Source organism: Janthinobacterium sp. GW822-FHT07H11, assembly GCF_058798615.1.
The window spans coordinates 2,450,167-2,507,376 of record NZ_CM179507.1; the positions used below are offsets into that span (position 1 = coordinate 2,450,167).

The 57,210-nt window shown below is 65.2% G+C and carries 48 protein-coding genes and 2 tRNA genes (2 of these 50 cut by a window edge); 30 read left to right on the forward strand and 20 right to left on the reverse strand.

The annotated features are described in order from the left end of the window. The 5 genes from AC3RCJ_RS10945 to aqpZ form a co-directional block, all read left to right on the forward strand. Positions 1-552, forward strand: the final stretch of a protein-coding gene (locus AC3RCJ_RS10945; protein ID WP_492964917.1) for an amidase family protein. The gene continues 585 nt to the left of window position 1, outside the view; 552 of the gene's 1,137 nt are visible here — the last part of the coding sequence; the start codon falls outside the window, past its left edge; it ends in the stop codon at positions 550-552. Between the two features lie 40 nt (positions 553-592). Next, on the forward strand, positions 593-1,000 hold the full coding sequence (locus AC3RCJ_RS10950) for a hypothetical protein (protein ID WP_492964918.1): 408 nt from the start codon (positions 593-595) through the stop codon (positions 998-1,000). Positions 1,001-1,073: 73 nt separating this feature from the next. Further along, entirely contained in the window at positions 1,074-1,532 is a 459-nt protein-coding gene (locus AC3RCJ_RS10955; RefSeq protein ID WP_492964919.1) for an Ivy family c-type lysozyme inhibitor, read from the forward strand. A gap of 11 nt (positions 1,533-1,543) precedes the next feature. Continuing rightward, positions 1,544-1,957: a GNAT family N-acetyltransferase gene (locus AC3RCJ_RS10960; RefSeq protein ID WP_492964920.1), complete on the forward strand. Its 414-nt coding sequence runs from the start codon at positions 1,544-1,546 to the stop codon at positions 1,955-1,957. A 203-nt stretch (positions 1,958-2,160) separates the two neighbouring features. After that, the gene (gene aqpZ / locus AC3RCJ_RS10965) at positions 2,161-2,850 is read left to right on the forward strand and encodes an aquaporin Z (protein ID WP_492964921.1); all 690 of its coding nucleotides are present in this window, start codon (positions 2,161-2,163) and stop codon (positions 2,848-2,850) included. A 157-nt stretch (positions 2,851-3,007) separates the two neighbouring features. On the opposite strand, the gene AC3RCJ_RS10970 is transcribed toward aqpZ, so the two are convergent. Then, on the reverse strand, positions 3,008-3,835 hold the full coding sequence (locus AC3RCJ_RS10970; protein ID WP_492964922.1) for an AraC family transcriptional regulator: 828 nt from the start codon (positions 3,833-3,835) through the stop codon (positions 3,008-3,010). A gap of 213 nt (positions 3,836-4,048) precedes the next feature. On the opposite strand from AC3RCJ_RS10970, the gene AC3RCJ_RS10975 reads away from it, so the two are divergent. The 4 genes from AC3RCJ_RS10975 (at position 4,049) to AC3RCJ_RS10990 (ending at position 7,941) form a co-directional block, all read left to right on the forward strand. After that, positions 4,049-5,200, forward strand: coding sequence for an MFS transporter (locus AC3RCJ_RS10975; protein ID WP_492964923.1), 1,152 nt, complete (start codon positions 4,049-4,051; stop codon positions 5,198-5,200). 15 nt (positions 5,201-5,215) lie between these two features. Next, positions 5,216-5,764, forward strand: coding sequence for a hypothetical protein (locus AC3RCJ_RS10980; protein ID WP_492964924.1), 549 nt, complete (start codon positions 5,216-5,218; stop codon positions 5,762-5,764). 225 nt (positions 5,765-5,989) lie between these two features. After that, positions 5,990-7,372 carry a cysteine--tRNA ligase gene (gene cysS / locus AC3RCJ_RS10985; protein WP_492964925.1) on the forward strand — a complete coding sequence of 461 codons (1,383 nt, stop codon included), beginning with the start codon at positions 5,990-5,992 and terminating at the stop codon, positions 7,370-7,372. Then, positions 7,369-7,941 (forward strand): hypothetical protein, encoded by a 573-nt coding sequence (locus AC3RCJ_RS10990; RefSeq protein ID WP_492964926.1) that lies wholly within the window; start codon positions 7,369-7,371, stop codon positions 7,939-7,941. The genes cysS and AC3RCJ_RS10990 overlap by 4 nt, the downstream gene beginning before the upstream one ends. On the opposite strand, the gene dbpA is transcribed toward AC3RCJ_RS10990, so the two are convergent. From dbpA to AC3RCJ_RS11025, 7 genes are all read right to left on the reverse strand, one after another. After that, positions 7,928-9,352: an ATP-dependent RNA helicase DbpA gene (gene dbpA, locus AC3RCJ_RS10995; RefSeq protein WP_492964927.1), complete on the reverse strand. Its 1,425-nt coding sequence runs from the start codon at positions 9,350-9,352 to the stop codon at positions 7,928-7,930. The genes AC3RCJ_RS10990 and dbpA overlap by 14 nt on opposite strands. 122 nt (positions 9,353-9,474) lie before the next feature. Next, on the reverse strand, positions 9,475-9,711 hold the full coding sequence (locus AC3RCJ_RS11000; protein WP_492964928.1) for a hypothetical protein: 237 nt from the start codon (positions 9,709-9,711) through the stop codon (positions 9,475-9,477). 328 nt (positions 9,712-10,039) lie between these two features. Beyond that, entirely contained in the window at positions 10,040-11,704 is a 1,665-nt protein-coding gene (locus AC3RCJ_RS11005; protein WP_492964929.1) for an acid phosphatase, read from the reverse strand. Positions 11,705-11,832: 128 nt separating this feature from the next. Continuing rightward, complete coding sequence (locus AC3RCJ_RS11010) at positions 11,833-14,328, reverse strand: TonB-dependent siderophore receptor (RefSeq protein WP_492964930.1); 2,496 nt, start codon at positions 14,326-14,328, stop codon at positions 11,833-11,835. 89 nt (positions 14,329-14,417) lie between these two features. After that, the gene (locus tag AC3RCJ_RS11015; RefSeq protein ID WP_492964931.1) at positions 14,418-15,437 is read right to left on the reverse strand and encodes a FecR domain-containing protein; all 1,020 of its coding nucleotides are present in this window, start codon (positions 15,435-15,437) and stop codon (positions 14,418-14,420) included. A gap of 1 nt (position 15,438) precedes the next feature. Further along, the gene (locus AC3RCJ_RS11020; RefSeq protein WP_492964932.1) at positions 15,439-15,957 is read right to left on the reverse strand and encodes a sigma-70 family RNA polymerase sigma factor; all 519 of its coding nucleotides are present in this window, start codon (positions 15,955-15,957) and stop codon (positions 15,439-15,441) included. Positions 15,958-15,971: 14 nt separating this feature from the next. Next, a complete protein-coding gene (locus AC3RCJ_RS11025; protein ID WP_492965525.1) occupies positions 15,972-16,136 on the reverse strand; it encodes a hypothetical protein in 165 nt (54 codons plus the stop codon). A gap of 142 nt (positions 16,137-16,278) precedes the next feature. On the opposite strand from AC3RCJ_RS11025, the gene AC3RCJ_RS11030 reads away from it, so the two are divergent. After that, a complete protein-coding gene (locus AC3RCJ_RS11030) occupies positions 16,279-16,845 on the forward strand; it encodes a hypothetical protein (protein WP_492964933.1) in 567 nt (188 codons plus the stop codon). A gap of 71 nt (positions 16,846-16,916) precedes the next feature. Here the strand turns inward: AC3RCJ_RS11030 and AC3RCJ_RS11035 are convergent. The 5 genes from AC3RCJ_RS11035 to AC3RCJ_RS11055 form a co-directional block, all read right to left on the reverse strand. Next, positions 16,917-16,993 (reverse strand) — tRNA-Met (locus AC3RCJ_RS11035). A gap of 143 nt (positions 16,994-17,136) precedes the next feature. After that, positions 17,137-17,213 (reverse strand) — tRNA-Met (locus AC3RCJ_RS11040). Positions 17,214-17,259: 46 nt separating this feature from the next. Further along, a complete protein-coding gene (locus AC3RCJ_RS11045; protein ID WP_492963988.1) occupies positions 17,260-18,438 on the reverse strand; it encodes a methyltransferase in 1,179 nt (392 codons plus the stop codon). 84 nt (positions 18,439-18,522) lie between these two features. Then, entirely contained in the window at positions 18,523-19,380 is an 858-nt protein-coding gene (locus AC3RCJ_RS11050) for a hypothetical protein (protein ID WP_492963989.1), read from the reverse strand. A gap of 60 nt (positions 19,381-19,440) precedes the next feature. Then, positions 19,441-19,650, reverse strand: a complete 210-nt coding sequence (locus tag AC3RCJ_RS11055; RefSeq protein ID WP_034755039.1) for a hypothetical protein — start codon at positions 19,648-19,650, stop codon at positions 19,441-19,443. A 178-nt stretch (positions 19,651-19,828) separates the two neighbouring features. On the opposite strand from AC3RCJ_RS11055, the gene AC3RCJ_RS11060 reads away from it, so the two are divergent. Then, positions 19,829-19,996, forward strand: a complete 168-nt coding sequence (locus AC3RCJ_RS11060) for a hypothetical protein (RefSeq protein WP_492963990.1) — start codon at positions 19,829-19,831, stop codon at positions 19,994-19,996. 16 nt (positions 19,997-20,012) lie between these two features. On the opposite strand, the gene AC3RCJ_RS11065 is transcribed toward AC3RCJ_RS11060, so the two are convergent. From AC3RCJ_RS11065 to AC3RCJ_RS11075, 3 genes are all read right to left on the reverse strand, one after another. After that, positions 20,013-23,771, reverse strand: coding sequence for an AAA family ATPase (locus tag AC3RCJ_RS11065; protein WP_492963991.1), 3,759 nt, complete (start codon positions 23,769-23,771; stop codon positions 20,013-20,015). 16 nt (positions 23,772-23,787) lie between these two features. Then, the gene (locus tag AC3RCJ_RS11070; RefSeq protein WP_492963992.1) at positions 23,788-25,014 is read right to left on the reverse strand and encodes an exonuclease SbcCD subunit D C-terminal domain-containing protein; all 1,227 of its coding nucleotides are present in this window, start codon (positions 25,012-25,014) and stop codon (positions 23,788-23,790) included. A gap of 72 nt (positions 25,015-25,086) precedes the next feature. Next, on the reverse strand, positions 25,087-28,107 hold the full coding sequence (locus AC3RCJ_RS11075) for a PAS domain-containing protein (RefSeq protein ID WP_492963993.1): 3,021 nt from the start codon (positions 28,105-28,107) through the stop codon (positions 25,087-25,089). A gap of 270 nt (positions 28,108-28,377) precedes the next feature. Here AC3RCJ_RS11075 and AC3RCJ_RS11080 point away from each other — a divergent pair, with 270 nt between their 5' ends. Beyond that, on the forward strand, positions 28,378-28,749 hold the full coding sequence (locus AC3RCJ_RS11080; RefSeq protein WP_131687343.1) for a YajD family HNH nuclease: 372 nt from the start codon (positions 28,378-28,380) through the stop codon (positions 28,747-28,749). A 20-nt stretch (positions 28,750-28,769) separates the two neighbouring features. After that, positions 28,770-29,438, forward strand: coding sequence for a response regulator (locus tag AC3RCJ_RS11085; protein WP_492963994.1), 669 nt, complete (start codon positions 28,770-28,772; stop codon positions 29,436-29,438). 62 nt (positions 29,439-29,500) lie between these two features. On the opposite strand, the gene AC3RCJ_RS11090 is transcribed toward AC3RCJ_RS11085, so the two are convergent. Beyond that, entirely contained in the window at positions 29,501-31,645 is a 2,145-nt protein-coding gene (locus AC3RCJ_RS11090; RefSeq protein ID WP_492963995.1) for a TonB-dependent receptor domain-containing protein, read from the reverse strand. Between the two features lie 163 nt (positions 31,646-31,808). Here AC3RCJ_RS11090 and AC3RCJ_RS11095 point away from each other — a divergent pair, with 163 nt between their 5' ends. From AC3RCJ_RS11095 to AC3RCJ_RS11135, 9 genes are all read left to right on the forward strand, one after another. After that, entirely contained in the window at positions 31,809-33,173 is a 1,365-nt protein-coding gene (locus tag AC3RCJ_RS11095) for a sensor histidine kinase (protein WP_492963996.1), read from the forward strand. 68 nt (positions 33,174-33,241) lie between these two features. Next, positions 33,242-34,534, forward strand: coding sequence for a winged helix-turn-helix domain-containing protein (locus AC3RCJ_RS11100; RefSeq protein WP_492963997.1), 1,293 nt, complete (start codon positions 33,242-33,244; stop codon positions 34,532-34,534). Beyond that, positions 34,531-35,526: a DUF2804 domain-containing protein gene (locus AC3RCJ_RS11105; RefSeq protein WP_492963998.1), complete on the forward strand. Its 996-nt coding sequence runs from the start codon at positions 34,531-34,533 to the stop codon at positions 35,524-35,526. The genes AC3RCJ_RS11100 and AC3RCJ_RS11105 overlap by 4 nt, the downstream gene beginning before the upstream one ends. A 138-nt stretch (positions 35,527-35,664) precedes the next feature. After that, positions 35,665-38,334 carry a bifunctional acetate--CoA ligase family protein/GNAT family N-acetyltransferase gene (locus AC3RCJ_RS11110; protein ID WP_492963999.1) on the forward strand — a complete coding sequence of 890 codons (2,670 nt, stop codon included), beginning with the start codon at positions 35,665-35,667 and terminating at the stop codon, positions 38,332-38,334. A gap of 112 nt (positions 38,335-38,446) precedes the next feature. Further along, positions 38,447-39,061 carry a hypothetical protein gene (locus AC3RCJ_RS11115; protein ID WP_492964000.1) on the forward strand — a complete coding sequence of 205 codons (615 nt, stop codon included), beginning with the start codon at positions 38,447-38,449 and terminating at the stop codon, positions 39,059-39,061. 179 nt (positions 39,062-39,240) lie between these two features. Next, positions 39,241-41,823, forward strand: a complete 2,583-nt coding sequence (locus AC3RCJ_RS11120; RefSeq protein WP_492964001.1) for a DUF349 domain-containing protein — start codon at positions 39,241-39,243, stop codon at positions 41,821-41,823. Next, a complete protein-coding gene (moaE, locus tag AC3RCJ_RS11125; protein ID WP_492964002.1) occupies positions 41,820-42,293 on the forward strand; it encodes a molybdopterin synthase catalytic subunit MoaE in 474 nt (157 codons plus the stop codon). The genes AC3RCJ_RS11120 and moaE overlap by 4 nt, the downstream gene beginning before the upstream one ends. A gap of 121 nt (positions 42,294-42,414) precedes the next feature. Further along, the gene (gene clpB / locus AC3RCJ_RS11130) at positions 42,415-45,021 is read left to right on the forward strand and encodes an ATP-dependent chaperone ClpB (RefSeq protein ID WP_492964003.1); all 2,607 of its coding nucleotides are present in this window, start codon (positions 42,415-42,417) and stop codon (positions 45,019-45,021) included. Positions 45,022-45,395: 374 nt separating this feature from the next. Then, a complete protein-coding gene (locus AC3RCJ_RS11135) occupies positions 45,396-46,457 on the forward strand; it encodes a polyamine ABC transporter substrate-binding protein (protein WP_492964004.1) in 1,062 nt (353 codons plus the stop codon). An 81-nt stretch (positions 46,458-46,538) separates the two neighbouring features. On the opposite strand, the gene AC3RCJ_RS11140 is transcribed toward AC3RCJ_RS11135, so the two are convergent. The 3 genes from AC3RCJ_RS11140 to ppk1 all read right to left on the reverse strand — a co-directional run bounded on the left by AC3RCJ_RS11140 (position 46,539) and on the right by ppk1 (position 49,527). After that, complete coding sequence (locus AC3RCJ_RS11140; protein WP_257224845.1) at positions 46,539-46,667, reverse strand: hypothetical protein; 129 nt, start codon at positions 46,665-46,667, stop codon at positions 46,539-46,541. Positions 46,668-46,940: 273 nt separating this feature from the next. Next, positions 46,941-47,399 (reverse strand): phosphohistidine phosphatase SixA, encoded by a 459-nt coding sequence (sixA, locus tag AC3RCJ_RS11145; protein WP_492964005.1) that lies wholly within the window; start codon positions 47,397-47,399, stop codon positions 46,941-46,943. A gap of 34 nt (positions 47,400-47,433) precedes the next feature. Further along, entirely contained in the window at positions 47,434-49,527 is a 2,094-nt protein-coding gene (gene ppk1 / locus AC3RCJ_RS11150; protein ID WP_492964006.1) for a polyphosphate kinase 1, read from the reverse strand. Between the two features lie 271 nt (positions 49,528-49,798). On the opposite strand from ppk1, the gene pstS reads away from it, so the two are divergent. From pstS to senA, 8 genes are all read left to right on the forward strand, one after another. Further along, positions 49,799-50,848: a phosphate ABC transporter substrate-binding protein PstS gene (gene pstS / locus AC3RCJ_RS11155; protein ID WP_035817350.1), complete on the forward strand. Its 1,050-nt coding sequence runs from the start codon at positions 49,799-49,801 to the stop codon at positions 50,846-50,848. Between the two features lie 222 nt (positions 50,849-51,070). Next, entirely contained in the window at positions 51,071-52,042 is a 972-nt protein-coding gene (gene pstC, locus AC3RCJ_RS11160) for a phosphate ABC transporter permease subunit PstC (RefSeq protein WP_492964007.1), read from the forward strand. Further along, positions 52,039-52,926: a phosphate ABC transporter permease PstA gene (pstA, locus tag AC3RCJ_RS11165; protein WP_492964008.1), complete on the forward strand. Its 888-nt coding sequence runs from the start codon at positions 52,039-52,041 to the stop codon at positions 52,924-52,926. The genes pstC and pstA overlap by 4 nt, the downstream gene beginning before the upstream one ends. 38 nt (positions 52,927-52,964) lie before the next feature. Next, on the forward strand, positions 52,965-53,747 hold the full coding sequence (gene pstB, locus AC3RCJ_RS11170) for a phosphate ABC transporter ATP-binding protein PstB (RefSeq protein ID WP_492964009.1): 783 nt from the start codon (positions 52,965-52,967) through the stop codon (positions 53,745-53,747). Between the two features lie 48 nt (positions 53,748-53,795). Continuing rightward, the gene (phoU, locus tag AC3RCJ_RS11175) at positions 53,796-54,506 is read left to right on the forward strand and encodes a phosphate signaling complex protein PhoU (RefSeq protein ID WP_086138284.1); all 711 of its coding nucleotides are present in this window, start codon (positions 53,796-53,798) and stop codon (positions 54,504-54,506) included. Positions 54,507-54,511: 5 nt separating this feature from the next. After that, positions 54,512-55,201: a response regulator gene (locus tag AC3RCJ_RS11180; protein WP_034755074.1), complete on the forward strand. Its 690-nt coding sequence runs from the start codon at positions 54,512-54,514 to the stop codon at positions 55,199-55,201. An 11-nt stretch (positions 55,202-55,212) separates the two neighbouring features. After that, positions 55,213-56,529, forward strand: a complete 1,317-nt coding sequence (gene phoR / locus AC3RCJ_RS11185; RefSeq protein WP_492964010.1) for a phosphate regulon sensor histidine kinase PhoR — start codon at positions 55,213-55,215, stop codon at positions 56,527-56,529. Between the two features lie 118 nt (positions 56,530-56,647). Further along, a protein-coding gene (gene senA / locus AC3RCJ_RS11190; RefSeq protein ID WP_492964011.1) for a selenoneine synthase SenA crosses the window boundary here: on the forward strand, positions 56,648-57,210 show its beginning. The gene runs 634 nt beyond the window's last position; the window shows 563 of its 1,197 coding nt (coding positions 1-563); its start codon is at positions 56,648-56,650; its stop codon lies beyond the right edge, outside the window.

Consider the following 57,210-nt stretch of genomic DNA (forward strand, 5'->3'; position numbering starts at 1 on the left):
GGCCTGGTCGGCATCGAGCCGACCGGCAGAGGCATGGGCGAACGGCTCCTGGCCGGACCGATGGCGCCCAGCGTGCGCGAGGCTGCCTGGTTGCTGTCCGCCATGTTGGGCGATGCCGGCGCGCCACTGCCATTGCTGGACCGCGCCGGCCTGCACGGGCGCCGCATCGGCGTCGCGCGCAGCCTGTTTGGGCAGTGCGCCGATACCGACACCCTGATGGAGCACGCCTTGCAGGCGTTGCGGCAGCAGGGGGCCGAGCTGGTCGAACTTGCCCCGCAGGCCGGCCGGACGGCCGTCGAACACGTGCTGCGCGCGCATGCGCTCGACGCGCTGGTCGGCCCCACTTGCCATGCCGCCGCGTTTTCCGACAGCGTTCAGCCGCATATCACGGTGCCGGCCGGTAGCGTGCGTGGCTCGCCCGCGGGCCTGTCCTTCATCGGCGCCGCGCATGGCGAGGCGCAACTGATCGCCATGGCGTATGCCTATGAACAGGCCACGCTGCACCGGCGCACCCCGGCGCTGCCGTCGAGTATCACCGGGGCATTGCGCTGACCATGCGTGTCTCCTTTTACCAGTCCTCTTCCGATATCCTATGCTCGCAACCTTGCTGCTGAGTGCGGCCGCCGCCGCATCCCCGTCCTTCGATGCCACGCAACTGTCCGGCAGCTGGTCCGACAGCTTCAATACCAACAGCGTTTGCGAAGAGGCGCGCCACTTTACGCGCATGCAACTGTCTGACGACCATCAGCGCCTGGCGATCTTCAACGACCGTACCTGGAAGAGCACGCTGGGCGAAACCAACCGCTTTGCCGCCACCGTGGTGGCGGAAACGGAGCGCAGCCTGACGTTGCGCTATGACAATGAAACCCGCCTCAATGCCGCTGGCAAGCTGGTGGAATGGCAGTTGATCATCGTGGCGCCCGGCGTGTACCGCTGGCGCGAAACGGGCTGGCCGGAAGGCAAGGTCAATGCCCTGGTGGGCATACGCTGTTCTCCTTGATGCAGCGCGCGAAACGGGCATGCCATTCTGCTATGCTGTGCGCTTCATCTTGCTGATATAGAGAGGAGTTTGCATGCCCGTACGTTTGCTGCCATCGCTGCTGCTAAGTTGCCTTGTGGCGCTGGCCGCCATGCCGGCCCAGGCCCGCACGCCCAGACTGTCGCTGATCGAACAGGCGCAAAGTTGTGGCGGCGGCACCGATTGTCCCTATTTCCCCGAAGTCTACAAAGAGGACCATGCATTTCGCGGCGCCTTCAACGTGGCCATCAAAAAAGCCGGGCTGAAGCGGCAGCGCTGGGTGCCGAATGGCGTCACGACCCCGCTCAAGCCCATCGAGATCGATGGCGCCGCGCGCCTGCTGACCAGCGTCTGCGAACCGCATAATTGCGGCCACCACTACACGCTGCTATACGATCCGTCCGACCGCAGCATGGTCGGCATGTATGTCGGCAGCGATGGCAAGGGCGGCGTGCGCACCGTGTATCTTGGCGCGCCCAGCATTGCGGAAGTCGATGTGCTGAACAAGAACTGAGGAACGCGCCCATGCGGATCTCGAGCGAGCGGGGCGAACTGGACGTGGCGATGATCCACCGCTACCTGTCCGAACAGTCGTACTGGAAGCGCGGCGTGTCCCTGGAAACCGTGCACCGCGGCATCGAGCATGCCCTGTGTTTTGGCGGTTATATCGATGGCCAGCAAGTGGCGTTCGCCAGGGTCGTAACCGATTACACGGACTTTGCCTATCTGCGCGATGTCTTCGTGCTGCCCGCGTTCCAGGGACAAGGCTATGGCAGGCAACTGGTGGCCGCCGTGCTGGACGATGCCCGTCTGCAAGATGTGGGCTGGATGCTGGCGACCGAGGATGCGCATGGCCTGTACGCGGCTTTTGGCTTTGCGCCGCTGGAGGCGCCGCAAACATATATGCGGCGTCCGGCGCCTGAAAAATTATCAAAATAACCTTTAATCGTCAAGATAACTATTATAATTATTATATATAATAATATTGCATTGATAATGACGTTATGTCATCATTCGCGCTCTGCGGTTTTTTGCAGGGCGGTCCCTGCCTTCATTTCGGCGTTCTAGCCGAAAAGGTGGCGGAGCTGCAGTGCTGTTGGTCATCCCTGGCACGTTTTCTCGTCACTTTGAAGGAATACATCATGAAACAATATGGAGCCGAATTTCTCGGTACGTTCTGGCTGGTGCTGGGCGGCTGCGGCAGTGCGGTACTTGCCGCCGCCTTCCCCGGCCTCGGCATCGGTTTTGCCGGCGTGGCGCTGGCGTTTGGCTTGACGGTGCTGACGATGGCCTATGCCATCGGCCACATCTCGGGCTGCCACTTGAATCCTGCCGTGTCGATCGGCCTGTGGGCGGGCGGCCGCTTTCCCGCCAATCAATTGTTGCCATATATCATAGCCCAGGTGCTCGGCGCCATCGTCGCCGGCGGCGTGCTGTATCTGATCGCCAGCGGCCAGGCCGGCTTTGACGTCAGCAAGGGCTTTGCCTCGAACGGCTATGGCGCGCATTCGCCGGGCGGCTATTCGATGCTGTCGGCGCTGCTCATCGAGATCGTGCTGACCATGTTTTTCCTGATCGTCATCCTGGGCGCCACCGACAAGCGCGCGCCGGCCGGCTTTGCTCCGCTGCCGATCGGCCTGGCCCTGACCCTGATCCACCTGATCAGCATTCCAGTGACGAACACGTCCGTCAACCCGGCCCGCAGCACGGGCGTGGCCCTGTACGTGGGCGACTGGGCCACCAGCCAGCTGTGGCTGTTCTGGCTGGCACCGATCATCGGTGCCTTGCTGGGGGCGCTGGCCTACCGCCTGATCGCGGGCGAGAAGCAATAAGCCGATAATGCCGACGGCGTGGCTTGTCGGCTTACGCGCGGCTGCGCCGCGCTAAGCCGACCTACGAGGCTGGCATAGCGGCTGCCGGTGAGAAATCAAGTTGTAGGTCGGCTTAGCCCGCAGGGCGTAAGCCGACAATGCCGGCGGCGCTTGCCGCCTAGGCGGCGCGCCATTCGCCCAGGTAATGTTGCGGCGTGCGTCCCAGGATGCGGCGGAACATGGCGCTGAAGGCGCTGGGGCTGGCGTAGCCCAGTGCATGGGCGATGGCGGCCACGCCTTCGCCCCGGTTCAGGCGGCAGAAGGCCTCGGCCAGGTGCACTTGCTGCAACCATTGCCGGTAGTGCAAGCCCGTTTCCTTGGGGAACAGGCGGATCAGGGTGCGCGCGCTGGCGCCCGCGTCGTGGGCCCAGTCCTCGATGCTGCGCCGGTTGCCGGGCGCATTCATGATGGCCGAGCAGACGGCTACCAGCCTCCGGTCGCGTGGCCAGGGAATGGCGATCGGTACCGTTTCCGCCTTGTCCAGTTCCGACAGGATCAGGTGCGCCAGCCAGTCGCCGCGGCCGGCCAGTGCATATTCGACGGGCTCGTCGAGCAGCGCCAGGATCAGTTCGCGCAGCAGCCGGCTCACTTCCAGCACCTTGCAATCGGGACCGAAGGCGGCGGCTACTTGCGCATCGATATACACGGTGCGCATGCTCAGTTCGCTCAGGATATACACTTCATGCACGACGCCCACGGGAAGCAGCAGGGCGCGGCGCGGCGGCAGCATCCATACGCCGTGTTCCGTGCTTACGCGCATCACGCCTTCTGTGGCGTACAGCAACTGCGCCCGCACATGGCTGTGCTGCGGCGTATAGTCTCCCGCCGCATATTGCTTGGACATCGCCGTCACGGGGCGCGGCACGTGCTGGTAATCGCGCGAATTGGTGCTGCGGCTGAAAGGCATGCTGTCCGGATCGCCCACGGCAGGATTGTTTGTGTACATGAAGATGGCTCGCTGGCTGGTCGCCGGCTTTTGTCACTTGGCCGACGATTATTGGAAGTTAGCAATTCAGCGACCATACTATACTGTTTTCTTTGCCGGGCCGGCTCACGGGTCCGATCACTGCGGACATCCATGCATACGACCACGACATCTCCTGCCGCCATGCCGGCGGCTTCCCCGCTTCAACGCACCCAACAACAATCAGGCCTGGCCATGCACATCCTGGGCGCCGTCGCCTTCGTGCATTTGCTCAATGACTTGATCCAGGCATTATTGCCGTCGATTTATCCGATGCTGAAAGCCGAGTTTTCACTCAGTTTTACCCAGGTCGGCCTCATTACCCTGACGTTCCAGTGCACGGCCTCGCTGCTGCAGCCGTGGATCGGCCTGTACACGGACCGCCGTCCGCTGCCATTCCTGCTGCCGGTCGGCATGTGCTTTACCCTGGCCGGCGTGCTGATGCTGGCCGTCGTCTCGACCTTCCCGACCCTGCTGCTCGCCGCTGGCCTGATCGGCGTCGGTTCCTCGACCTTCCACCCGGAAGCGTCGCGCGTGGCGCGCATGGCCTCGGGCGGGCGCTACGGCTTTGCCCAGTCCCTGTTCCAGGTGGGCGGCAATGTGGGCTCTGCGCTGGGGCCGCTGCTGGCGGCGGCCGTCATCGTGAATCGCGGCCACGGCAATATCGCCTGGTTCAGCCTGCTGGCGGTGCTGGCCATCGGCGTGCTGTACAAGGTCAGCCGGTGGTATAGCGGCCACCTGGCCAGCTTCAAGCCGAAGGCGGGCGGCCATGGCCCGAACTTGTCGCGCAACAAGGTGATGGGTGCGCTGGGCGTGCTGGCCCTGCTGGTATTTTCGAAGTACATCTACATGGCCAGCCTGTCGAGCTATTACACCTTTTACCTGATCGACAAATTCCACCTGTCGCTCGGCGATGCCCAGCTGTACCTGTTCCTGTTCCTCGCCGCCGTGGCGGCCGGCACCTTCATGGGCGGGCCCATCGGCGACCGCATCGGCCGCAAGCGCGTGATCTGGATTTCCATCCTGGGCGCCGCGCCGTTTACCCTGCTGTTGCCGTATGTGGACCTGTTCTGGACGGCCGTCTTGACGGTGATCATCGGCTTCGTGATTTCTTCCGCTTTTTCCGCCATCGTTGTCTTTGCGCAAGAGCTGGTGCCGGGCAAGGTGGGCATGATCGCGGGGATTTTCTTTGGCCTGATGTTCGGCGTCTCCGGCATCGCCGCCGCCGCCATGGGCCACCTGGCCGACGTGGCGGGCATCGCCTACGTCTACAAGATCTGCTCTTACCTGCCGCTGCTGGGCATATTGACGGTGCTGTTGCCGCATATCGAGCAGGCGAAGAAATAAGGGATGGAGCAGGCCATGAAACGCTGGTCACTGGTCGTTCTATGCTGGGCGCAGCTGGCGCAGGCGCAGCCACCTGCCTGCCCCGGCTTCCCCGATACCTCGGGCGACCGCTTGCTGTCCCGCTTGCGCGCCTTGCCGCCCGTGGGTATTGACGAGGAGCACGACCGCTGCGCGCCGGCGACCGTCACGAGCCTCGTGCATGGCGCCGGCGACCTGTGCCTGTTCAATGGCGAAGTGCTGGCGGCCATGGCGGCCGTCACGGCGCTGGCCAGCGACGCCAGCGTGGTCGAATACAATTATCTGCTGCCGTATGCGCCGGCCTCGCACGCGCGCCTGCTGGCCATCCTTGACGAAAAGTATGCGCGCGTGCCGCCGCAACAGGCGCCCGCGCATCTGCGCGTGCCCGTCAGGGGGCAGGAAACGACGGCCTTCTTCGATGGCGGCGCGTGGCTGGTCGCGCTGGGCAAGCCGACGCAGGGCGACCCGGCCGGCTGGTACTCCAACATCATCTTCGAGAGCCGCGCCCATCCCGCGCTGGGACTGCGCAAGCACTGCCAGCCTTGACGGCCGCCGCGGCATATGGGATATTTGCGCCATGATGACCTTCGCCTTCTCCGCCCAGCATGCCGCCAGCGCCACCGCGCTGTGTCCGCGCGCATGGCCACGCGAGAGGGCTGCCGCGCGCAGCTAGTCAGAACCAGCCGGTTCTATCCTCATTCCGATGGCCACAGCGTTGAAAAACCTGTGGCCATTTTCTTTTTCCGCACCGCCAGGAGAAACCAGAACAGCATGTCACTGCATCTATACGACACCTACAGCCGCAGCCTGCGGCCCTTTGAAGCCATCGAAGAAGGCAAGGCCGGCCTGTATGCCTGCGGCCCCACCGTGTATGACTACGCGCACCTGGGCAACCTGCGCACCTATCTGTTCGTCGACGGCCTGCGCCGCACGCTGGAGTTCAACGGCTGGCAGGTGCGTCACGTGATGAACATTACCGACGTGGGCCACCTGACGTCGGACGCCGACAGCGGCGACGACAAGATCGAGGCGAGGAGCGCCCGCAGCGGCAAGTCCGCCTGGGACCTGGCCGCCGAATTCACGCGCGCGTTCGAGGATGATTTGTGCCAGCTCAATATCCTGTCCCCCACCGTCTGCTGCCGCGCCACGGACCACATCGCGGAACAGATCGCGTTCATCTCCGACCTGGAAGCGAAGGGCTACACCTACCGCACGCAGGACGGCATCTATTTCGACACCACGCGCCAGGACAGTTACGGCAAGCTGGCGCGCCTGAAGCGCGACGGCCTGCAGGCGGGGAAAAGGGTGGAACTGGGCGAGAAACGCGACATCTGCGACTTCGCGCTGTGGAAGTTCAGCGGCGTGCCGGGACAGCGGCAGATGGAGTGGGACAGCCCGTGGGGCCTGGGCTTCCCGGGCTGGCATATCGAATGCTCGGCCATGGCGGAAAAGCACCTGGGCAGCTATTTCGACATCCATTGCGGTGGCGAAGACCATGTGGCTGTCCACCACAGCAACGAGATTGCGCAGACGGAGGCGCGGCACGGCACGCGGCTGGCGAATTTCTGGCTGCACGGCGCTTTCCTGAAAACGCAGGACGCGAAGATGTCGAAATCGTCGGGCGACTTCCTGCGCCTGCAAAGCCTGCTGGACCAGGGCATCGATCCGCTGGCCTACCGCTACCTGTGCCTGGGCGCCCATTACCGCAGCAGCCTCAATTTCTCGGACGGGGCCTTGCGCGCCGCCGCCAGCGGCCTGGCGCGCCTGCGCTCCGGTGTGCATGGCCTTGGCGAGGCGCGAGGCGATGCCGATCCGTTATGGCTGTCGCGCTTTGCGGCGCAGCTGAACGATGACCTGAATTTCCCGCGCGCGCTGGCCGTGGCCTGGGAAATGCTGAAAAGCGATTTGCCGGCGGCCGTGAAGAGGGCGACTATGGCGCGCTTCGACGCGGCGCTGGGCCTGGACCTGATGCGCTGGCAGCCGGCCGCGCTGGCGGTGCCCGCTCAGGTGAGCGCGTGGATGGCGCAGCGCGAGACGGCGCGCGAGGAGCGGCGCTGGCACGACGCCGACACGCTGCGCGCGCTGGTGCGCGAGGCCGGCTACGACATCGACGACACGCCGCAGGGACCGCTGGCGCGGGCGAGGGCGTCATGACGGCGTATGCCGAAGAGCAGGGCTTTCCCGCCGCATTGCGGCCTGCCGTGCGCGCCATCGCGTCGCAGGTGGCGCAGGGCAGGCCGGAGCGGCTGCCGGCCGGCTACCGCGTCGTACAGGCGGGCGAGGCCTTGCTGTTGCCCGTGCGCGTGTATTACCCGTCGGCCGCGCTGCTGGCCGGCGCCGCGCAAGAGGGGGATGCGGGACTCATCGCGCTGTGCCTGGGCACGCGCCACCATGACGGCCATGTGCGCGAGCGCTGCGTTCAGGGCGTGCTGGAGAGGGGCGCGCCATGGGCCATGCCCTTCGTGCTGCAGGCGCTGGGCGACTATGTGCTGCCAGTGGTGTTGCGCGTCGAGGCGGCCCGCGCAGCGGGGGCGCGCGGATGGGATGAAGGCGTGGCGCTGCGGCTGGCCGGTGAAAACCCGGCCTGGTTCGCCACGCTGGAGCAGCGCGCCATCAGCTACTGGAATGAATATCACCGGGCGCGCTACCGGCAGCGGCAGGCATATCCGGCCTGCCGCGTGATAGCGGCGCTGCGCGGCGAGGTGGCGCTTACGCCTCGATGAAGCGCATCTTGAAGCTGCGGCCCTTGATGTTGCCGAAGTCGCGGCCCAGGGAGTTACCGGCGTTGAGGCGCTTGAAGGCCGCTTCGGCCACCTTGCGGTCCAGCGCCACGTAGGTCATGAACTCGAACACATTGATCTTGCCCACTTGTTCCTTCGTCAGGCCGGCGTCGCCCGTCAATGCGCCCAGCAAGTCGCCCGGGCGCAGCTTGTCCTTCTTGCCGCCCATGATGCACAGGGTAACCATCGGCGCCGGCAGCGCCTCGATCCCGTCATCTTCCGCCAATTCCTTCAGTTCGTGCCATTCGGCGGCGCTGTTCTGGTACTGCTCGATCAGCTTGACCCATTTTTTCTCGTTCGGCGCGCACAGCGACAGGGCCAGGCCCTTCTTGCTGCCCCGGCCCGTGCGGCCGATGCGGTGGATGTGCACTTCCGTGTCTTTCGAGACGTCGACGTTGATCACGGCGCCCAGGTCGGAGATATCGAGGCCGCGCGCGGCGACGTCGGTGGCCACCAGCACGGAGCAGCTGCGGTTGGCGAACAGCACGAGGATTTCATCGCGCTCGCGCTGTTCCAGTTCGCCGTACAGGGCCAGCGCGGAAAAGCCTTGCTGGCGCAGTTCCTCGGCCAGTTCGCGGCAATGCACCTTGGTGTTGCAGAAGGCGAGCGTGGATTCCGGCTTGAAGTGCTTCAACAGCTTGCCGACGGCGCTGTTGCGCTCGTCGAAGCCGATTTCATAGAAGCGCTGTTCGATCTTGTCATTGTCGTGCTGCGCCTCGACCGTCACTTCCAGCGGATTGACGAGGAACGACGCCGTGGCGCGGCGGATGTCTTCCGGGTACGTGGCCGAGAACAGCAAGGTCTGGCGGCGCGCCGGGCAGGCGCTGACGATGCCGGCGATTTCCTCGTAAAAGCCCATGTCCGTCATGCGGTCCGCTTCATCGAGCACCAGGGTCTGCACGTGGTTCAGGTTGATGGTGCCGCGGCCCAGGTGGTCGCGCAAACGGCCCGGCGTGCCGACGACGATGTGGGCGCCGTGCTCCAGCGAGGCGATTTGCGGGCGCATCGGCGCGCCGCCCGTCAGGGTCAGGATCTTGATGTTGCCGGCCGCGCGGGCCAGGCGGCGCAATTCATTGGCCACCTGGTCGGCCAGTTCGCGCGTGGGGCACAGCACCAGGCCCTGCACCGCGAACCAGGCCGGATTGAGCTTGTGCAGGATGCCGATGCCGAAGGCGGCCGTCTTGCCGCTGCCCGTTTTCGCTTGCGCGATCAGGTCGCGGCCATCGAGCACCGCCGGCAGGCTTTGCGCCTGGATGGTGGTCATCTCGTGGTAACCGAGCGAATCCAGGTTGGCCAAAAAGGCGGGCGTCAGCGGCAGGCTGGAAAAAGAAGTGGTGGCGGATGTGGTGTTCATAGGGGCGTAGCCGGTAAAAAGCGGGTGGATGGGCACAGTCTACAGGCGTTCTACGCCCTTGTGCGGATGGTGGTGTGGCAGCCGGCGGCAAACGGCCGCCGGCGTTGTTACTTGGTCTGGTACTAATTATCGGGCGCCCAGATGGGCAACCCGGTCAGGTCGAGGCCGGCGTCGCGCGTCCACACGGGCAAGCCCGTGGCATCGGTCGGCTCCAGCAATTCAAGCTGCACCTGTTTCAAGGCCACCTTGCGCACGCGCGTGCGGCGCTGCGGTTCCGGCGCCGGCTCTGGCGCCTCTGGCGCTGGCGGCGGGCCGAAACCGGGCAAGTCGATGGTGGCGTTGTCTTTTTTATCTCTCATTTGCTAACCTCTGTCCCTGGCCTGTGAAAGCCAAGGGGCGGGCAAGGTGCTGCCCGCCTATGTCAATACGCTTTAACTTCATCCACAAAACAAAAGCCCGGCTACTGGAGTCGGGCTCATGGTTGGGATAACCTTCAGGAAAACTTGTCCTGCGGATTTAAGTGCGGCACGCAGTGTATCACAGGCGTGCCGCACCGTGGGTGGCTTATAACGCCTGACAAAACCGTAGCGAGCGGCAGTGAGTTGTGGCTGAGAAGCGCAACTGTGCTTTAGCACAGTGAGCATCGCAGGCCGCAAATCGCGACGCGCAGCAGGTTTTGGATGGCGTTTAGCGGAAGCTGAGGGCGCCCGTCAAGTCGCCCGGCGGCAGCGCACCGCGTGATGCAAACGCATCGTTGCGCACTTTCAGGCCTTCGAGCAGGGGCAGGTCGTGCAGGCGCGTGATCAGGCGCAGGATCGACGTCGTGTCGTAGAAACTGTGGTCGACGGCGCCTTTTTTCGCGTACGGCGAGACAACGATGGCGGGAATGCGGGTGCCCGGCCCCCAGCGGTCGCCCTTTGGCGGCGCCACGTGGTCCCACCAGCCGCCGTTTTCGTCAAACGTGATCACCACGATCATGTCCTTCCACTGCGGCGATTCCTTCAGATGCTGGATGATGTTGGCCACGTGCTGGTCGCCCGACTCGATATCCGAATAGCCGGCGTGCAGGTTCAGGTTGCCCTGCGGCTTGTAGAAGGTCACGGCCGGCAGCTTGCCTGCCACGGCGGCGGCGAGGAATTTGTTCGAGATCGGGCTGTCACCCGTGCCGCCGTCGCGCAGGTGCTCGGCGCGCGCGGCCGTGCCGGGGGCGAACTGCTTGAAGTAGTTCAGCGGCTGGTGGTGGAACTGGAAGTTCGGCTTGCTGCCGCCGCCCTTGTGGTCGAGCGCCGCTTGCCAGCCGCCGCCATACCACGCCCAGCTGACGCCCTTGCGCGACAGCAGGTCGCCGATGGTGTCGTAGGTTTGCGGCGGCAGGGTGTTCGCGTCGGCCGGGTCGGCGTGCAGCGGGTCGCCGTCGTAGGCGGGGCGGATGTAGCTCGGTTGATACGGCGGCGCCATGGTGTTGACGGCGTAGCCGTCCGGCGTGATGGCGCCGTCGTTCACGTATTTCGGCTTGCCGTCCAGCGCCGAGGCGGGGCAGTCGGGCGAGATGGCCAGGCGCACGCCTTGCGGCCCGTCGGACAGCACGGCGATCTTTTTCTTCGCCGCCGTCTCGGCAGCGTTGAAGTATTCGTTGGCGCGGCCCGTGACGAGGAACTGGTGGTTCATGTAGGAGCCGCCGAAGGCCGCCATGAAGAAGTTGTCGCACAAGGTGTACTGCTCGGCGATCTGCCACAGGTTCAGGTTTTTCGACGTTTCGCCGTAGTGGCCCATCACCAGGCCGCCGCTGTCGGCCCACGCGGCGAAGCCATCGTTCTTGCCGCCGTTGATCTGCATCTGGTTGTTATAGAAGCGGTGCACGAGGTCGCGCGTGATGATGCTCTCTGGCAGGGGCTTGCCGGCCGCGTCGCTCAATTTGTAGGGCGCGTTGGGCAGGCCGGCAATCTGCTCTTCCTTGATCAGGTAATCGATGCCGCCGATATTCTGCTGGTTCGGCACCAGGCCGCCCCAGATCTTCGGCAGGGTGGCCAGCGGCTTGCCGTCGCGGTCCATCTGCTGCGCCTGTTCCGCCGTAACGGCGGACAGGGGCGCGCTGGTGCCGGGGAAGTTGGCGAACAGGTTGTTGAAGCTGCGGTTTTCCAGGTAGATCACGACCACGTTCTTGACGTGCGCCTTGAGTTTCGCGTCGAGCGAACCCTTGGCGATGGTCTTTTTGGCGGGTGCGGCGTCGGCCAGCGCCGGCAGGCTGGCGGCCAGGCCGACTGCGGAAGCAGCCTGGAAAATGCGCCGGCGCGAGGGATTGGCGGGTTGGTCGGCCGGATCGGCTGGCAGGGCGGGGGCGAGGTCCTTCACACATTCTCCTTGGTGTTTCTGTGGGCACGGGCGCTGGCGGCAATGGCCTGCAACGCCCGTGAAGCGGGAAAATTGTATCACCGGCCCTGCGGCAATGTGAAATATTCAGCCTTGCCCTGGTCCTGGCGCTAGAACTGGTAGCGCACGCTCAGCGCCACCTTGCGCGCCGGGCCATGCATGCCCGAGTACCACCAGTCCGACACCGAAGCCGTGTACTGCTTGTCGAACAGGTTGGCCACGTTGACGGTGGCCGACAGCTTGTCGTTGACATCGTAGCGGGCCATCAGGCTGGCCACCGAGTACGCCTTCTGTTCCCAGTGCAGGGTACTGTTGATCTGCCACGCGTCGATGTCGGAATACACGCGGCTTTGCCAGTTCACGCCGCCGCCCACCGTCAGGCGATTGAGCTCGCCGGGCAGCCGGTAGGTGGTCCACAGTTTCACCAGGTGGCGCGGGAAGGTGGTCTGGATCGCCTTGCCATCCGCATTTTCCGTCTGGCTGTACGACCACGACGCCGACACATTCCAGTTTGGCGTCAGGGCGCCCGTCGCTTCCAGGTCGATGCCTTTGGTATCTGCGCCCTTGATGGTGCGGAACGCCGGATCGTTGGAGCCGGGCAGGGTGTAGCCCGGATCCGTTTCAGCCAGGTTTTTCTGGCGGATCAGGTATAGCGCGGCGGCCGTGTTCAGGCGGCCATCGAGCCAGCCGCTCTTGATGCCCGCTTCATAGGTCTTGCCTTCGCGCGGCGCCAGCAGCTTGCCATAGCGGTCTTGCGAGGCTTGCGGCTGGTAGATGGTGGAGTAGCTGGCATAGGCGCTGTGCGTGGCGTCGATGTCGAACACCAGGCCGCCGTACGGCGTGAAGACGCGGCTGTCCGAGGCTGGCGACGCGCTGTAGAACGGCACGGTAGGCGCGTCGGAAATGTAATTCTCGCTGTAGCGCAGCACCTTGGCGCCGGCGATCAGCTTCAGGCGCTCGGAAAGATTGAGGCGCGTGGCGGCATATGCGCTGGCCTGGCGGCGCGTGCTGTCGTAGGTGACGAAGGTATCGCCAAACACGGGCGTTGCCGTGCGATTCCAGCGGTACAGGTTGACGGGCTGGCCCTGGATGTTCTTGTCGAAGCGGCCATCCGTCGTGCTTTGAAATTCGTTGTAGTCCATGCCCAGCACCAGCTCGTGCTGGCGGCCGAAGGCGCTGAACGGTCCGCGCACATTGACGTCCACGCTGTTGACCCTGAGCTGGTAATCGCGGTAGTCGGCGCTCATGCGCAGGCCATCGCCTGTGGCCTGGTCGGGAAAGCCGCCACTCACGTTCAGGAACACGGAGCGCTCCTCCTGCGACGATTGCACGCGGTTGGCCGAGATTTTCAGCTTCCAGTCGTTCGCCAGCGCGTGCTCCAGGGTGGCGAAGAGGTCCGTCGAATTGCTGCCGAAACGGTTCGACCTGGCGGCCGGGCTGAAGGAGCGGGGCAGGTCCGTCATGGCGCCATTGCTGTAGAACAGGGGGAAGCCCAGGTAGGACAGGGAGCCGTCCGAGCGCTTGCGCTGGTGCGTGACGCCGGCCGTCAGCTTCGTGTCGCGGGACAGGTCCGCCTCGACCACGCCATACACGACTTTCTTGTCGTGGCTGTAGCCGTCGATGATGCTGTCGGCGTCTTCATAGACCGTCACCAGGCGGCCGCGCAGGGTGCCTGCCTGGTTCAGCGGGCCGCCGATGTCGGCCAGGACGCGGCGCTCATCGTGGGAGGCCAGCTCGCCTTCGACAGAGGCCTGGAACTGCGCCGTCGGCTTCTTGCGCACCATGTTGATGGCGCCCGAGGCGTCGCCCGCGCCCGTCATCAGGCCCGAGGCGCCGCGCAGCACTTCGATGCGGTCGTACAGCGCCATGTCGGCCAGGCTTTGCGACGGTATCGCATTGAGGCCCAGGTTTTCCGAATGGGTGCTGACGCCATCGAGCTGGTAGTTGGTGATGGCATAGCCGCGCGAGGTAAAGCCGGAGCGTTCGCTGCCCAGCGAGAACAGGGTGATGCCCGGCGTTTGCGCCATCACTTGCGCGATGGTGTTCAAGCCCTGGTCATGCATGCGTTGCTGCGTGATGACGCTGACCGACTGCGGCGTTTCCTTCACGGACAGGCCCAGCGGCGTGGCCGTGGAAACGGGCAGGGTGGAGACATACGCGCCCGAGCCTTCGGTGGCATCCTGCTGCGCCTTGACCGACACTTCCGGCATCATCGACAGCGTCTCGCCGCCCGCTGCGGCGTCGGCCGCGCGCAAGGCATAGCTGCCGTTGGCGCTGCGCTCGGCCTTCAGTCCCGTGCCGCGCAGCACGCCGCTCAGCGCCGCCTGCACGTCGTGGTGGCCCGCGAGTCCCGCCGTCGTCTTGCCGCGCGTTTGCTCCGGCGTAAAGCTGAGGATGACCCTGGACTGGCTGGCGACCTGGCGCAGCGCCGCCGCCAGGTCGCCGGCCGGCACCTGGAAATCGAGGCTGGCCGCTGGCGCTGCCGCGCTGTCCTGTGCCATGGCGGGAGCCGGCACGTTCAGCAGCAGGGCCGCGCCGAGGAAGACGAGTTCAATGGCGTAGGCCATGCGCTTGATGCGCGGACGGGAAGACATAACTGGAGACATGGTTACCTTGTGGTGTAGTCGTCAAAAAGAACGTTGCCTACACAGGTCACGCGAGCATCGAAAACGGGTAAGGTTTTTTGCGGCGGACGTCAAATGCCCGGTCGGCGCTTCTGGCGCGCCTCCACCTGCACCCAGTAGCGCGTGCGCAGGCGGATGTCGACGGGCAGGGATTCGGGCAGCGACAGCAGGACGGCTTGCGCATCGTCGAGCGGGAAGACGCCGGAGATGCGCAGCCCGGCCACCGCGTCGTCGCAGCCCAGCCAGCCATGGCGGTAGCGGCTCAATTCATGCAGGAAGTCGCGTAGCAGCATGGCGTCGGCCAGCAGCAAGCCCTGGCGCCAGGCCCAGATATCGGGCGAGACGGCGTGCGCGGGTACGATGCTCTGCGCGGTCATGCCGCCGCCCTGGCCCGCCTGGAGCACCAGATTGGCATCCCCATGGCGCGGCATCAGCCGCACGGCGCCTTCCTCGACGGCGACCAGGGTGCTGTCCTCGGCCTGGCGCACCGAGTAGCGCGTGCCCAGCGCCTGCGCGTGGCCATGCGCCGTTTCGACGAGGAAGGGGCGGTAGGGCATGCCCGTTTCGCGCGCGGTGGCGATGAAGACTTCGCCCCGCACCAGTTGCAGCATCCGCTGCTTGTCCGTAAAGCGGATGTTCACGGCGCTGCCGCTGTTCAAATGCAGGCGGGTACCGTCGGCCAGGGCCAGTTCGCGGCGTTCGCCCACGCCGGTGGACAGGTCGGCCAGCGCGGCGCGGGCCATCTCGGGCGCATATTCCGAGCGCGTGCCGAACCAGCCCGTGAGGCCGATGGCCGATACCCACGCCAGCAGCCGCAGGCTGCCGCGCCGCGAGATGGAACGTGAGATGGGACTTTGCAGCAGCGCCTGGCGGCTGGCTGGCCCATCGAGTTCGCGCAAGCCGCCGCTGACGCTTTCGATGTGCTTCCACGCCCGCTCATGGTCGGGGTGCGCCTGGCGCCACTGCTGCCAGGCCGTTTTTTCCACGGGGGTGGCGTCGCCGCTCATCAGGGTGGTCAGCCATTCGGCCGCCTGCATGGCGATGGCCAGATCGATGGGCTGGCCCTGTGCGTAGACGGTGGCGGCGCGCATCTCAGGGCGCGGCAAAATCGGGCACGGCGAAAAAGCACAGCAGATTGGCCTTGCTCAGGTATTTTTTGACGGAATGCGTGGTGGTGCCCAGTTCGGCGGCGATCTCGGCGTAAGTCATGCCGTCCAGGTGGGCCAGCAGGAAGGCGGCCCTGGCCTTGGTGGACAGCTGGTCCAGCGCGCGGTCGATCAGCTGCAGCGATTCGAGCAGGAGGGACATCGCTTCCGGCGACGGCGTGCTCGCTTGCGGCTGGTGCAGCAGGGCGTCGAGGTAGGCGCGTTCGAGCGCTTCGCGCCGGCAGTGATTGGCCAGCAGGCGCTTGGCGATGGTGGCCAGGAAAGGGCGTGGCTGCGCGATCCCGGCACTGTTGCGGGCAAGGAAAATCTTGATGAAGGTATCCTGCGCCAGGTCGCCGGCCAGCCCCGCATCGTGCAGGCGCCGCTTCAGCCAGTGCAGCAGCCAGGAATGGTGCTCGGCATACAGGGCCTGGAAATCGGACGACGGGGAAGGGGCGGACAGCATGCGGACAGTCGGTCTTAATCTAAATGAGAATTGTTCTCATAATAGCGCAGTGGCGCGCGCCAGGCAACCGGGGAAAAGGCGGCGTTGTTGAAATGCGACTGCGCGTCCGGGCCGCCTGCGGCAAGGCATTTGCGCTTGCGCACGGCAGATGTGAAAGTTTCCTTGGCGCAAGCTTTCATGTGAGAAAATGCGGGCTGTCGATGTGGCGCGGAGCGAAAAATGATGTGGATGGTTGGCGGTGCCCTGGTTCTCCTGGTCGCCAGATTTGTATGGTTGGCCTACTTCCATCGGGTGCAGGCGATGTCGCGCCAGGCGGAATTGATGAACTGGCTCGACATCGGCCGCGTGTCGAATGCCGATGGCGGCAAGGATATTTTGCTGGCGAGAAATGAGCGCGGCGCCCGGATAGACTGGCGCACGGGCGAGGTCTGGCTGATGAATCCCAAGGTGGCCGAGCCGTTTGCCGATTTTCTGGCCGTCGAGCGCTGGCTGACTTTGCGCGACCTGCCGATGGCGGACAAGCCGGCGCCAGCCGCTCCCGCGCCAGCGCAGCCCGAGACCGAGGCGGTGCCTGAACCCGGGCCCGTGCGCGACACCCTGCCAGCCTTCGAGCAAAAGGTCGATGCCTGCCTGGCCAAGGCCGAGGGTGGGCAGGAATTGCTGGAAACGAAGCAGGCTTTCGAGGCGGGCAGCGCGCCTTACCTCGAGGCGTCGACGGAGCTGAGCAAGACGGCGCTGGAACTGGAAGTGTCGCCGGCCATGGTGGCCACGTTTCATATCAGCGCGTTTGCCGCCCTGGCTGAAACGGCGGGCGCCGACAAGCTGGAAAGGGTGGCGGCCAGCCTGCATGCGGCGGCCAGGCAGATCAGGGCCAGCGTCACGGCGTGAGCGCAGGCGAAACCAGGGCTGGAATGAAAAAACCGCCGAGTCCCTTGCGGGAATCGGCGGTTTTCATGTATTGGTTGCGGGGACAGGATTTGAACCTGTGACCTTCGGGTTATGAGCCCGACGAGCTGCCAGACTGCTCCACCCCGCAGGCGAATTATATACCAGTTTGCTGCAATGCGAAAGAGCGGATGGAAGCGGAGGGTTTTTGGGTGCGCGCGGGGGCATCGGGATATGGCGCCGCCATGGAAAAAGCCGCTGACTCCTTTGCAAGAATCAGCGGCTTTCATATATTGGTTGCGGGGACAGGATTTGAACCTGTGACCTTCGGGTTATGAGCCCGACGAGCTGCCAGACTGCTCCACCCCGCAGGCGAATTATAGCGGGGTTTGCTGCAATGCGCAATGGCTGACTCGATTACGCCGCCGCGAGGCGCCACAGCGAGGTGATTTCCTGCGAGCGGGCCGCGTGCAGGCTGTCCGTGGCGTCCTGCGCGCGCGGGTGCGTGGGCTTCACGTCCAGGCGGTCGACGACCTTCAAGCCCGCCTGCTGTATCCATTCGAGCAATTGCGCGCGCGGGCGCAGGCCCAGGTGCTCGGCCAGGTCCGACAGAATCAGCCAGCCTTCGCCGTTTGCCTCCAGGTGTTCCGCCAGGCCGGCGAGGAAGCCGCGCAGCATGCGGCTGTCCGGATCGTAGACGGCATATTCGATGGGCGAGCTGGGGCGCGCGGGCAGCCATGGCGGATTGCACACGACCAGCGGGGCGCGGCCGGCGGGGAACAGGTCGGCCTGCACCACCTCGACCTTGTCGATCAAGTCGAGGCGGGCCAGGTTTTCGCGCGCGCAGGACAGGGCGCGCGGGTCCTGGTCGGTGGCGACGATGCGCTCGATGCCGCGCTGCGCCAGCACGGCGGCCAGCACGCCCGTGCCGGTGCCGATGTCGAAGGCCAGCTTGGCGCGGGCGGGCAGGGGCGCTTCCGCCACCAGGCCCACGTACTCGCCGCGGATGGGCGCGAACACGCCGTAGTGCGGATGGATGCGCTGGCCCAGGGCCGGCAGTTCCACGCCCGTGCGGCGCCATTCATGCGCGCCGATCAGGCCCAGCAGTTCGCGCAGCGAGGCGACGAACGCTTCTTCGCCACGGCCATATGCTTCATTGCAGGCCAGTTTCACGTCCGGCGCGCGGCGCAGCGGGATCGTGTAGTCGGCATCGAAAGGCAGCAGCAGCATGGCCAGGGTGCGGGCGCGCTGCGACTGCGCCTGGCGGTGCAAATGGAAGGCTTGCGTGGCCGATGGTTCGGGTTTCGCCAATTTGGCGGCCTTGGCCTTTTTGCCTGGTTTGTCGGTCTTGTGGTCGGCGCGTCGCGCCAGCGCCTGCAGCAGCTGGCGCGCGTTCTGGAAGTCGCCGCGCCACAGCATGGCCGTGCCTTCGCAGGCCAGGCGGTAGGCCTGGTCTGCCGTCGTGCGGTCGTCGGCGATGACGACGCGCTTGGGCGGCGGCATGCCGCTTTCCGAGCGCCAGCGGGCCGAATGCTCGGCGCCGTTTTCGTTCCAGTGGATCTGCGGATGGGCGGTATGTGAAGAAGTGTCGGACATGGGTTTCAATCGAAAGAAGGTGGGCGCGCGGCATGATCGCCTGCGCAGGCCGTCTTCTATTATACGTGTCTGTCCGGCAGCGTATCAGGCACTCTGGCCCGTCGTCGCGGGCGGCGCATCGGCGGCGCCATACGCCTGCGCCAGCGCGCGGGCGCGCGCCTGCGCTTCCTGGTCCGCTTGCGTGCCCGTTTGCTTGTCGGCCTGGGCCGTCCTGGGGGGCTGGACCAGCTTGAGCAGGCGCAAGGTCAGCTGGCCCGCCTGATTGCCGTCATTGCTGCTGGCGCTGGCGCCATCGCTGCTGTAAATGCTGCTGCGCAGCTGCTGGCCCAGCAGCTTGAACAGGTCGTTCAAGCCGCCCGCGAAATCGATGGCGGGCATCTGCCTGGCCGGCATGGCAGCGGCGTCGCCGCCATCGGCGGGCGGCGTGTCGGCCGGCGTTTGCTGCATGGCGCCGGCGCTGATGTTCGATTGATACCGCACCTCGACTTCGAAGTCGAAGCTCTGGCCGTCGGCCGTGGTGATCTTGCCCTTGCCGGTGAAGTGGGCGTTTTCATCGAGGCTGAAGGCGGCGGCATGGCTGCTGCCGCCGGCGCCCGAGACGCTGGCCGCAGCGCCGCTGAAACTGGCGCCGGCCTGCAGGTCGACGCTGTCGAAGGCGATGCTGGCGCCGTCGCCGAACATCTTGCGCGCCATGGTGGAGAGAAAATCCTGCGCCGCGTCCAGCGTGGCGTTGCCCAGCGCATCCGTGCGTTGGTCGAGTCCCCGGGCCGACAAATCCAGGCCATTTCTTGACAGGGCGACCACGTCTTGCGCGCTGCGCTGCATCAGCGGCGACGCTGCCAGGCCGGCGGCATTGCCGCCTGTCCTGGGCGATGGCTGGCCCGCCAGGGTGTTGCTGGCGTGTTGGCGTGAGCCGGGGACGAGGGCGGGAAGCTGTGGCATGGTCGGTTCCAAAAGGGCGGCGTGCCTAATTAACGGCAGCCGCGCCGCGGACTTTAACCATTAGTGGTGGTGCGACCAGCTACCGTCGGCCGATTCCAGGTAGGACTTGACGGCATCGGCCTGTCCCGTGGCGTGACGCTTCAGTTCGCCGCACGCGCAAATGCCCTGATACGGCTGGATATGCGAGCAGGCGGAGACTTTCTGCAGGTAGACCTGCATGGATTTGTGACATTTGACGCATTTGAAGGTGAGGCTGCGGGCGGCTTTCATGGGCTTCCTTGAACTGTTGCGGGGCGTAGACGGTCGTTACGCGAAGGCCGCGATTCTAACCTACTCCGCGCCGGCTTACATACTGTTGCAACTGCGCCACGCACAAGTCAACTGAATCCGCGCCGTCACGTTGAACGTATATAGGAGGTCGTCTGGCCGCCATTGAAGAGGTAGCATCATGGAACAGCGTGACAAGGAACAGCCCAAGCAACCAGGCAAGGAATTGGTCAGGAAATGGTTGCAAGCGGAACTGGCGCAGCGCCGTCCGCCGCCCGACCCCGAGCAGATCCGCCGCGAACTGGGCTGGGACCTGCTCCGGCTGGGCCGCGAGCCTGTGCCGCGATAGGCCTGGCCGGCGCTCGCTAGCGCACCGTCACCACGCTCTTGCCGCCGGCCCCGGGCTGCACGAGGATGCGGGTGGCGATGCGCTCCGTCATTTCCTGCACGTGCGAGATGACGCCCACCTTGCGACCCATTGCCTGCAAGCCGTCGAGCGCATCCATGGCCACGCGCAGCGTTTCCGTATCCAGGCTGCCGAAGCCCTCGTCGATGAACAGCGATTCCACGCGCACGCGGTTCGAGGATAGCGACGCCAGGCCCAGCGCCAGGGCCAGCGAGACGAGGAACGATTCGCCGCCCGACAGCGAGTGCACGGAGCGCAGTTCGCCGCCCATGTCCTGGTCGCGCACCATCAGGCCCAGCGAGGGCTTGTCCGGATTGTCGATGCGTTCGAGCTGGTAGCGGCGCGCCAGGTGGTGCAGATGCGCATTCGCATAGCCGAGCAGCACTTCCAGCGTGAATTGCTGCGCGTAGTTGCGGAACTTCTTGCCGTCGGCCGAGCCGATCAATTCATCCAGGCTGGCCCAGCGCCGCTCGATCACCGCTTGCGCCTCGATCTGCGCCAGCATGGCTTGCGCGCTGTGGCGCCGCGCGTCGTCCTGCGCGATGGCCAGGCGCAGCCGGGTCGCTTCCTGGTTGGCCGCCTGGCGTTCCAGCAGCAGCGCGTCGAGCGCCGCCTGCAGCGCGGCCACGTCCGTTTCCAGTCCGTCTGGCGGCTGTGCCAGGTGCGCCGCCAGCTGTTGCTGGCGCTCGGCCAGCACGGACGCGGCTGCCGTGTGGCGGTCGGCGATCACTTGCAGGGCGGCCCGCTCGGCGCGCATGGCTTCCGGCGCGATGGCCAGTTGCGCGCGCAAGCTGTCCAGGTCAGCGGGCGCATGGGCCGGGTGAGCCAGCTGGAACTGGCGCAGCCAGGCGTGCAAGGCGGCGCTGGCGTTGTGTTCCTGTTCGCGCAAGGCGGCCAGGCGCTGCGACAGCTGCGCGCACGCTTCTTCCAGACGCGTGCGCTGCTGGCTGGCGGACTGCGCCGCCGTTTGCTGCTGCGCCAGCAGCTCCCTGGCTGCCGCGATGGCGCCTGCCAGCGCGCGCTCGACCTCGGCCACGCTCTGGCCCTGCCATAGCGCGTGGCGTTCCGCCTGCATTGCCGTGCGCTGCTTGTCGGCGGCGGCAAAGACGGCGTGGGCCTCTTGTGCCGCTTGCTGCGCCTTGGCGGCGGCCAGCTGCGCCGCGTCCAGTTGGGCGGCCAGGGTCGTCAGCGCATGGCCGCGGTTGTCGTGGTCCGCCTGCTGTTTCAGCCATTGCCGGCTTTCCGTTTCACGCGCCGCGCGGAAGGCGGCAGGGCCGGCGCGCCAGTTGTCTTTCCAGTCCTCGGCGCCATCGGCGTCGGCAAACGCGCCGTCGAGCCGTGCCAGCAGGCCATCGAGCGCGGTGCGCGCCGTCTCGCCCTTGTCGGCGTTGCCCGCTTGCTGCGCCTGCAGCTGCGCCAGCCGCGCCTGCGCATCGGCGACGGCGCTTGTGCAGCGCGCGTGCTCGGTGGACGCCAGTTCATGCGCCGCCTGCGCCTGCTCGCGCCGCGCGCCGGCCTGGCGCAGCGCCGTTTCCTGCTGCGCCAGCGCCTGCAAGCCTGCCGCATTGGCCGCCAGCTGCCGCGTGAACCAGTCCGCGCGCTCATTTGCCAGCGGCAGTTCCAATGTGTCCGCATGCGGCTGCCACTGCGCGTTCAGGCTGTCGATGGCGGGCGGCAGGGCCGCCAGTTCGGCATCCGTTTGCGCCTGCTCGCGCGCCGTCGCGGCCAGCGCCGCCTTGTGCGCGGCCAGCCGCTCCAGATTGCCGCGCGCCTGCGTGCGGCAGGCCAGCACCTCGTCCTGCAAGCTGGCCAGCATCGCCTGCAAGGCGTGATCGGCGTGGCTGTATGGGTGTTCCAGCGCGCCGCAGACGGGGCAGGGCTGCTCGTCGTGCAAGGTGGCCCGCAGCTGCTCGACGCTGGCCGCGCATGCCGCCTCCGCCCCTTTCAGGGATTTTTCCGCCTGCGCCAGGCGCGCTTCCAGCGGTGCCGTTTGCGCCGCTTCCGCCGCCCATGCCGTGTTTTCCGTGTGCGCGGCCTGCGCCAGCTGGGCCGCCCTGGCTTGCCAGTGCGCCAGCGCCTGCTGCTGGCGCGCCAGCTCGCTCCAGGTCTTTTCCGCGCTGCTCAAGATGCGCGCGTGCGACTCCAGCTGGCCGCGCTGTTCCTGCAGCCCCTGGCCATCGATGGCTTGCACGGCCGCCTGCGCCTCGCGCCGCTGCGCCTCGCGCATCGCCAGCACGGCGGCGGCGCTGGCCAGTGCCGCTTGCGCCGCCTGCGTGGCGTCAACGGCCTGGCGCAGCTGCTGTCTTGACTCGGCCATGCTGGCGTCGGCCGCATCGGCTTGCGCGGCCGCTTGCCCGGCCTCGGCAAACAATTGGTCCCACAACTGCCACGATTGCGCCAGCGCCTGCCATTGCTGGTGCGACGCCAGCCACTGGCGGCCCGCTTCCTGTTCCGCTTGCGCGGCGTGCAGGCGCTGTTGCTGAGCGTGCAGCGCGGCGCGCGCCGCCTCGTTGGCCTGGTCGGCGGCCAGGGCGCCAGCTTGCGCCTGGCGGTGCGCGGACACCTGTGACGCAATGCCGGCGTCGAGCGCCTTGGCTTGATCGAGCCGGGGCGCCGCATCGTGCTGCGCCGCTTCCCTGGCCAGCAAGGCCGCTGCCGCTTGCTGCGCGCTGGCCGCCAGTTGCGTCTCGCTGGCCACGGCTTGCGTCGCCTGCGCGCGCGATGTTTCCAGCGCGGCGCCGGTGCCGGCGATATCGCTGGCCAGGCGCGCCGCCTCGTCGCAAAGGGGGCGCGCCGGCTGCAGCAATTCCCATTGCGCCAGCGCCGCGTGGCGTTCCTGTGCAGCGGCCTGCTCGGCATCGGCGCTGACCAGCGCCTCCTGCGCGGCCGCCGCCTGGGTTTGCAGCTTGTGCGTCTCCTGGTGCCAGCGCTGCTGCAGTTCCAGCACCGCCTTGCGCAGGTCGATGTGCTGCAGGCTGGTCTCGGCCGCGCCGCACAGCGCTTCGGTCCCGGCCCGCTCTTCCGGCGACAATGGCCGCTGGTCGGCCAGTTTTTCGCCCAGGCGTTCGAGCACCTGCTTTTCCTTTTTCGCCCGTTCGAAGGCGCGCATGGAAATGTCGGTATAGATGCTGCTGCCCGTCAGGGTTTCCAGCAATTCGCCCCGTTCATTGTCTTCCGTCTTGAGAAAGGTGGAAAACTCGTTCTGCGCCAGCAGCACGGCGCGCGTAAACTGGTCGAAGGACAGGCCGATGCGCTTCTCGATTTCTTCCTTGACTTCCGTCTTGGTGCCGCCGATGGGCTGTAGCGCCGGCAGCTGGTGCAAGCTCATGGCGGTCGCCTGCAGCGCGCCCTCGGCCCTGGTGCGCGAGCGGCGCACGCTCCAGCGCGCGCGATAGCTGGCGCCGTCGTTGCCGACGAAATCGACTTGCGCATAGCCGTCCGGCGTGCCGCGGCGCAGCAGGGTGCGCGTATCCTGGGCGCTGACGGTTTCCTTGCCCACGTCGGGCAGGGCGCTGCCCCGGCCCAGCACTTTCAGCAGGCGCGGCGTGGCGTCGTACAGGGCCAGGCACAGGGCGTCGAGCAGGGTGCTCTTGCCCGCGCCCGTGGGGCCGCTGATGGCGAACAGGCCGGAAGACGCCAGCGGTTCCCGCTGGAAGTCGACTTCAAATTCGCCGGCCAGCGAGGCCAGGTTCTTGCCGCAGATTTTCAGTATTTTCATGGTTCTTCAGGTGCTCTCAAGCGCCGGGCAGCAGCAGTTCGGCCAGGGCCGAGAGGAGTTCGGGCGGCGCTTCCTTCGCGTATTTTTGCTGGTACAGGCGGCGGAAGATGTCGTCGGGCTGCAGCTGGCCCAATTGGTCGAGCGTCATGTTCTCGGGCGCGCTGCTGCGCGCGGCGCTCGACGTCTCGATCTTCGCCAGGCGCACGCTCTTGCCGTCCAGCGCCGTTTCGATGCGCGTGCGCAGGCCCGGTTCAGGCGCATCGAGGCGCACGCGCACTTCCAGGAACGGCTGCGCTTCGGCTGGCGCATCCGGCACGTCGAGCGCGGCCAGCTGCGCCAGCACTTCGTTGATGGGCGCCGGCGCGGCCGGTACGCGCAAGAGGGGCACGGCGCGCGGCACGGCGATGGCGCGTACTTCGCGTAATTGCTCGCCGTCGATATCGAGGCACAGCACCTGGTGGCGGTAGTTCACTTCGGCGAAGGACAGGGGGATCGGGCTGCCGCAGTAGCGGATGTGTTCCTGTCCGCCCACGGCCTGCGCCTTGTGCAGGTGGCCCAGTGCCGCATACGCGATGGACGTATCGAAGATCCCCGATGGCAGCATCTCGGTGCCGCCGATGACGATGCGGCGCTCGGAGTCGTTCGACATTTCGCCGCCCACCATGTGGCAGTGGCCCATGGCAAGGATGGCTTGTCCGGGCCGGCGGCGCGCCAGCGCCAGGTCGGCAAGCTGGCGGTACAGCAGGGCGATGCCGCCCAGGTAGGCATCCTGGGTGTCGCCGGCCGGCAGTTTCGGCACGTCGCCGGGACGCAGGAAGGGCACGGCCAGGCACCACGCCTGCACCTGGCCATCGGCGCCCGTCAAGGGCAGCAGCAGGCGTTCGAGGTCGATCTGGCCATCGTCGCCGCGCAGCAGGTGGCCGATCACGTGCGTGCCGTGCGCGGCCAGCAGGGGGGCGGGCGCTTCCAGCCGTCCCGCCGAATCGTGGTTGCCGGCGACGACGACGAGCTGCAGCGCGGGCAGGCGCGCGCGCGCCTGCTGCAGGAACACGTATAACTGTTTTTGCGAGGCGGCCGACGGGTTGGCGTTGTCGAACACGTCGCCCGCCACCAGCAGCACGTCGACCCGCTCGGCCACGAGGGTGTCGAGCAGCCAGTCGAGGAAGCGCTGGTGTTCGTAGCCGCGCTCGTAATTGTGCAGGGTCTGGCCCAGATGCCAGTCGGAGGTGTGCAGCAGGCGCATGGTGGGTGGCGAGCGGTAAGAGGGAGACAGGCGCCAATATAGCAGGAATGGCGCCAGGCGCCAGCGGCCATGTCAAGTCGTCAGCACGCCAGCGCGATACGTATTGCGCCCATCCTGCTTGGCCTGGTACAGCAGCACGTCGGCCTGCTGCAGCAGCATGGCGGGGCTGATGTCTTCGTCGCGGTAGAAGGCCAGGCCGATGCTGGCCGAGATCTGCACGCGGATGCCATCGAGGTCGAAAGGCTGGCGCATGGCGGTGACGATTTTCCCCGCCAGCATGGCCGCGTCGTCGGGCTTGCCGATGTGTTCCATGATGATGGTGAATTCGTCGCCGCCCAGGCGGGCGATGATGTCGGTGGCGCGCATGGTCTGCGTCAGGCGCTGGGCGAACGCGCGCAGCAGGGCGTCGCCCGTGCCGTGGCCGTGCGTGTCGTTGACGGGCTTGAAGCGGTCGATATCCATGTACATGACGGCCATCAGGCGGTGCTGCTGGCGGCTGGCGTGCATGGCGTCGCTGAGTTTTTGTTGGAAGCCGGCGCGGTTCGACAAGCCTGTCAGCGCGTCGACCTGGGCCAGTTGCAGCAGGCGCTGCTTTTCGCGTTTTTGCACGGTGATATCCTGGCGCATCACGTGAAAGCCCACCACCTGCAGATGGTCTTCGCCGATCTGCGGGATATAGATCACTTCCATGCAGCGCTCGATGCCTTCCTTCAGGTCCTCTTCCTCGAAGCTCAGCGTTTCGCCGCCCAGCACGCGCTCGATGTAGGGCGCCACGGTGCGGTAGCGTGCCTCGCCCACGGTTTCCAGCACGCTCTTGCCCAGTACCTGCTGGCCGGTGAGGCCGAATTCGCGTTCGTAGGCGATGTTCAGGAAGCGGAAAAGCTGGTCGGCGTCGATGTAGGCGATCATGGCCGGCAGGGTGTCGGCGATGGTGCGCAGCCGCGCCTCGCTTTCCAGCAGCGCCACTTCCGATTCGCGCAGGGTGGTGATGTCGTCCAGGCTGCCGACATAGCCTTCGATGCTGCCGTCGATGAGGATGGGGGCGATCTTCACCGACAGCCATACGAGCCTGCCGTCGCGGTGCAGGCAGCGCAGGGTGGACTGGAAGGCGGCGTGGCTGCGCGTGAGCTGTTCCAGCGCCACGTGCATCAGCGGATAGTCGTCCGGATGCAGGGCGCTGGTCCAGCCGGCGCCCAGCGCGGCGGCGCGCGGCAGGCCCGTGATGGCTTCGAAGGTGCGGTTGACATAGGTGCAGCGGCGCTGGCGGTCCAGGCGCACCAGCCCCAGCGGCGAGGCGTCGTTGACGGCGGCCAGTTCGGCCTGTTTCTGGCGCAGCTCCAGTTCCTGCTGGCGGCGCTGCGAGATATCCTCGGCGATGCACAGGATATGTTCGACCTGCTGGCGCTCGTCGAAGACGGGCACGGAGACGGCACGCAGGTAGCGCAGGCTGCCGTCAGGCAGGCGCAGCGGCTTTTCCGTATGGTCGATGACGCCGCGCTCGGCCAGGATGGCGCGGTCGTCCTCGGCGTCGTGCAGGCCGAGATCGGGAGGGAAGGCGTCGCAGTCGATCCTGCCGATGACGTCGGCGGCCGGATAGCCGGTGATATCCTCGGCGGCCCTGTTCCACACCTCCATCCGGCCGAAGTTCTCGGGGCGCGCGCTTTTCACGTACACCAGCACGGGCAGGTGGTCGATCAGCGATTGCAGGAAGCTGCGGTTATCCTGCAGCGCCAGCTCGTCGTGCTTGCGCGCGCTGATGTCGCGCGAGGTGACGGCCACGCCATCGGCGATGGGCACCACCTGGTGGCGCAGCCAGCGCGTGCCGCCCGAGGCCAGCTGCAGTTCGAACTCGTCTTCCAGCGGCTGGCCCGTTTCCATCACCAGCAGGAAGCGCTTGAAAAAGCGCTCGCCGCGCAGCAGCGGCACCAGCGGCAGTACGCGCTGGCCCAGCAGTTCCGCGCGGGGCTTGCCCAGCATGTCGGCGGCGCGCTCGTTGACGTCGGCAAAAATGAAGTCTTCCACCGGCTTGCCGTGGGCCGGGCGCCAGGCCTTCAGCAGCAGCACGGAGTCGAGGCTGCCCTGGTGCGCCGCGCGCAGCAGCGCCTGCGCTTCCTGCGCCTGGCGCATGCTGCGGCGCAGGCGGGCGCTTTGCCGCGTCAGCAGCGAGGTAAAGCCGACGATCAGCAGGCTGGCGGCTATCAGCGCGCCGAAATACACGTGCCGGCGGTGCTCGAAGCGGGCCAGCGCGGCGGCGCGGCTCACGCCCACCACGGCCAGCAGCGGGTAGCGCGGCAGTTCGCGGTAGCTGTAGATGCGCTCGGTGGCGTCGGGTGGCGGCTCGATCACCATTTCCTCGGGCGCGTGGCGCGGCGGCCCGGGCATGCGGAAGTCGATGCGGTCGCTGGCGATCAATTGCTCGCCGATGCGCCCCACCGTCAGGCCGCTGTCGCGCGCCACCAGCATCAGCGCGCCCTGGTCGTCGAGGTCGAGGCGGTCGTAGTCGTCGACGAAATAGGCGGGATCGATGAGGATGACGATGGCGCCGGCGAAGCGTCCCTGGGCATCGTTCAGGCGGCGCGCCGAGCGTATCATCCAGTGCTTGCTGTCGGCATCGGGCGTGGGCGTGTCGACCAGCGCGCTGTCGGCCGGGTTGGCCGCCAGCGCCTGGAAAAACGGCTGTTGCGCCAGATTGTCGGGAAGATAGGCGTTGGCGCTGTCGATGACCTGGCCCCGCGCGTCGACCAGGGCGATCGGCAATGCCAGCTTGGACGGCAGCACGCTGTCGAGCAGGCCCAGGCGACGCGTGAATTCGTTCAGGCGCAGCGCGCCGGCCGATTCCTCGTATTTGAGCTTGAACAGCTGCGTGGCGTGGTCCGTCTGGCGCAGGATGTAGCTGGTATGGTCGGCCAGCGTGCGCGCCAGCGACTGGCTGCCGGCCACGGCGTCGCGCACGGCGTTGGCGCGCTCCTGGCCTACCTGATAGAGGACGGCGCCCCACAATACGAGCAGCAGCGGGAGCGCGAACAGGGGTACCAGGCTGATGCGGTACAGGCGGCTGGCAAGGCGTTGCAGGGGTCTCGTAATCGATATCAATTGGGCGCTTGCAGGCAAGAGTCATTGAAAGGGGCGGTGTTGCGCGCATGATAGCCGAAATCGCGATTTTCTTGCGCTAGATCAATTTTTCCATCATCCCCACCGTCTGTCGCTGGTCTTATTTTGCGTTAAATCAAGCACCTGTGGCGCCGTATACGCTAAAAAAACCAGGCGGACGGCGACATCGGCCTGGCACGTGGCAGAAAAAGTACAAATCGGGCGCCATCCTCTTTAAAATGGGTGCTTCTTCCTCCCATATCGAAAGTTGTCATGCAGAGTAAAAAGCCCGACGCGGCACGGCTGGACAAGATCGTGGCCGACGCGCGCCGCGCCGCCGACCAGCGCGAGAGCGGCTACCGCGAGCGTTCGCTGAAGATGTACCCGTGGGTGTGCGGCCGCTGCATGCGCGAATTCACGCGTGCCAACGTGCAGCAGCTGACCGTGCACCACCGCGACCATAACCATGACAACAATCCGCCCGATGGCAGCAACTGGGAATTGCTGTGCCTGTATTGCCACGACAATGAACACTCGCGCTACCTGGAGGCGGACCGTGGCGCCGGCCTGCTGTCGGCCGAGGTGGCGCCCGCCACGCACAACCCGTTTGCCGCGCTGGCGGGCCTGATCAAGAAGAAGGACTGAGCGGGCCGCGCCGCTTTACCATGCGCATCCTGCTGACCGAAGACGACCCGCAACTGGGGCGCGCCACGCAGATCGGCCTGGAACAGGGCGGTTACGCCGTCGACTGGGTCATGAGCGCCGAGCATGCGCACACGGCCGTGCGCCTGCACGACTATGGCTGCATCCTGCTCGACCTGGGCTTGCCGGGGCAGGACGGCATGCAGGCGCTGGGCGTACTGCGCGACAATGGCTACGGCGGCGCCGTGCTGGTCGTCACGGCGCGCGACCAGGTGGGCGAGCGCATCGCCGGCCTGGACGCGGGCGCCGACGACTTTATCGTCAAGCCGTTCGACCTCGACGAGCTGGCCGCGCGCATCCGCAGCGCCTGCCGCCGCGCCGCCGGCCGCCTGCGCGAGCACCTTGCACATGGCGACCTGGTGCTCGATATCGCCGACCGGCAGGTGACGCAAGGGGGCGTGCCCGTGACCCTGACCGTCAAGGAATTCCGCATCCTGCAATTGCTGCTGGAACACGGCGGCCGGGTGCTGAGCCGCGAACAGCTGGAGAAAAACCTGTACAGCTGGGGCGGCGAAGTGGAAAGCAATGCCGTGCAAGTGCACATCCACCACCTGCGCAAGAAGCTGGGGCGGGATTTGATACGCACCGTGCATGCGATCGGCTACTGCATTGATAAAGCGCAAACGGCTTGACGAAAAAACGGGCCGCCCTGGGGCAGCCCGTTCGATGTTGACGCCGATGACGCCTTACCTCATCAGAAATCGACGGTGGCCGACAGCCACAGACGGCGTCCGTCCAGGCTGTTGACGTAGCGGTTGGCGTAGTCCAGGGCCGGTGCGCGGTACGCCTGGTAGTCGATGAAATCCTTGTTGAGCAGGTTGTACACGGCCGCGTTCAGGGTCACGCGCTTGTTCAACTGATAACTGCTGCCCAGGTGCAGCATGGTGTAGCCCTTGTAGTCGCCCAGTGCGGCCTTGGCGGCGCGCGTGGAAGCCGAGGTGCCCGGATCGCGGAAACGCTCGCTGCGGTACTCGGCGCGCAGCCAGCCGTTCCAATCGCGCGAGATATCCCAGCTCAGACGCGCGTTGACGGCGTGCTTGGGCGTGTCGCTCAGCGGTTTGCCCGCGTTGCTGCCGCTCTTCTGTTCGCTCTCCGTGTAGGTGTAGTTGGCGCTGGCCGACAAGGTCTTGCCCAGCGGGAAGCGCGTGTTCAGCTCGACGCCGCGCGTGACGGCCTCATCCACGTTGACGGACTGGCCAAACGCATCGACGTTGGGCCAGTTGCCGAAGCTGACGCAGCCGGGACGGTTGGGCGAAGGACGGTAGCTGCAGTTGACGAGGCCCGTGCCCGTCGTGATCTTGTCCTTGAAGGTATTGTTGAACACGGTGCCGCTGGCGGTCCAGCCGGCCAGGTTGTCGAAGTAGGCGCCGATTTCCGCCGTCGTGCTCGTTTCCGGCTTCAGGTCCGGGCTGCCGACGAGGGGAATCGTGCCCTGGCCGCCGAAACCGTTGATGCCTGGCGACAATTGTTCCACGCGCGGCGTCTTGTAGCCCTTGCTGACGCCGCCCTTGACGGTCCAGCTAGTCGTCGCGTTCCACACGGCATAGGCGCGGGGGCTGGTCTGGCCGCCAAAGATGCTGTGGTCGTCATAGCGGGCGCCGAAGGTCAGCGCGAGATGCTCCAGCACCTGCCATTCGTCTTCCACGAACAGGGCTTTTTGCGTGAAGTCGAATGTCTTCGGCGCCACGCCATCCGTCATTTCCGCTTTCCACCATTGCGCGCCGACGGTGGCCATGTGTTTGCCCAGAGGCATGACCAATTTGGTGTCGAAGACCTGGCTTTCCACTTCCAGCGTGCGCGCGGTGCCGGCCACGGCCCCTGGCGTGCCTGGGGGAATCGTGCGGCCCAGGGTTTCCGTCTTGTTCACCATATAGCTGCTGTCCAGGGTGCCGAAGCCGAAGCGGCCCGTGTGCGACAGGGTCCACTGGTCGCGCTTGTATTTCTGCTCGGGACCGTAGCCGCCCTGCACGGTCTTGGTGCCGAGCTGGCCGCTCGAATTGTCGTAGGTCTGGCGGCCCGCGTCGGCGTCGAGGATGACGGTGTGGTAGCGGTTCGGCGTCAAGGCCAGGCGCGCGCCAACGTTGGTGATGTCCGCACGCACGGGGTTGGCGCCCATTCTGGCGGCGACTTCCGCGCCGGCCGCGTCGTTGTAGCGGATATGGGCCGCGTCGCGGCGCTGCTTGCTGCCGCGCAAGGACAGGCCCAGCAGGTCGGTGGCGATGGGGCCGCTCAGGTAGAAGCGGCCGCTTTTCACGTCGCCGAAAGCGGATTCTTCCTGCGCGGTGTAGTCGGCCGAGACGGAACCCATCCACTGCTGACCCACCTTGCGCGTGATGATGTTGATCACGCCGCCCATGGCGTCCGAGCCGTACAGGGTCGACATGGGGCCGCGGATGATTTCGATGCGCTCGATGGCGGCCAGCGGCGGCATGAAGCTCGTCTGCGTGCCGCCGAAGCCGTTCGGCGTGACGTTGCCGGCCGCATTCTGGCGCCGTCCGTCGATCAGCACCAAGGTGTAGTCGCTGGGCATGCCGCGGATGCTGATATTCATGCCGCCCGTCTTGTCGCCCGCCGCGCCCACGTCGATGCCTTCCACGCTCTCCAGCGCCTGGGTCAGGTTGCCGAAGCGCTCCTTCGACAGTTCCTGGCGCGTCAGCACCGTGATCGAGGCGGGCGCCTGTTTGATATCCTGCTCGAAACCGGAGGCGGAGACCACCACTTCCGGCATGCTGGCCGGCGTGCCCGTCTGGGCGTGAGCCGGCAGGCAGGACAGGGCGGCCACGGCCAGGGCCAGGGTGGTGGGACGCGGCAGGCGCGCGCGGCGGGTGCGGTTGGACATGCAAACTCCTGAGGGAATGAATTATTGGTCTGTCTTGTTTGGGGAATGGGAATCATTGAAGCAATAAGAATCATTTACAATTGCGGCCATGGCTTCCCAAAAAATATTTTGCTCCGGATCATGCGCAGAAGTTCTTAAGAGATTCTTAACTGCCGGCGGCGGCGTGCAAGCCTGGTCGCTGCGGCGCACCCTGCTGGCCGTGCTGCTGGGCCTGACCCTGGCCCTGTGGGTGGGCAGCGCCGCCATCGTGTATGTGGAGGCGCGGCGCGAGAGCCAGGAACTGTTCGACCAGTCGCTGACGGAAACGGGGCATCTGCTGCTGTCGCTGGCTGAAAGCGATGTGCGCGAACGGGGCCTGGCGCGACCGATCGACCTGCCCATGCGGGGCCAGCCGAATCCCCATCACTATTTGCTGTTCAAGGTGCGCGATGCCAGGCAACGCGTGTTGTACCGCAATGATGCCGCCTCCGACATCGCGCTGTCGCGCACGGTGCCGGACGGCCTGTCCTGGACCAGCATAGGCGGACAGCGCTGGCGTCTGTTTTCCGTCTGGAGCCAGGACCGCCAGCTGCAACTGCTGGTGGCCGAACCGACCAGCCACCGCGACGATATCAGCCGCGGCTTCTTTTATCGCATTGCGCTGTTCGGCCTGCTGCTGGTGGCGCTGGCCACCCTCGCCATCTGGTGGAGTATCCACCGCGTGTTCCGCGTGCTGCAGGCCTCCGCCGAGGAAGTCTCGGCGCGCACCCCCGATGACCTGGCCGACGTGCAGGTGCGCGGTGCGCCGGACGAACTGCATCCGCTGCTGCTGGAAATTAACCGCCTGTTCGGCCGGGTGCGGCACAGCCGCGACAATGAACAGCGCTTCACGGCCGATGCGGCGCATGAGCTGCGCACGCCGCTGGCCGCCATCAAGACCAATCTGCAGGTGCTGCAACGGGCCCGCAGCGCGGCCGAGCGCGACGAATTCATCGCCGGGCTCGCTGCCAGCGTGGAGCGCGCCACGCGCCTGGTCAACCAGCTGCTGGCGCTGGCGCGGCTCGATCCGCAGGCGCAGACGGCCGCGCCGCTGGCGGCGGGGGACCTGGCCGTCCTGCTGGCAGACCAGGCGAGCCAATGGCAGGGCGGCGAGCGGCAACCGGGGCTGGCATGGGCTATCGCGCCGGCGCCGTGCGCGCTGCATGCGGACAGCCTGCATATGCTGCTGCGCAACCTGGTCGAGAATGCGCTGCGTTACACGCCTGCGGACGGACGCGTCGTGGTCAGCTGCGGCCGGCAAGACGGCTGCGCCTTCCTGTGCGTGGCCGACAACGGGCCGGGCATCCCGGCCGACATGCACGAACGCGTGTTCGAACGCTTTTTCCGCCTGGGCGGCGCGCAGGTGCCCGGCAGCGGACTGGGACTGTCCATCGTGCGCCGCATCGCCGGGCGCCATGGCGCGCGGGTGTGCCTGGGCGCGGGACTGGAGGGCAGGGGGCTGGCCGTCACCGTCCTGTTTCCATGGGATGGGCACAGTCAGGGGAAGTGAGCCGATAGCGATAAAACACCCAAGCGACATGCAGAATGCGGTATCTTTGCCATATGCACAGCAAAGACATGCGACACCTTCCCGCCGACGGCCCCGCTTCCGCGCCCGCGCCAGAGCTCATGCTGCCGTTGGCCGGCGCGCGCGCCCTGCACCTGGCCGCGCAAGGACTATTGCAGGCGCGGCGTAAAAAAGCCGTGAAGGCCGACGTGCTGGCCGCCATCCGCCAGATGGGCGTGCTGCAGATCGATACCATCCACGTGGTGGCGCGCAGTCCCTACCTGGTGCTGTGGAGCCGCCTCGGCGACTATCCGCAGCCGTGGCTCGAGCAATTGCTGGCCGAGGGCGCGCTGTTCGAATACTGGGCGCATGAAGCGTGTTTCGTGCCCATCGAAGACTATGGCCTGTACCGCCACCGCATGCTGGACCCGGCCGCCATGGGCTGGAAATACTCGGTCAAATGGATGGCCGAGCAGGGCGAAGCCGTCGCGTCGGTGCTCGACCACATCCGCGCCAACGGCGCCGCGCGCTCGGCGGACTTCGAGCGCACGGATGGCCAGGCGGGCGGCTGGTGGAGCTGGAAGCCGGAAAAACGCTCGCTGGAAGTGCTGTTTACGTCGGGCGTGCTGATGATCGCCAAGCGCCATCAGTTCCAGCGCTATTACGACCTGGCCGAGCGCGTGCTGCCGGGCTGGCACGATGGCTTGCTGCCGCCGGAACAGCAGGTGCGCCGCCGCCTGCTGCTGGCCAGCGTGAAGGCGCTGGGCCTGGCGCGGGCGGGCTGGATCAGCGACTACTTCCGCACCAAACAGTCGCGCGCCAGCCTGGCCCACGACCTGCAGGCGCTGGTGGACGAGGGCGCGCTGCTGCGTTGTTCGGTGGCCGGCTGGGTTGACGCCGTGTACGTGCATGCGGACCACGCGGAACTGGCGCGCGCGGCCGCTTGCGGCAAGCTGGCGCCCACCCTGACGACGATCTTGTCGCCGTTCGATCCCGTCGTATGGGACCGGCGCCGCGCCCTGGAACTGTTCGATTTCGACTATCGGCTCGAATGCTATACGCCGGCCGAGAAGCGCCGGTATGGTTATTTCACCCTGCCTATCCTGCGCCGTGGCGCGCTGGTGGGACGCCTGGACGCCAAGGCGCACCGCGCGCAAGGCTGTTTTGAAATCAAGTCGCTGGCGCTGGAAGCGGGCGTGCGCGCCAGCCCCCGCCTGGTGCGCGACGTGGCCGGCGCCGTGCGGCGCCTGGCCGGCTGGCATGCCTGTCCGCAGGTCGTCGTCACGCAGCCGACGGCGTTCGGCCAGCAGCTGGCCGCCGCGCTGGCCGACGTGTCGGCATCGGCAGGGGGGCTGGCAGCATGACGCCGCTGCCGCCCGCCCCATCCAGGCTGCTCGACGTCGATGGCAGCCCCCGCTTTGGCCGCTATGCGGGACTGGCCGGCGCATTCGACTGGCCCGCGCTGGCGCCGCCCCATGCGCGCGGTTCCGTGTGGCGCCTGTTCCATCACAAGCGCTGGCATTACGTGGCCCTGTCCACGCCCGCCGTGTTCTGCGGCGTGGCCATCGTCGACCTGGGCTGGACCAGCACCGCGTTCGCGTATGCGTTCGACCGCCACAAGGGCAAGATCGTGGCCTCGTTTGCGCAGGATGGCGTGCCCGGCCTGTGCGCCTCGCTGGCGCCGCATGCGGGAGCCGGCAGCCGTTTCCGCTTCTTTTCACAGCATATCGCCATCGAAGCCGTGGCAGGCCACCGCCACCGCCTGCTGCTCGACTGCGGCCATTTCGGCATCGACGCCGAATTCGGCCCGCCCGTGGCACCCACCTTGCTCGCCTTCGGCCCCGTGGGCGAGGGCGGGTCCGTGCACGCCACGCAAAAATCGGGCGGCTTGCCGCTGTGGGGCAGCGTGCGCTGCGGCGCCATCGGCTACAGCCTCGACGACGGCGTGGCCAGCTTCGATTATTCGAACGGCTTGCTGGCGCGCGAAACGGAATGGCGCTGGGCCTCGGCGCACAGCCTGGACCTCGGTTTCAACCTGCAGGCCGGCTATTTCGGCGCGCATGAGAACGCGCTGTGGCTCGATGGCCAGCTGTATCCGCTGGGCCGCGCGCATTTCGACTTCAACCCCGACAACCCGCTGGCGCCGTGGCATGTGTGGACGGACGACGATTTGCTCGACCTGCACTTCAAGCCGGAAGGGGCGCGGCGCGAGGACAAGAACCTGTGGATCGCCGCCAGCCGCTACATCCAGCCCATCGGCACGTTCAGCGGCTGGGTGCGCGCCAGTGCCGATAGCCCCAAGCGCATCGTGGCGCAGCTGGCGGGCGTGACGGAGAGCCACCGCTCGCGCTGGTGAGCGTGCGGGCCTGGCGCGTTTTTTTTGCGAAACGCGACACGCGGTCAAGTTTTTTTGCCTGCGCATCCGATACACTGGCGCGTGCCAGCGCAGCCGCGATGGGTCCAGATTCACCCTGCCAGTCCATGAGGCCAGAACATGAGTATCCGTAATCTCGACAAGCTGTTCAAGCCGGCCTCGGTGGCCCTGATCGGCGCCACCGCGCGCGAACGCAAGCTGGGCGCCATCGCCCTGTACAACCTGCTGGGCGGCGGATATCAAGGCGAGATCTGGCCCGTCAATCCCAAGTACGACGAGCTGATGGGCCTGAAATGCTACCGCAAGCTGGCGCACCTGCCCAAGGCGCCGGACCTGGCCATCATCTGCACGCCGCCCGCCACCATCACGGCGCTGATCCGCGAACTGGGCGCGCTGGGCACGCGCGCGGCCATCGTCATGACGTCGGGCCTGGACCCCGTGCGCGAGGCGTCGCTGCGCCTGGCCATGCTGAAGGCGGCGAAACCGCATCTGCTGCGCATCCTCGGCCCCAACAGCATGGGGCTGCTGGTGCCGAAACTGGGGCTGAACGCCAGCTTCGCCCACCTGGGCGCGACCAGCGGCAAGATCGCCTTCGTGTCGCAATCGGGCGCACTGGTGTCGGGCGTGCTCGACTGGGCCAATGCGCATGGCGTGGGCTTTTCCAAGTTCATTTCGCTCGGTGGCAGCTATGACATCGATTTCGGCGACCTGCTCGACTATCTGGCCGGCGACATCGACACGGCCGCCATCCTGCTGTACATGGAAGACATCCAGGCGGCGCGCAAATTCATGTCGGCGGCGCGGGCGGCCGCGCGCAGCAAGCCCGTCATCGTCCTGAAGGCGGGACGCGAGGCCGAAGGCGCGGCCATGGCGGCCTGGCACACGGGCGCGCTGGCCGGCTCGGACGCCGTGTACGACGCGGCCATCCGCCGCGCCGGCATGCTGCGCGTGTATTCGGCCGAGGAACTGTTCGACGCGGTGGAAACGCTCACGCATATCCGCTCGCAGCGCGGCGAGCGCCTGGCGATCTTGTGCAACGGCGGCGGCCTGGGCGTGATGGCCACCGACGCCCTGGTGGGCAGCGGCGGCAAGCTGGCCGAGCTGTCGCCCGATACCGTGATCGCGCTGGAAAAGGCGCTGCCGCGCGGCTGGTCGCACGACAACCCGGTGGGCTTGCCCGGCGACGCGGCCGTGCAGCGCTACGCCGACGCCATCAAGCCGCTGCTCGACGAGCCGCAGGCGGATGCCTTGCTGCTGCTGCACGCGCCCACGGCCATGGTGTCGTCGATCGAGATCGCCGAAGCCGTCACGCCGCTGATCAAGGCCACCTCGCGCACGGTGCTGTCATGCTTGCTGGGCGGCACCACGGTGGCGCCGGCGCGCCAGGTTTTTAATCGCGCCGGCATTCCCACCTACGACACGCCGGAAAAGGCCGTGCATGGCTTCATGCAGATCGTGCAGTACCGGCGCAACCAGGAAACCCTGATGCAGGTGCCGGCACAGCCGCCCATCTCGGCCGCGCCGCGCCGCGCCAGGGTGCGCGAAATTGTCGCCGCCGCGCTGGCGGCCGGCCAGACGGTGCTCGGCGAATGCCGCTCGAAAGAGATCCTGGCCGCCTACGGCATTCCCGTGGCCACCACGCGCATGGCGGCCGACGTGGAAGCGGCGCTGGCCGTGGCGGCGGACATCGGCTACCCGGTGGCGCTGAAGATCCACTCGCCCGACATCGCGCACAAGTCCGACGTGGGCGGCGTGGCGCTGGACCTCGATACGCCCGACATCCTGCGCACGGCCGCCGCGGCCATGCTCAAGCGCGTGCGCCGCATGCGGCCCGACGCGCTGATCGACGGTTTTACCGTGCAGCAGATGGCGCGCCGCCCGCAGTCGCATGAACTGATCGTCGGCGTCACCACCGACGCCGCCTTCGGCCCCGTGATCCTGGTGGGGCAGGGCGGCATCGCCGTCGAAGTGACGGCCGACCACGCGATCGGCCTGCCCCCGCTGAACATGGCGCTGGCGCGCGACATGCTGGCGCGCACGCGCGTGTCGAAACTGCTGGCCGGCTACCGCAACCAGCCGCCCGCCGACATCGACGCCATCTGCTACACCCTGATCCAGGTGGCCGAACTGGTGGCCGACATCGGCGAGCTGGCCGAACTCGACATCAATCCGCTGGTGGCCGACGCCGACGGCGTGATCGCCCTCGACGCGCGCATCCGCCTGCAGCCGGGGCAGAAGAGCGACCGCCTGGCCATCCGCCCGTATCCGCAGGAGCTGGAAGAGCGGGTGACGTGGATGGGCCGGGATATCCTGCTGCGCCCCATCCGCCCCGAAGACGCGCCGCAGCACATGGACCTGTTCCACGCGCTGGACCCGGACGACGTGCGCCTGCGCTTCTTCACCTCGATGCGCGAACTGCCCGTGTCGCAGCTGGCGCGCCTGACGCAGATCGATTACGACCGCGCCATGGCCTTCATCGCCACGCACGCCGGTCCGGACGGCCAGCCGGAAACCCTGGGCGTGGTGCGCGCCGTGGCCGATCCCGACAACATCCACGCCGACTTCGCCATCGCCGTGCGCTCGGCCCTGAAGGGCAAGGGCCTGGGCCACATCCTGTTCGAGAAGCTGGTCGACTACTTCCGCAGCCGCGGCACGGAAGCGCTGGTGGGCGAGGCGATGGCGCGCAACAAGGGCATGCAGCGGCTGGTGAAAAGCTTTGGCGGCGAAGTCACGCCATCGGAGGAGCCGGGCGTGGTCGACCTGCATATCGGCTTGCGGCCGCCGCGCTGAAAAATGCGCGCAGCGCGCCGAGGGTTTGTGCAGGATCAAACCCGCCCCTGTCGGTAGTCTTTACACTTTCACTTCCAGGATAATCGATCCAGCGCGCTTTGGGAGTGAGTGAATGCTTACGGCAACATATATATTGGTATCCCTGTCGGTGGAGCAGGCCAGCATACGCATGAGTTTGCTGTCTTTTCAGAAATACATGCATGCCCAGCTGCGCCAGCAGAACCAGTTGACCCTGTCTCAGATGCAATATGCGGGCGACTGGCTGCACCGGCTGTACCAGAGCGGCTATTGGCGCAAGGTGGAAATGTACCTGATTCCCGCCATCCGCCAGGCCACGCCGCATGCCGACGGCTTGCTCGACGAGCTCAATGGCTTGAACCATGCCGCACTGGAAAACATCAATGCGGTGCAGCGGCGCGCGGGCGCCGCCCTCGACACGTCGGAACAGCAGGTCGAGCAGCTGTGCGCGGCCATCGACGCCTTTTGCGCGACCTTGCTGGAACGCCTGGAAAAAGAAGAGCGCGAATTGTTTGCGCTGGCGCGCAAGGTGATCGTGGGCGAAGCCTGGTTTGCCATCGCCTACCAGTTCCTCGCGCACGATGCGCGGGCGCGCGAGACGCGCCGCGACAAGGCGCAGGTGCTGCCCTTCGTCTTGCCGGCGCCGGCCGTGGCGGCGCCCGATGGCGGCGCGCCCATGCAGCAGCCGCCGCTGCGCGCGCAGGCCTGAGCCGCTAGCGAGTGCCCACCTCGCCAGTTGCCTGCCTGCGGCACGGCTGGCAAGGCGCCGCAGCGTGCCGTTCATAGGGAAAATGTTTCATTTGTCCATTTGATAACTTGTTCAGTCCTGTCCGATGCAATACCCCGGGCTTTGTTATGATGGTGGTTTTGATCCACGCGAAACCCGTCATGTTCGAATTTCTTTTCAAACGTTCTGCCAGCAAGACTGCCGCTCCCGATCCTGTCGTGGCAGAACAGGCCGCCGCCTCGGCGCAGAGCGCATCGCGCCGCGCCGAGCAGGTTGCGCGTGCCCATGCCGTGGCGGGCGACGAAGCCGCCGCCGCCGAATTCATCGTTGCCAGCGAATTTGCCGATGCCCGCCTGATCGCGGCCGAACACGTGCATGCCTTGCCGCTGCTGGAAAAAGTCCACCAGGCCATGCGCAACACGGACCGCCGCGTCGCCAAGCTGATGCAGGGCCGCATCGACCTGATCCGCCACCAGGCGGCGGAAACCCAGCGCGCCCAGGCCAGCATCGATACGGCCCAGCGCCTGTTGAACGATGACAAGCTCAGTCCGAACCAGGTGGCCGAGCTGGACCGCCAATGGCAAGTCATCAAGGCCACGCCCGAACTGGCGACCGCCTTTGCCGCCGCGCGCGCCGCGCTGGCGTCGCGCCTGGCGGCGCAAGTGGTGTTGCAGCGCGCCGTGATCGACGCCGTGGCCGCCGCGCGCGCGCTGGCCAGCAATGGCCAGTCCGCCGACGAGCTGGCCCAGTCGCTGGCCCGCCTGGATGCGGAACACGCGCAGCATGCGCAATCGCCCGAGCGCGGCTCGCTGCCGAAACACCTGGAACTTGACTTCGCGCAGGCGCGCGAACAGGCGCAGTCGGCCTTGCAGGCGCTGCAGCAGCACCAGGCCGTGTTCGACGCGCGCCAGCTTGCTCTGGCCGACTGGCAGGCGCAGGACGCCGCCACCCTGGATGCCGAGGCCTTGAAACGCGCGTGGCAAGCCCTGCCGCGCCTGCCCGAGTCGCCGCTGTCGGACAGCCTGCAGCAGCAATTTGCGGCCGTGCTGGCCAGCGCGCCGGCGCCCGTGCCGGCGCCAGCGCCAGCCGCTGCCGCGCCTGGCGTGGTGGAGTCCGCGCCGCGCAAGCCGCGCCAGGAACACGCGCCCGTCTCGCAAGAAGCGACGGAGCAGTTCTTCAAGACCCTGGACGCCATGGAAGCGGCCTTGCAGGACGGCTTATTGCATGTCGCTTCCGAGCATGACAAAACCTTGCGCGATAGCAAACACGGCCGTTTGACGCCGGCGCAAGCGGACCGCCTGGCCCATGTGCGTGCGCAATTCAAGCAATTGGCCGACTGGGCGCGCTGGGGCGGCAACGTCTCGCGCGAAGAACTGGTCAAGGCGGGCGAGGAATTGCCGGCGCAGCAATTGCCGATGGCCGAGCTGGCCAAGAAAGTGGGCAGCCTGCGCGAGCGCTGGAAGTCGCTCGACACCCTGTCCGGCCCGGCGCCGAAATCCCTGTGGGAGCGTTTCGACGCCGCCTGCAGCGTGGCCTACGCGCCCGCGGCCCAGCATTTCAAGCAACTGGCCGAGGAACGCCATGGCAATGCCGCCAAGGCCCAGGAATTGATCGCGGAAACGGTGGCCCTGGCGGCCGAAGAGAGCACGGACTGGAAGCACGTGGCGTCGAGCTCGCAGCGCCTGCGCCAGGCGTGGACGCGCCTGGGCACCATCGACCGCAAGGAAAAGAAACGCCTGGATACGGAATTCGGCGCCGCCCTGGACGCCTTGTCGAAGCCGCTGGAAACGCAGCGCCAGATCGAAACGGCGCGCCGCGAACAATTGATTGTCGAAGTGGGCTTGCTCAAGCCATCGGAGCGCAACACGGTCGACATGCTCAAAGCCTTGCAGGACAAATGGCAGGAACTGGCGAAAGCCCTGCCGCTCGAGCGCCGCGCCGAACAGGCGCTGTGGCAGCGTTTCCGCGCCGCCTGCGACGATATCTTCGCCAGGCGCAAGGAAACGGCCCACGCGGCCGACCATGAGCGGCGCGAACACCTGCATGCGCGCGAAGCGCTGTGTGCCGCGCTGGAAACGGCTGTCGTGCCCGAGGGCGACGACAAGGCCCGCAGCGCCTTCATCAATCACTTGCTGCGCGACACGCGCGCCGCCTGGAACGCCACGGGTCCCGTGCCGCGCGCCAGCGAAGCGAAGATCGAGCAGCGCTACCAGGCCGCGGTGGCTGGCGTGCAAGCGCAGGCGGACGCCATCGCCGAGCGCGCCGGCGCGGCCCAGGCCAACGCCTTGCGCGACAAGCTGCGTCTGACGCAGGCCTTGGAAACTGCCCTGGTCGAAGGCGATGCCGGCGCCGATGCGGCCACTTGGGTGCAGCGCTGGAGTGCCTTGCCGCCGCTCGACGCCCAGTACGAACGCAGCCTGCAGCAGCGCTTTGCCGCCGCCCAGGCCGCGCTGGGCGACGGTGGCGCCGCCTACGTGCAGCATTTGCAGGCCAACCAGGAGCGCCTGCGCGATGAAGTCTTGCGCCTGGAAATCGTCGCCGGCGTCGACAGCGGCGCCGAATTTGCCCGCGACCGCCTGAAAATGCAGGTGGAAGTGCTGCAATCGTCGCTCAAATCGGGCCAGAAGCCGCTCACGCAAGTGTCGCAGCTGATGCAGCTGTGCGCGATTGCCGCCGTGACCGACGCGCGCACGGCCAGCCGCATCGAAACCCTGCTGCGCCGCATCGGAGGTGTCGCCAAATGAGTACATCCGTCCGCATCCAGCAAGCCGATTTTGACCTTGGTCAAGAAATTGCACAATTGCGTGCAGGCAACCCCAAGGTGGGCGCCGTCGTCGGCTTCGTCGGCACGGTGCGCGACATGAACGAGGGGCTGGACGTGGCCGCCATGGAACTCGAGCACTATCCGGGCATGACGGAAAAGTCCATCGCAGCCATCATCGAGCAGGCGCGCGGCCGCTGGCCGCTGTCGGGCGCGCTGGTGATCCACCGCGTGGGACCCTTGCTGCCGCAGGAGCAGATCGTGCTGGTGGCCGTCGCGTCCGCCCACCGGGGCGAGGCCTTCGCCGCCTGCGAATTCATCATCGATTACCTGAAGACGGAAGCGCCGTTCTGGAAGAAGGAAGACACGCCCGAAGGGGCGCGCTGGGTCGATGCGCGCGACAGCGACGAGACGGCCCTGGATAAGTGGGCCGCAAAAGCAAGCGCCATTTGAAGCGAACGCGCCCCGCACCGTAGCATTTGCCAAAATGCATCAGTTTTCTGCTTTGTGTATGCTTGAAAAGTACTGCCTAACCCCAATTTGGTTAACAACTAATTAACCGGGAGCGCTTTTCATGCGACAAGACAAACTCACTACCAAGTTACAGGAAGCCCTGGCCGACGCCCAAAGTCTGGCCGTGGGCAACGACAACCCCTATATCGAACCAGTCCACCTGCTGACGGCCCTGTTGAACCAGGACGACGGCGGCGCCCGTTCGCTGTTGCAGCGGGCCGGCGTCAACGTGGGCGGCCTGTCCAAGGCCCTGGGCGCGTCGATCGAACGCTTGCCGAAGGTCTCGGGCACGGGCGGCGACGTGCAGGTGAGCCGCGAATTCGTGGCCTTGCTGAACCTGGCCGACAAGGAATCGCAAAAGGCGGGCGACCAGTTCGTGTCCAGCGAAATGGTCTTGCTGGCCATGACGGACGACAAGTCCGACTGCGGCAAGCTGGCGCGCGAAAACGGCCTGACCCGCAAGGCCCTGGAAGCGGCCATCGACGCCGTGCGCGGCGGCAATAAAGTCGATTCGCAAGAGGCCGAAGGCCAGCGCGAAGCCCTGAAAAAATACACCTTGGACCTGACGGAGCGGGCGCGCAAGGGCAAGCTCGACCCTGTCATCGGCCGCGATGATGAAATCCGCCGCACCATCCAGATCCTGCAGCGCCGCAGCAAGAACAATCCCGTGCTGATCGGCGAACCGGGCGTGGGCAAGACGGCCATCGTCGAAGGCCTGGCGCAGCGCATCGTCAACGGCGAAGTGCCCGAATCGCTGAAGGGCAAGCGCGTGCTGGCGCTGGACATGGCCGCCCTGGTTGCCGGTGCCAAGTTCCGCGGCGAGTTCGAAGAGCGCCTGAAGTCCGTGCTCAAGGAACTGGCCATGGATGAAGGGCAAACCATCGTCTTCATCGACGAGATGCACACCATGGTGGGCGCGGGCAAGGCCGACGGCGCCATGGATGCCGGCAATATGCTCAAACCGGCACTGGCGCGCGGCGAGCTGCATTGCGTGGGCGCAACGACCCTCGACGAGTACCGCAAGTACATCGAGAAGGATGCGGCGCTGGAACGCCGCTTCCAGAAAGTGCTCGTCGACGAGCCGACCGTGGAGGCGACGATCGCCATCCTGCGCGGCTTGCAGGATAAATACGCGCTGCACCACAAGGTGGAGATCACGGACGCGGCCATCATTGCCGCGGCGGAATTGTCGCACCGCTACATCACGGACCGTTTCCTGCCCGACAAGGCGATCGACCTGATCGATGAAGCGGCGGCGAAGATCAAGATCGAGATCGACTCGAAGCCGGAAGTGATGGACAAGCTGGAACGTCGCTTGATCCAGCTGAAGATCGAGCGCGAAGCCGTCAAGAAGGAAAAGGACGAAGCGTCGTTGCGCCGCCTGGGCCTGATCGAGGAAGAGATCCTCAAGCTGCAGCGCGAATACAATGACTTCGAAGAAATCCTGAAGGCGGAAAAAGCCGTGGTACAAGGCAGCACGCACATCAAGGAAGAGATCGAGAACGTCAAGCTGCAGATGGAGCAGGCCACGCGCGAGAGCAACTGGCAGAAAGTGTCGGAATTGCAATACGGCAAGCTGCCGCAGCTGGAAGCCCAGCTCAAGCAGGCTGACAGCGGCATCCCGAAATTCGACCCTGACCAGCCGAAGCTGCTGCGCACGGAAGTGGGCGCCGAGGAAATCGCCGAAGTGGTGTCGCGCGCGACGGGCATCCCCGTGTCGCGCATGATGCAGGGCGAGCGCGACAAGCTGCTGCATATCGAAGAGAAGCTGCATGAGCGCGTCGTGGGCCAGGATGAGGCGATCACGGCCGTGGCGGACGCCATCCGCCGCTCGCGCGCCGGCCTCTCCGACCCGAACCGTCCTTATGGTTCCTTCATGTTCCTGGGACCGACGGGTGTCGGCAAGACCGAGCTGAGCAAGGCGCTGGCGACCTTCCTGTTCGATACGGAAGAATCGATGATCCGCATCGACATGAGCGAGTTCATGGAGAAGCATTCCGTGGCCCGTCTGATCGGCGCGCCGCCCGGCTATGTCGGCTACGACGAGGGCGGCTACCTGACGGAAGCCGTGCGCCGCAAGCCGTACAGCGTGATTTTGCTCGACGAAGTGGAAAAGGCGCATGCCGACGTCTTCAACGTGCTGCTGCAGGTGCTCGACGACGGACGCATGACGGACGGCCAGGGCCGCACGGTGGACTTCAAGAATACCGTCATCATCATGACCTCGAACCTGGGTTCGCACAAGATCCAGGCCATGGAAAGCGATGATCCCGGTGTCGTGAAGCTGGCCGTGATGGCCGAGGTACGCGCGCACTTCCGTCCCGAGTTCGTCAACCGCATCGACGAAATCGTCGTGTTCCACGGCCTCGACGAGAAAAACATCGGCGCGATCGCGAAGATCCAGCTGAAGATTCTCGAAGAACGCCTGGCGCGCATGGACATGCAGCTGAGCCTGACGGACGCCGCGCTGCAGCAAATCGCCGAAGCGGGCTACGACCCGGTGTATGGCGCCCGTCCATTGAAGCGGGCGATCCAGCAGCAGATCGAAAATCCGCTGTCGAAGCTGATCCTCGAAGGCCGCTTCGGCCCGAAAGACGAGATCCGCATCGACGCCCAGAACGGCAGCCTGGTGTTTACGGGGGCGCAGGTGGGGCTGGACAAGGTGTAATGCTGGCAGGTCAGTCCCTGCGGGATTGGAAGCTATTCCATTGAGGCAGCTTCCCCCGTCGGGTCTGACCCCAGTTTCACGGCATTTGCAGTGAGCAAGATTTGCGACGTCTAACAAAACCGTAGCGAGCGGCAGTGATTTGTGGCCGAGAAGCGCAACCATACTCTAGTACGGTGAGCATCGCCGGCCGCAAAGCGCGACGCTTAGCAGGTTTCGTTAGACGTCCTCAGGCAGGGCGCGATCAGGGTAGACCTGATCGCGCCCTTCTTGCTATCATCGTCACTATTTTCTGACTAATTTTCGGAGGCGGTACGATGGCACACACATGGCAAGCAGGACGGCGCATTGGACTGGGACTGACCTTGGCGGCGGCTATGCTGGCATGGTCTGCCCAAGCTCAGGCCCAGGAAGAGAAGGTCTTGAACATCTACAACTGGTCGGACTATATCGGCGACGATACGATCAAGAATTTCGAGAAGGAAACGGGCATCAAGGTGCGCTACGACGTTTTCGACAACAACGAAATCCTCAATGCGAAACTGGTGGCGGGCAAGTCCGGCTACGATATCGTCGTGCCGACGGCCCAGTGGGCGCGCCTGCAGATCGACGCCGGCCTGTTGCGCAAGCTCGACAAGAGCAAGCTGACCAACCTGGGCAACCTCGACCCGAGCCTGCAGGCGAAGCTGTCGAAGATCGATCCGAACAATGATTACCTGGTCGACTGGCTGTGGGGCTACACGACGGTCGGCATCAACGTCAACAAGGTCAAGGCGGCGCTGGGCGGCATGGCCATGCCCGACAACGCCTGGGATTTGATCTTCGACCCGAAATACGCGGCCAAGCTGAAATCGTGCGGCGTGTCCTTCCTCGACTCGCCGTCCGAAGTGCTGCCGGCCGCCCTGCAATACCTGGGCAAGCCTGCGTACTCGAAAACGGCCGGCGACTACCAGGAAGCGGGCAAGGTGCTGCAGGCGATCCGTCCCTATGTGACCCTGTTCAGCTCGTCCGGCTACATCAACGACATGGCCAACGGTTCCGTCTGCGTCGCGCTGGGCTGGTCGGGCGACATCAATATCGCGCGCCAGCGCGCCATCGATGCGAAGAACGGCAATGTGATCCAGGTGCTGGTGCCGAAGACGGCCGCCCTGATGTTCGACACCATGGCCATTCCGGCCGACGCGCCCCATCCGAACAATGCGCACCTGTTCATCAACTACATCTTGCGTCCGCAAGTGCATGCCAGCCTGAGCAACAAGGTGTTCTACGCGAACCCGAACCCGGCCAGCATCAAGTTCGTGCGCAAGGATATCGGCGAGAACAAGGCCATCTTCCTGTCGGACGCCGACAAGCAGCGCATGGCCGCGCCGGAAGCGACCACGGCCGATATCCGCCGCTTGATGACGCGCATCTATACGAAGTTCAAGACGGGAGTGTAATACGGGAGCGTAAAAACAAGGATGGCGCGAGGGACGGGGATATGCCGTCGCTGGCGCCATGCGATAGTGCCGAGGTGAGCGCTACTCGTGATAGCGGTCCATCAGCTTATGGTGGCTGCCGCGCATTTCTTCGATCAGTTCAAAGGCGACAAAGCCGATGATGGCGGCGAAGATGGCGATGAAGAGAAAAACGAGGAAGGTGATTAACATGGTCTTTCAGCCGCCGTTGGACGGCCGTCCGCTGGGTTGCTCAATGTGCCGGAGCAGCGCCCCAGCACGTAGTTGATGCAATTAAACTCTAGCAGATCGGCAGCGCTTTACAAGGCTGCCGAGTTGTAATTCCTGCCAGTATTTGTCCCAGCGCATTATTCGTGCATGTCCATGTGGGGTCAGTCACTGCGTGATCGGAATGCGTCCCATGGTGACGCATTCTTCCGGCGGGTCTGCCCCCATGGCGACTTCACCACCCTTATTTCACCGCCCTTACTTCACCACCAGGTCATGCGCCATCACGGCTTTCAAATAGACGCTGACGGGGTCGCTCGGCTCGCGCTGCGAGAACCACCACGCGCTGGCCTTGCGCATTTCCCATTCCTGCTCTTCGCCCGTCAGCAGCAGGGCGGCCGCCTGGCCCAGGGTGGGCTGGTGGCCGACGATGAGCACGGTTTCCTTGCCACTGGGCCAGTTGGCCGCCTTCAGGATGTCTTCCGCCTCGGCGCCGGGCGCCAGTTCCGGCATCAGCTTGAACTTGCGGCCCAGGGCCTCGGCCGTCTGCAGGGTGCGCAGGGCGGGGCTGACGAGGATGCGGCAATTTTCCGGCAATTGCGATGCCAGCCATTCGCCCATGCGGCGCGCCTGTTTCTGTCCCTTGACTGTCAGCGCGCGTTCGAGGTCGGGCACGCCCGGCTCGGCTTCTGCGTGTCGCCACAAGATGAGATCCATGCTGTACTCCTCTGTGTAGAAAGTCGCTCTCTGTCTATTCGCCGACCTCCGCGCCCGGCGTCCCCAGTGACTGCATCAAATACTGCTGGGCACTGAACGGCGCCTGCTTGCCGCGCGGCTTGCGGCGCGCATACTGGCCCGTCGGCTCCAGTTCCCATGCATTCGTATTATCCTTCAAATACGGGTTCAGGCCCTCGGCGATGACGCGCCGCTTCAGCGCCCGGTCAAGTATCGGGAAGGCCACTTCCACGCGGCGGAACAGGTTGCGGCTCATCCAGTCGGCACTGGCCAGGTAAACGTCGTGCGCCAGGTCGTTGCGGAAGTAATAGATGCGGCTGTGCTCAAGGAAACGCCCGATCACCGAGCGCACCTTGATGTTTTCCGACAGGCCGGGCACGCCCGGCTTGAGCGTGCAGGCGCCGCGCACGATCAGGTCGATCTTCACGCCATCGGTCGAGGCCGCATACAGGGCGCGGATCACCGATTCGTCGACCAGCGCGTTGACTTTCACGATGATGCGCCCGCGCCGGCCCGCGCGGGCGATCTTCGCCTCGTTGCGGATGGCCTTGATGATCTCGCTTTGCAGGCCGAACGGCGCCAGCCACAGGTGGTTCAGGTTGTGCGGCTTGGTCAGGCTGGTGAGATGAATGAACACTTCGTTCACTTCCACGGCCAGGTCCTGGTTCGCCGTCAGCAAGCCGAAGTCCGTGTACAGCTTGGTGGTCGTGGGGTGGTAGTTGCCGGTGCCCAAGTGGGCGTAGAAGCGCAGCGCGCCTTCTTCGCGGCGGATGACGAGCGCCACCTTGGCGTGGGTCTTCAGTCCCACGACGCCGTAGACCACTTGCGCGCCCGCCTGTTCCAGCTTGTCGGCCCAGTTGATGTTGGCTTCCTCGTCGAAACGCGCCATCAATTCCACGATGACGGTCACTTCCTTGCCCATCTTCGCGGCCGTGATCAGCGACTCCATCAGGTCCGAGTTCATGCCCGTACGGTAGATGGTCTGCTTGATGGCGACGACGGACGGGTCGTAGGCGGCGCTGCGGATGAAGTCGATCACCGTCTGGAACGACTGGTAGGGATGGTGCAGCAGGATATCGTGCTTGTTCAGGGCGGCAAAGATGTCGTTGCCGATGGCCTTGTGCGCCAGGCCCGGGAAGAAGGGCGGGAAGCGCAGCTCGGGCTGCTTGACGTGGTCGATCATTTCCGACAGCCGCACCAGGTTGACGGGGCCATTGACGCGGTAGAGGCGGCTTTGATCCAGATTAAACTGGTCGAGCAGGAATTGTGACAATTCGGGCGGGCAATTGCGTGCCACTTCCAGGCGCACCGAGGTGCCGAACTGGCGCCCGACGAGCTCGCCTTTTAACGCCTGGCGCAGATTCTTGACTTCATCCTCATCGACCCACAGGTCGCTGTCGCGCGTGACGCGGAACTGCGAATAGGCAATCACTTCGCGCCCGGCGAACAGATCCGAAATGTGCGCATGGATGACGGAAGATAAGAGGCAGAAGGACACGCCATCGCCGGAAATGTCGTCCGGCAGCTTGATGACGCGCGGCAAGACACGGGGCGCCTTGACGATGGCGATCGCCGTGCCGCGCCCGAACGCATCCTTGCCGCTCAGCGAGACGATGAAATTGAGGCTCTTGTTAACCACTTGCGGGAACGGATGGGCCGGGTCCAGGCCGATGGGCGTGAGCAGGGGGCGCACTTCGCGGTCAAAGTATTGCTTGACCCACGCGCGCTGTGCATCGTTGCGGTCGCTGTCGCGCAGCAGGTGCACGCCGGCCGCGCGCAGGGCCGGCAGCACTTCGCTATTTAATATCTCGTACTGGCGCTCGACCAGGGCGTGGCATTCCTTGCCGATGCGCTCCAGGTTGGCCATCAGGGCCGGGTGTCCGGCCAGCGAGCCGCCGATGCTGCCGGCGGCCAGCAGGCTGGCCACGCGCACCTCGAAGAACTCGTCCATATTGCTGCTGACGATGCACAGGTAACGCAGGCGCTCGAGCAGGGGAATGCCTGGGTCTTCCGCTTGCGCCATCACGCGCCGGTTGAAAGTCAGTTGCGACAGCTCGCGGTCAAGCAGGATGCCCGATTTGGTCACTTCCGTGTGCAGTTCAGGTTTCATATTCTTTTGTCTTTGCAGATAGTTAATTCTAGCCGTATTTTGCCTTGTATGACGCGCTATGAGTGTAATCATGAAATATGACGTAAGCGTGACATAAGCTGTCATATAACACTGTTGCAGATGTCATTTTTCATGTCGCAAATGCCGGTTTCCCGGGCGTAGGCAAATATTTCAAGAAATCGCCGGCATGTCATGGAGCTGTCATATTCGCTTGCTAGACTGCGCAGCATTCAACCGGGACTTTGAGCCCTAACAACCCTGAGGACTTGATATGCAAATGAAGCAAATGTTCAAATTTATCGTCGTGGGTGCTTCGGCAGCGATGGCATTTTCTTCCGCTTCCGTCATGGCGGCAGATATGACAGGTGCTGGTGCAACCTTCCCGTACCCGATCTACGCGAAATGGGCTGAAACCTACAAAGCCAACACGGGCAACGGCCTGAACTACCAGTCCGTCGGCTCCGGCGCCGGCATCAAGCAAATCAAGGCTAAAACTGTCGAGTTCGGCGCTTCGGACATGCCATTGAAGGCGGAAGAACTGGAAGAAGCGGGCCTGATGCAGTTCCCGGCCATCATGGGCGGCGTGGTCACCATCGTCAACCTGGACGGCGTAACCCCGGGCCAGCTGAAAATGACGGGTAAAGTCGTCGGCGACATCTACCTGGGCAAGATCACCAAATGGAGCGCGCCGGAAATCGCCGCACTGAACAGCGGCGTCAAGCTGCCGGACACGGAAATCACCGTGGTGCACCGCGCCGACGGTTCGGGCACGTCTTTCCTGTTCACCGACTTCCTGTCGAAAACCAACCCGGAATTCAAATCGAAAATCGGCGCCGGCTCGGCTGTGAAATGGGCCGTGGGCGTGGGCGGCAAGGGTAACGAAGGCGTCGCCGCCAACGTACAGCGTATCAAGGGTTCGATCGGCTACGTCGAGTGGGCTTACGCCAAGAAAAACAAGATGTCGCACACCCAGCTGCAAAACAAGGACGGCAACTTCCTGCAGCCTGACGACGAAAACTTCAAGGCCGCAGCCGCTTCGGCACCTTGGACGCAAACCCCTGGCTTCGGCGTGGTCCTGACCGACCAGGCTGGCAAGAACAGCTGGCCTATCACCGGCGTGTCGTTCATCCTGATGCACAAAGTCCAGGCTGACGCAGCCAAGGCCAAGGAAGTCCTGAAATTCTTCGACTGGGCCTACAAGAACGGCGGTGCTGCTGCCGTTGAGCTGGACTACGTGCCGATGCCGGCATCGGTCGTGAAGCTGGTGCAGGAATCGTGGAAAGCCAACCTGAAAGACGCATCGGGCAAGGCGATCTATTAATTCGATAACTTGAGCATGTAAGTACCCATCCTTGTCCCCGCCAGCAGCACGGCGGGGCAGGGAGTTAGCCAGGACCGCCCGCAAGCCCTTGCAGACGGCCCTGGCTAAAAAAGCAACAATAAAACAAGAGTTAAAAACAGCAAGATCGGCAGTACCACCCACATCTGGCACAATATGAGCGCACAATCTACTTCTTCCACGATCCCCATGCCAGGCGGCACCATGACCGATTCCATCAGTCACGCGGCTATGCTCTCCACCATGCGCAAGCAGCGCATCCAGGATTTCCTGTTCCACAAGGTGACGATGCTGTTCGCCATGTCGGTGCTGGTGGTGCTGGTCGGCATCATCATCTCGCTGATCATGGAGTCGATCCCGGCCTTCCGTACCTTCGGCCTGCATTTCATCGTCTCGGCCGAGTGGGACCCCGTCAATGACCAGTACGGCGCCCTGATCCCCATCATCGGCACCCTGGTGACGTCGATCATCGCGCTGCTGATCGCCTTTCCCGTCAGCTTCGGCATCGCGCTGTTCCTCACGGAAATCTGCCCGGCCTGGCTGCGCCGCCCCCTGGGCACGGCCGTCGAGCTGCTGGCCGGCGTGCCATCGATCATCTACGGCATCTGGGGCCTGTTCGTGTTTGCGCCCCTGTTTGCCGACCACGTCCAGCCTGTGCTGAAAGCCACGCTGGGCAACGTGCCCTTCATCGGCCCCCTGTTCAGCGGTCCCATGATGGGCATCGGCCTGCTGACGGCCGGCCTGGTACTGGCCATCATGATCATCCCCTTCATCGCCTCGGTGATGCGCGATGTGTTCGAGATCGTCCCCGCCGTGCTGAAGGAATCCGCATACGGCCTGGGCTGCACTCGCTGGGAAGTGGTGCGCAAGATCGTCTTGCCTTACACCAAGACCGGCGTCGTCGGCGGCGTCATGCTGGGCCTGGGCCGCGCGCTGGGCGAGACCATGGCCGTGACCTTCGTCATCGGCAACGCGAATAAACTGTCCTGGTCGCTGTTTGCCGCCGGTAACAGCATCACCTCCTTGCTGGCCAACGAATTCGGCGAAGCGCAATCGGCGCTGCACGTATCGTCGCTGTTCTCGCTGGCGCTGATCCTGTTTGTCATCACCTTTATCGTCTTATCCGCCGCCAAGCTGATGCTGGCTGGCATGTCCCGCAAGGAAGGCACGAAATGAGCGAAGTTAGCACCCTGAACGTCCCGGCCAAGCCGGCCATGAACCCGGTCTACCGCAAGCGCCTGCTGATGCACCGCGTCGGCATCGCCCTGTCGGTGGCCGCCATGGCCCTGGGCCTGGCCGTGCTCGTGTGGATTTTGTTCACGCTGGTGATCAAGGGCTTCGGCGCCCTGTCCATCGACCTGTTCACGCAAACGACGCCGGCCCCGGGCAGCGAAGGCGGCGGCCTGATCAATGCCATCGTCGGCAGCGCCATGATGGTGGGCCTGGCGACCCTGGTCAGCACGCCGATCGGCATCTTTGCCGGCATCTACCTGGCCGAGTACGGCGAGGAAAACAGGCTGGCGCAAGTGACGCGCTTCGTGACGGATATCATGCTGTCGGCGCCGTCGATCGTCATCGGCCTGTTCGTGTATGCGCTGTACGTGGCCCACGTCAAGCATTTTTCCGGTTACGCCGGCGCCATCGCGCTGTCGCTGATCGCCGTGCCGGTGGTGGTGCGCACGACGGACAATATGCTGCGCCTGGTGCCGAACAGCCTGCTGGAAGCCGCATTCGCCCTCGGCGCGCCGCGCTGGAAAGTGGCGACCCTGGTGCGCTTGCGCGCCGTCAAGGCCGGCGTCATCACGGGCGTATTGCTGGCCCTGGCCCGCATCGCCGGCGAAACGGCACCGCTGCTGTTCACGGCCCTGAATAACCAGTTCCAGAGCTTTAACATGAACGCGCCGCTGGCCAACTTGCCATCCGTCATCGCCTCGTTCGCCATGAGCCCGTACGACAACTGGCGCTCGCTGGCCTGGGGCGGTGCACTGCTGATCACCTTCAGCGTGCTGGCCTTGAATATCCTGTCGCGCACCGTGTTCAGCCAAAAAGTCCCTAATTAAACAGATACCGAGCGAAGCGAACCCCTATGAATACGCAAATGAATCCTGCCCAAGACCTGGCACCAAAGAAAAAAACCATCGAGATTTCTGGCCTGAACTTTTTTTACGGCAAAACGCAGAGCTTGCATAATGTCAACCTCGACATCCACGAGAAGAAGGTCACCGCCTTCATCGGCCCGTCCGGTTGCGGTAAATCAACCTTGTTGCGCACCCTGAACCGCATGTACGACCTGTATCCGGGCCAGCGCGCGGAAGGCGCCATCATGTACCGCGGCCGCAACGTGCTCGACGCGGACCAGGACGTCAACATGCTGCGCGCCAAGGTCGGCATGGTGTTCCAGAAGCCGACGCCATTCCCCATGTCCGTCTACGACAATATCGCGTTTGGCGTGCGCCTGTATGAAGACCTGTCGAAAGGCGAGATGGACGAGCGCGTGGAATGGGCGCTGAAGAAGGCGGCGCTGTGGGGCGAAGTCAAGGATAAGCTGAGCAAGAGCGGCCTGTCGCTGTCGGGCGGCCAGCAGCAGCGTTTGTGCATCGCGCGCGGTGTGGCCGTGAAGCCGGACGTGCTGCTGCTCGACGAGCCGACCTCGGCGCTGGATCCGATCTCGACCTCGAAGGTGGAAGAGCTGATCAGCGAACTGAAACAGGATTACACGATCGCCATCGTGACGCACAATATGCAGCAGGCGGCGCGCTGCTCCGACTACACGGCGTATATGTATCTGGGCGAACTGGTGGAATTCGGCGAAACGGACCAGATTTTCATGAATCCGGCCCGCAAGGAAACGCAGGATTACATCACGGGCCGCTTCGGCTGATCCGCCCGGCATAACGATATACAAGACTACTGAATACGGAGAGACAGCATGATAGGCGAACATTCATCCAAGCAATACGACAACGAACTCGAGGCGATCCGCTCGAAAGTGCTGTTGATGGGCGGCATCGTTGAAACCCAGTTCCTGGACGCGATGACGTGCTTTCGCATCGGTAACGCCGAGCGCGCCGACCGCGTGATGCGCGAAGACGACGTCGTCAACCAGCTGGAAGTGTCGCTGGACGATGCCTGCAGCCATTTGATCGTGCGCCGCCAGCCGGCCGCCAATGACTTGCGCACCATCATGGCCACCATCAAGGTGATTACCGACCTCGAGCGCGTGGGCGACGAGGCGACCAAAATCGCCCGCGTGGCGAAGAACCTGCACAAGCGCGGCAACGCCGTCGTCAACCATTACGAGATGGTGCGCGGCATCGCCAACACGGCCACCGACATGCTGCACGATGCGCTGGACGCCTTCGCCCGCAACGATGGCAAGCAGGCCTTACAATTAATTGCACAAGATGCCATCATCGACCATGAGTTTCGGTCTATCATGCGCAACTTGATTACCTTTATGATGGAAGACCCGCGCACGATTTCGGCCGCGCTCGATACCCTGTGGGTGGCCAAGGCCATCGAACGGATCGGCGACCATGCGAAAAACATCGCCGAATACGTGATTTACGTGGTTGAAGGCAAGGACATCCGCCACACCAAGGTGGCGGCTCCCGCCATTTCCGAGGAGCTCCCTGAGTAAGCTTTATGGCATCTGATAAAACCACGGTATTGATTGTTGAAGATGAGCCGGCCATCGTTGAACTGGTGACCTATTCGCTGCGCGAATCCGGCTGGAATTGCTGTTCCGTACAAAACGTTGCCGATGCCTGGGAATTCATCCAGCACCGCACGCCGCACCTGATCCTGCTGGACTGGATGCTGCCGGACCAGACGGGTTTGCGCCTGCTGTCGCGCATCCGCGCCGACCGCAATTTCGCCGCCATCCCCGTCATCATGCTCACCGCCAAGAGCATGGAAGAAGACAAGCTGGCCGGCCTGAACAGCGGCGCCGACGATTACGTCACCAAGCCGTTCTCGCCGCGCGAGCTGCTGGCGCGCGCCAAGGCCTTGTTGCGACGCAAGAGTCCGGAACACGCGCAGGCGCCCATGCGCGCCGGCAACGTGGCCCTGGACCCCGTCAGCTGCACCGTCATGATGGATGAACAGAAGATCGATATCGGCCATGCCGAATACAAGCTGCTGAAATTCCTGCTGGCGCACCCGGAGCGCGTGTTTTCGCGCAGCCAGCTGCTCGACAAGGTGTGGGGCGACCATGTGGTGATCGAGGAACGCACGGTCGATGTCCACGTATTGCGCTTGCGCAAAGCCTTGAAAGAGGCGGAAAGCCTGATCAAGACGGTGCGCAGCGTCGGCTACATGTTGTCTGAAAAGTAAAGCTAGCATCTATGAATCCGAAATTGCTGTTCTGGGTACCGGCCGCCCTGCGCATGGTGCTGGCGCTGCTGGGCGTGGCCATCGTCTGGTATCTGTTTGGCGCCACGTATGCGCTGGGCATCGCTTTCGTGCTGATGGCCATGATGGTGTTCGTGCAGCTGTCGTACCTGTTCCAGCTGAGTAACTGGCTGGACAATCCGCAAAGCGCCAAGCTGCCCGACGGCTGGGGCGCCTGGACCAGCATCTTCGCGCGCCTGTACCGCATGCGCCGCGACGACGAGAAAAACCAGGCCGAGCTGACGGAATGGCTGGCGCGCTTCCGCCAGGCCATGCATTTGCTGCCCGATGGCGTCGTCATCATGGATGACGTGCTGTTCCTCGAATGGTGCAACCCGGCCGCCGAGAAACACCTGGGCCTCACGCACGAGCGCGACAAGGGCATGCGCGTGACTAACCTGATCCGCAGCCCCGAGTTCATGGATTACATCATCCTGGGCCGCTACGACCAGCCGCTGACGATCACCTTCCGCAATCGCAAGCTGATCGTGCAGATCATCCCGTTCGAGAACCGCCGCCAGATCCTCGTCACGCACGACGTGACGGAGACGGAACGCATCGAAATGATGCGCCGCGACTTCATCGCCAACGCCTCGCACGAACTGCGCACGCCGCTGACGGTCATCGTGGGCTTCCTGGAAATCGCTTCCGCCGAGCTGGACCTGGACGCCGCCACGCGCGCCGCCCACCTCAAGCTGATGACGGAGCAGGGCCACCGCATGCAGCACCTGATCGAGGACATGCTGACCCTGTCGCGCCTGGAGTCGGTCGACTATCCGCTGCGCCCCGAACCGGTGGACATCAAGAAGCTGATGCAGCAGGTCTTGCGCGACGCCAAGGGCTTATCGGCGGGCAAGCATGACATCAAGATGGAATGCCAGGGTCCCGACGTGCTGGGCAGCTACGACGAACTGTATAGCGCCTTCGGCAATCTGGCGTCGAATGCCGTGCGCTACACGCCGGCCGGCGGCACCATCACCCTGCGCTGGCAGGATGGCCCGGCCGGGCCGCAATTCATCGCGCAGGATACGGGCATCGGCATCAGCCAGGAACATATCTCGCGCCTGACCGAGCGTTTCTACCGCGTCGACAAGAGCCGCTCGCGCGAAACCCAGGGCACGGGCCTGGGCCTGGCCATCGTCAAGCACGTGCTGCTGCGCCACGGCGGTACCCTGGCCATCCAGTCCGTGGCCGACAAGGGCAGCAGCTTCATCGTCAGCATGCCGAAGTCCGTCGTCACGCCGCTGCAGGGCGAATTGCTGATCAAATAAGTTTTGTGCCGGCGGCAGGGCGCCTGAAAGGCTCCCGTCCCGCCGCATTTCATCCGTATCGCCGCCCATGTTCCCGCGCGACTAGTGTAATGTTGGCAAAAGTCGTTACAATCGGGCCATGACTTTAATCAACGCTTCCTTTCGCCATGCAGGTGCGCAGCAGCTGGCCCAGTCGCTGCAGGCCGCGCGCCAGGCCACCCTGTCCCTGTTCGACTGTTACCTGCTCGTCGGGCTGGACGTGGTGGACGGCATGCCGCACCATCCGCAGCTCAATCCCCCGCTGTGGCAACTCGGCCATATCGCCTGGTTTGCCGAATGGTTCATCCTGCGCGAAGCCGCTTCCAGCCATCCGGCCGATGCCATCTACAATTCGCTGCTGACGCGCGGCGACGACTTGTTCGACGCCAATATGCTGGCCCAGCACGCCCGCTGGACGCTGGACTTGCCCAGCCCTGGCGCCATGAAGACGTATTGCCATGAGGTGCTGGACCGCGTGCTCGACAAGCTTTCGCGCGAGGCCAGCGTCGACAGCGCGCTGGCGCCTTACCGGCTGGCGCTGGCGCATGAAGACCTGTGCGGCGAACAATTGCTGGCCGGCTTGCAATGGCTGGGCCTGGCGCCACCGGACAGCCGGGCAAGCGGCCGGGCCCTGCCCACGGGGGCGGGCCAGATAAGCTTTCC

Bases quoted from the DNA above. Each gene is read 5' to 3' on its own strand.
- ppk1 (WP_492964006.1), bottom strand. From the start codon at position 49,527: ATGAAACCTGAACTGCACACGGAAGTGACCAAATCGGGCATCCTGCTT.
- aqpZ (WP_492964921.1), top strand. From the start codon at position 2,161: ATGAAACAATATGGAGCCGAATTTCTCGGTACGTTCTGGCTGGTGCTG.
- AC3RCJ_RS11115 (WP_492964000.1), top strand. From the start codon at position 38,447: ATGCTTACGGCAACATATATATTGGTATCCCTGTCGGTGGAGCAGGCC.
- clpB (WP_492964003.1), top strand. From the start codon at position 42,415: ATGCGACAAGACAAACTCACTACCAAGTTACAGGAAGCCCTGGCCGAC.
- AC3RCJ_RS10950 (WP_492964918.1), top strand. From the start codon at position 593: ATGCTCGCAACCTTGCTGCTGAGTGCGGCCGCCGCCGCATCCCCGTCC.
- AC3RCJ_RS10955 (WP_492964919.1), top strand. From the start codon at position 1,074: ATGCCCGTACGTTTGCTGCCATCGCTGCTGCTAAGTTGCCTTGTGGCG.
- pstC (WP_492964007.1), top strand. From the start codon at position 51,071: ATGACCGATTCCATCAGTCACGCGGCTATGCTCTCCACCATGCGCAAG.
- AC3RCJ_RS11090 (WP_492963995.1), bottom strand. From the start codon at position 31,645: ATGTCCAACCGCACCCGCCGCGCGCGCCTGCCGCGTCCCACCACCCTG.
- AC3RCJ_RS11060 (WP_492963990.1), top strand. From the start codon at position 19,829: ATGGAACAGCGTGACAAGGAACAGCCCAAGCAACCAGGCAAGGAATTG.
- AC3RCJ_RS11085 (WP_492963994.1), top strand. From the start codon at position 28,770: ATGCGCATCCTGCTGACCGAAGACGACCCGCAACTGGGGCGCGCCACG.
- cysS (WP_492964925.1), top strand. From the start codon at position 5,990: ATGTCACTGCATCTATACGACACCTACAGCCGCAGCCTGCGGCCCTTT.
- AC3RCJ_RS10980 (WP_492964924.1), top strand. From the start codon at position 5,216: ATGAAACGCTGGTCACTGGTCGTTCTATGCTGGGCGCAGCTGGCGCAG.
- AC3RCJ_RS11120 (WP_492964001.1), top strand. From the start codon at position 39,241: ATGTTCGAATTTCTTTTCAAACGTTCTGCCAGCAAGACTGCCGCTCCC.
- AC3RCJ_RS11135 (WP_492964004.1), top strand. From the start codon at position 45,396: ATGCTGGCATGGTCTGCCCAAGCTCAGGCCCAGGAAGAGAAGGTCTTG.
- AC3RCJ_RS11070 (WP_492963992.1), bottom strand. From the start codon at position 25,014: ATGCGCCTGCTGCACACCTCCGACTGGCATCTGGGCCAGACCCTGCAC.
- AC3RCJ_RS11140 (WP_257224845.1), bottom strand. From the start codon at position 46,667: ATGTTAATCACCTTCCTCGTTTTTCTCTTCATCGCCATCTTCGCCGCC.
- AC3RCJ_RS11180 (WP_034755074.1), top strand. From the start codon at position 54,512: ATGGCATCTGATAAAACCACGGTATTGATTGTTGAAGATGAGCCGGCC.
- AC3RCJ_RS11080 (WP_131687343.1), top strand. From the start codon at position 28,378: ATGCAGAGTAAAAAGCCCGACGCGGCACGGCTGGACAAGATCGTGGCC.
- AC3RCJ_RS11065 (WP_492963991.1), bottom strand. From the start codon at position 23,771: ATGAAAATACTGAAAATCTGCGGCAAGAACCTGGCCTCGCTGGCCGGC.
- AC3RCJ_RS11050 (WP_492963989.1), bottom strand. From the start codon at position 19,380: ATGCCACAGCTTCCCGCCCTCGTCCCCGGCTCACGCCAACACGCCAGC.
- dbpA (WP_492964927.1), bottom strand. From the start codon at position 9,352: ATGAACACCACATCCGCCACCACTTCTTTTTCCAGCCTGCCGCTGACG.
- AC3RCJ_RS11025 (WP_492965525.1), bottom strand. From the start codon at position 16,136: ATGAAAGCTTGCGCCAAGGAAACTTTCACATCTGCCGTGCGCAAGCGC.
- AC3RCJ_RS11010 (WP_492964930.1), bottom strand. From the start codon at position 14,328: ATGTCTCCAGTTATGTCTTCCCGTCCGCGCATCAAGCGCATGGCCTAC.
- AC3RCJ_RS10960 (WP_492964920.1), top strand. From the start codon at position 1,544: ATGCGGATCTCGAGCGAGCGGGGCGAACTGGACGTGGCGATGATCCAC.
- AC3RCJ_RS10975 (WP_492964923.1), top strand. From the start codon at position 4,049: ATGCACATCCTGGGCGCCGTCGCCTTCGTGCATTTGCTCAATGACTTG.
- AC3RCJ_RS11100 (WP_492963997.1), top strand. From the start codon at position 33,242: ATGCGACACCTTCCCGCCGACGGCCCCGCTTCCGCGCCCGCGCCAGAG.
- AC3RCJ_RS11055 (WP_034755039.1), bottom strand. From the start codon at position 19,650: ATGAAAGCCGCCCGCAGCCTCACCTTCAAATGCGTCAAATGTCACAAA.
- pstS (WP_035817350.1), top strand. From the start codon at position 49,799: ATGCAAATGAAGCAAATGTTCAAATTTATCGTCGTGGGTGCTTCGGCA.
- phoU (WP_086138284.1), top strand. From the start codon at position 53,796: ATGATAGGCGAACATTCATCCAAGCAATACGACAACGAACTCGAGGCG.
- AC3RCJ_RS11020 (WP_492964932.1), bottom strand. From the start codon at position 15,957: ATGCTGTCCGCCCCTTCCCCGTCGTCCGATTTCCAGGCCCTGTATGCC.
- moaE (WP_492964002.1), top strand. From the start codon at position 41,820: ATGAGTACATCCGTCCGCATCCAGCAAGCCGATTTTGACCTTGGTCAA.
- pstB (WP_492964009.1), top strand. From the start codon at position 52,965: ATGAATCCTGCCCAAGACCTGGCACCAAAGAAAAAAACCATCGAGATT.
- pstA (WP_492964008.1), top strand. From the start codon at position 52,039: ATGAGCGAAGTTAGCACCCTGAACGTCCCGGCCAAGCCGGCCATGAAC.
- AC3RCJ_RS11030 (WP_492964933.1), top strand. From the start codon at position 16,279: ATGAACTGGCTCGACATCGGCCGCGTGTCGAATGCCGATGGCGGCAAG.
- phoR (WP_492964010.1), top strand. From the start codon at position 55,213: ATGAATCCGAAATTGCTGTTCTGGGTACCGGCCGCCCTGCGCATGGTG.
- AC3RCJ_RS11015 (WP_492964931.1), bottom strand. From the start codon at position 15,437: ATGCGCGCCGCCACCGTCTACGCACAGGGCCAGCCCATCGATCTGGCC.
- AC3RCJ_RS11105 (WP_492963998.1), top strand. From the start codon at position 34,531: ATGACGCCGCTGCCGCCCGCCCCATCCAGGCTGCTCGACGTCGATGGC.
- sixA (WP_492964005.1), bottom strand. From the start codon at position 47,399: ATGGATCTCATCTTGTGGCGACACGCAGAAGCCGAGCCGGGCGTGCCC.
- AC3RCJ_RS11045 (WP_492963988.1), bottom strand. From the start codon at position 18,438: ATGTCCGACACTTCTTCACATACCGCCCATCCGCAGATCCACTGGAAC.
- AC3RCJ_RS10970 (WP_492964922.1), bottom strand. From the start codon at position 3,835: ATGTACACAAACAATCCTGCCGTGGGCGATCCGGACAGCATGCCTTTC.
- AC3RCJ_RS11000 (WP_492964928.1), bottom strand. From the start codon at position 9,711: ATGAGAGATAAAAAAGACAACGCCACCATCGACTTGCCCGGTTTCGGC.
- AC3RCJ_RS11110 (WP_492963999.1), top strand. From the start codon at position 35,665: ATGAGTATCCGTAATCTCGACAAGCTGTTCAAGCCGGCCTCGGTGGCC.
- AC3RCJ_RS10990 (WP_492964926.1), top strand. From the start codon at position 7,369: ATGACGGCGTATGCCGAAGAGCAGGGCTTTCCCGCCGCATTGCGGCCT.